The organism is Sulfitobacter sp. HI0027, from assembly GCF_001634775.1.
Taxonomy (GTDB): domain Bacteria; phylum Pseudomonadota; class Alphaproteobacteria; order Rhodobacterales; family Rhodobacteraceae; genus Sulfitobacter.
In genome coordinates this window covers 1-53,076 of the sequence record NZ_LWER01000172.1, presented here as the reverse complement: position 1 = coordinate 53,076, position 53,076 = coordinate 1, and the positions used below count along the sequence as shown (strand labels likewise).

Here is a 53,076-nt window from a genome sequence, read left to right as displayed (position 1 = left end):
GGATTTCATGCCGACGAAGCGGCACGGCTGTGGCCGTCTCGACCTCGTCGAAGGCCGCTTCGTCGGCATGAAATCCCGCGGAATCTACGAAACCCCCGGTGGCACCCTGCTGCTCGAAGCCCACCGCGGCATCGAATCCATCACCCTCGACCGCGGCGCCATGCACCTCAAAGACGAGCTGATGCCGAAATACGCCGAACTGATCTACAACGGCTTCTGGTACAGCCCCGAACGGACCATGCTGCAAGCCGCCATCGACGCGAGCCAAGCCCATGTCACCGGCACCGTGCGCCTGAAACTCTACAAAGGTCATGTCCGCACCGTGGGTCGCTGGTCCGATCACAGCCTCTATTCCGAGGCCCATGTCACCTTTGAAGACGACGCCGGCGCCTATGACCAAAAAGACGCCGCAGGCTTCATCCAACTGAACGCCCTGCGCCTCAAACTCCTCGCCGCCCGCGATAAGCGCACCAAAGGCTGAGCCAAGAGGGGACCTAATTCCCCTCTTCATCCTTTCTTAAATACCCGCGGGGGTCCGGGGGCAGCGCCCCCGGCGGTCTGCCCCGCGCACAGACGCAAAAGGCCCGGACGTTCCCGCCCGGGCCTTTCTACACCTATCAATGCCAAATCAATCGGCGGTGACGACTTTCATCACCAATTCGCCGTTTGGCTTGATCGGCCCGTCTTCCTTGGCGCCCAGCGTGTATTCGAACACACCGGTCTTCATGCCGCCATCTTCGGAATGCACCATCAGCATCAGCATATCACCCGAAGCCACGTCCTCTTGCAGGATCGCGACCACGTCGGTGTTCTCACCCGCACGCAGCGGCGCATAGCCCACAACAGGGCCGGGCTTCATGTCGGCATCGGTGCGGTGCACGACCAGCCAGCCATTCTCTCCTGCCATCACTTTATCGGCGCTAACGACGCCATTCGAAACATCTTGGCCCGACGCTTCGACCATTGCCATGGCATGGGCATCAGCCCATGCGCCACCGGCGATCATGGACAGGGCGACTACGGTGCTTGCAAATTTTTTCATCTGGTTTTCCCTCCGTTTGAAATAACGCCGTAGTCACGACAGCGACCCAAAATAAGTTTCGCAGATTTCAGAAATTTTTAAGACGTTCCGCAAATAGCTGCTCATAATAGGGTAAGGCGGCGGCCATAACCTCAGCATTCGCCCCGCTCAGCACGGGCAAATCCCCCTCGGGCCCGGCAAACCCGGTACTTTGATGGATCGCCCCATACCAATGCGGGGCCCAAACCCCATCCTCGGGGCGGGGTCCGGCAGACCAGTGCAGCATCGCTGGGTCGAAAGGCAGATCGATCGCGGCGCAGAGTTTGCGCAGCATCCCCGCCGGGTCCGCACGGATATCGCCACTGTCGATGACCAGCCCGCCCAAACGCTCAAACAGCGTAAGCTGTCGGTCAAATCCAATGTCCGCCAAACGGGGCGCTTCACGTTTCGCGGCGTAGCTCGCGATCACCCGTGCGGGATGGCGGATCAGATGGATGTTCACACAATCCTCCGCCCAGTCCAGCGGAAACCCGTCGATCATATGCTGCGCCATATGTTTCATATAAAGATGCCGCGCGCCGTCCTGCACAAACCCCAAGGGCACCCGCGCAGGGTCTTGCTCCTGAGCCGCCAGCACGGCGTCGCGCATCGGATGTTCCAACCCGGTCGCCTTCAGATAGGCCGCGTAGAAAGGCTCATCCATCGCGGTAAAGTCCTGCCGCGCCCCGAAACTATACATCATCGCGGTGCTTAGATTGCGTGGCCCTGACCACATCGCAATTCGCATGAAAGGTTTCCCCATTGCCGTTGAAGCCGGAACGCTAGAAAGAACGCGCTATCTCGCCAAGTGGTAAATTGCCTTCACCAGCGCGTGACTTCCCCTGCCCCGGCCTTGCGCTATCTCAGTCCCAGCGGCAACCCTACGCCAGAGGAGGACCATCATGTTCCGAAAAACAATGTTCAAACCCGCCATTCTGACCCTCGCCATCACCTTGGGCCTCGCGGCGCAGAACCGTCCTGCCGCAGCGGCGCAAACCGAGGTACTGACCGTCGCAGGCGGCTGTTTCTGGTGCGTCGAGGCGGATTTCGAATCCGTCAAAGGCGTGAAAGAAGCCGTCTCGGGCTTTGCCGGGGGGCGCACCCAGAACCCCACCTACAAACAGGTCACCGGCGGCAACACCGGCCATTATGAGGCCGTGCAAATCCAATTCGACCCAGACGTGGTCAGCCGCAAAACGCTGCTGGACCTCTTTTTCCGCTCAATCGACCCGACGGATGCGGGCGGCCAATTCTGTGACCGAGGGGAAAGCTACCGCACCGCGATCTTTGCGGGCAGCCCCGCGCAGAAAAGCGCCGCAGAGGCGGCCAAGGCCGAGGCGCAGACCGCCCTTGGCGCTAAGGTCGTGACCCCAATCCTTGGCGATGCGCCGTTTTATCCGGCTGAGGATTACCACCAAGACTACTACAAAAGCAGCGAACGGCTGGCCTTCAGCAGTGTCGGCGTGGCGGTCAAAAAGTCAGTCGCCTACAAACGCTACCGCAACGGCTGTGGCCGGGATGCCCGTGTGAAACAGCTTTGGGGCAGCGCGGCACCCTTCGTAAAGTAACCGCGACACCGATCGCTTAGGTACGAAAATCGTGATCCCGGATTTCTTTCAGGTCGGGGATCACATCCGCGGTGCCATGGCGCATGACCATCAGCGCCCCGGCGCGCATCGCGAGATCAATCGCCTGCGGCATGGTCATCCCCCGGTCCACCCCCGCGACCAGATAGCCGGTAAAGGTATCCCCCGCCCCGGTCGTATCCACCGCCTCGACCCGATAGGCAGGGTAGCTTTCGACCAGATGCGCCTTGTTAGAGACCCATTCGCAGCCCCCGGCGCCCAGTGTCACCACGATGTCATCGACAGGCAGTTGTCGCAGCTCGCCCCCCGTCGCGGCCCTAAGCTGCGCCGCTTCGACCTCGTTCAATACCAACAGATCGATCTGGTCTAGAATCGCCGTGACCGCCCCGGCATCGAAAGGCGCGGCGGCATAGGCCAGCCGCAGGCCCAATGTCTTTGCCGTCCGGGCCGCGAACCGCTGGCCGTTGGTCTCATTCTGCATCAACAGCCAATCGCCAGAGGAGGCCTCGCTCAGCGCCGCGCCGATCATCTCATCGGTGATTTCGTGGTTGGTGCCGGGGAAGATGACGATGTTGTTCTCACCCTCAAGATCAACGGCGATATTGGCGTGGCCGGTGACCCCCTCCATCAAGGTGATATGCGCCGTCTCGACCCCGTATTCCAGCAGCCTTTCCAGCGCCCAACCGCCATCGGCCCCCAGCGCGCCGACATGCATCACCCGCGTCCCGGCGCGGGCGGCGGCAACCGACATATTGGCCCCCTTACCGCCCAGCCCTTGTCGAAAATTGCGGGCCGAAATGGTCTCTCCCGGCCCCGGCAGATGGGGCAACAGATAGAAGTTATCCGCGTTGATAGAGCCGAGGTTCCAGATCATCAGCCCACCTTGCAGGCCGCGAGAATGGCCATGTTAAGAATGTCATTCGCCGTGGAGGTGGAGGAGCAGATCTGAATTGACTTGTCCAATCCCGTAAGGATCGGCCCGATCACCGTGGCCCCCGCCATCTCTTGCATCAGCTTGACCGAGATGCTGGCCGAGTGCCGCGCTGGCACCACGAGGATATTGGCAGGCCCCGTCAGCCGCGAGAACGGGTAGTTCGCCTGACTGGCCGCATTCAGAGCCACGTCGACGGTCATCTCGCCTTCGTATTCGAAATCGACGCCGCGCCGGTCGAGCACTTCGGGCGCGAGGTGCATCTTTTCGGCGCGTTCCGAGACGGGGTAGCCAAAGGTCGAGAAGCTGACAAAGGCCACCCGCGGCTCTAGCCCCAGATGCCGCGCTACGCGGGCACCGCTTTCAGCGATATTAGCCAGATCGTTCTCATCGGGCCATTCATGAACCAGCGTGTCCGCGATAAAGACGATGCGCCCCTTGTGCAGCAACGCCGTGATGCCTGCGGCTCCGGCTTCGGCATTGGCCTCAAAGACATGGTTCAACCGTTCCAGAACATGCGCCGATTTGCGCGTGGCCCCGGTGACCAGACCATCGCCATGTCCATGCGCCAGCATCAGCGCCGCGAAGACGTGACGATCGCGCGAAGCAAGGCGGTGGATGTCTTTGCGGTCAAACCCTTTGCGCTGCAGACGGCCATAAAGGAAATCTTTGTATGTTTCCAAATGCTGCGTATTGGCAGCGTTCACCACCTCCAACTCGCGCACCGCATCTTCCATGCCCGCTTCTTCGAGCTTGGCGCGCACGTCGTCCTCGCGGCCCACGACCAAGGCTTTCCCCAGCCCGGCGCGCTGGTACATGACCGCCGCGCGCAGTACTTTGGGATCATCGCCCTCGGCAAAGATCATCCGCGCCTGATTGGCCCGAGCGCGGGCGTTGATGCCGCGCAGAATGCTCGCCGTCGGGTCCATCCGCGATTTCAGACCCAGTTCATAGGCATCCATATCGATGATCGGCCGCCGCGCCGCCCCTGTGTCCATCCCCGCCTTGGCCACGGCAGGCGGAATGCGGTGGATCAGGCGCGGATCAAAGGGCGTGGGGATGATATAGTCGCGACCAAAGCTCAGCGTGCGGCCATAGGCCAGCGCCACCTCATCGGGCACATCCTCACGCGCCAGCTGCGCCAAAGCATGGGCGCAGGCGATCTTCATCTCATCGTTGATGGCGCGTGCGTGAATATCCAGCGCACCGCGGAAGAGATAGGGAAAGCCCAGCACGTTGTTAACTTGGTTCGGATAATCCGACCGCCCGGTGGCGACGATGGCGTCCATACGGACCTCATGGGCCTCTTCGGGGGTGATCTCTGGATCCGGGTTCGCCATGGCGAAGATCACCGGGTTATCGGCCATGGAGGCGACCATTGCAGGCGTCACCGCGCCCTTGACCGAAACGCCGAGGAACACATCCGCCCCCTTCATCGCCTCTTCAAGCGTGCGCAGCTCAGTATTGGCGGCATGGGCCGATTTCCACTGGTTCATACCCTCGGTACGACCCTGATAGATCACGCCCTTGGTGTCGCACATGATGCAATTGTCGTGTTTCGCGCCCATGGCCTTAAGCAGTTCCAGACAGGCGATCCCTGCAGCACCCGCACCGTTGAGCACGATGCGCACGTCTTCGATCTTTTTGCCCGACAGATGCAGCGCGTTGATCAGCCCCGCGGCACAGATCACCGCCGTGCCGTGCTGGTCGTCATGGAAGACGGGGATGTCCATCTCTTCCTTCAGACGTTGTTCGATGATGAAACACTCAGGCGCTTTGATGTCTTCGAGGTTGATGCCGCCAAAGGTTGGGCCCATCAGCTTGCAGGCGTTGATGAATGCCTCGGTATCCTCTGTATCAAGCTCGATATCGATCGAGTTCACATCGGCAAAGCGTTTGAACAGAACCGCCTTGCCCTCCATCACCGGCTTGGACGCCAGCGCGCCGAGGTTCCCCAAGCCCAGCACCGCCGTTCCGTTTGAGATCACCGCGACCAGATTACCCTTGTTGGTGTAGTCATAGGCCGTCTCGGGGTTTTCCGCGATCGCTTCGCAGGGCACCGCCACGCCGGGGGAATAGGCGAGGCTGAGGTCCCGCTGGGTGGTCATCGGCACCGTGGCTGAGATCTCGAATTTGCCGGGAGTCGGCTCAAGGTGAAAGGCAAGCGCCTCTTCAGAGGTGATACGGTTCTTTCTGGTCACGATATGGCCCTTCCCTTGCTTTGGAATCTTCTTAGCCACGATCGGACGCCTGCACAACGCAAGCGCCGCGTCAGAGCAAAATTGCCCGATAAAGGCCGCCCATCACGCCTGCACCCCCTTTCCCTGCTTCGGGGGGTTTTGTAGGGTCCGCGCTGCAATAGGGGGCCGCCGTGCAGACAGAAAAAGTAACGCCAATGATGGCGCAATATCTTGAGCTTAAAGCGGACCACGCAGATGCGCTGCTGTTCTACCGCATGGGCGATTTTTACGAGATGTTTTTCGACGATGCCGTGGCCGCTGCCGAAGCGCTGGACATCGCGCTGACCAAACGCGGCAAGCATCAGGGCAAAGACATCGCCATGTGCGGCGTGCCGGTTCATGCTGCCGAGGGCTATCTGCTGACCCTGATCCGCAAAGGGTTTCGGGTGGCTGTCTGCGAACAAATGGAAAGCCCTGCCGAGGCCAAAAAGCGCGGTCATAAATCAGTCGTGAAACGCGATGTGGTGCGGCTGGTCACACCCGGCACGCTGACCGAAGAGAGCCTGTTGGAAGCACGCCGCCACAACTACCTCGCCGCTTTTGCCGAGGTGCGGGATGCCTGCGCGATGGCATGGGTCGATATCTCTACCGGTGCGTTCCACGTGATGCCCTTGGCGCAGGTTCGTCTGGGGCCGGAACTGGCCCGCCTCTCGCCGTCTGAATTGATCGTCTCTGAGGCGAAAGAGAGTGAATTGCACGAAGTCGTCTCTGATTTCGGGATCGCGCTGACGGGCTTGGCCCGCTCGGCCTTTGACAGCACCAGCGCGGAAAAGCGGGTCTGCGACCTGTTTGATATCGCGACGCTTGAGGCATTCGGCAGCTTCACCCGCGCCGAAGTCTCGGCCATGGGCGCGGTAATAGAATACCTCACAATCACGCAACGCGGCAAGCTGCCCCTGCTCCGCCCCCCGCAGAAAGAGGCCGAAGCCCGTACCGTACAGATCGACGCGGCAACCCGGCGCAATCTGGAACTGACGCATTCTCTGAATGGCGGGCGGGGCGGGTCTTTGCTGTCGATCATGGACAATACCGTCACCGCCGGGGGCGCGCGCCTGCTGGAACGGCGGATCTCAAGCCCCTCGCGGGTCGTTGACGTGGTGTCCGCCCGCGCCAATGCGGTCAGCTTTGCCCATGAGAATGCCCGTCTTGCCGAAGACATGCGCCGTCGGCTGCGCAATGTTCCGGACCTCGACCGCGCATTGTCGCGACTTTCGCTTGACCGGGGCGGCCCGCGTGACCTTGCCGCGATCCGCAACGGGTTGATCGAAGCCGAGGCTTTACACCAGAGCCTAACACAACAGGAGCTGCCAGATCTGCTGCGCGAGGCCGCCGAAGGTTTGCAGGGTCATGGCGACCTCATCGACCTGCTGGATCAAGCCTTGGTCGCCGAACCGCCGCTGATGGTGCGGGATGGCGGCTTCATCGCGCCCGGCCACGATGCAGACCTCGACGCCGCACGCGAGTTGCGCGACGAAGGGCGCGGCGTGATCGCGGGCATGCAGCAGCAATTTGTTTCTGATACAGGGATTTCGTCGCTCAAAATCAAGCATAACAATGTCTTGGGCTATTTCGTCGAATGCACCGCGACCCATGCGGAAAAGATGCTCTCTCCACCCCTGTCAGAGACCTTTATCCACCGTCAGACAACGGCGAACCAAGTGCGGTTCACCACCGTAGAGTTGTCTGAGTTGGAGACGAAAATCCTCAACGCTGGCAACCATGCGCAGGAGATCGAAAAACGGCTCTACGAAAGCCTTCGCAGTGCCATTCTGGAACATGCCGCAGAGATTGGCCAAACCTCTGCCGGGCTGGCTGAGGTCGACCTTGCGACAGGTCTGGCTGACCTTGCGCGGAGCGAAAATTGGACCCGCCCGCGCGTTGATATGTCTCGGGCATTTGACATCAAAGGCGGGCGGCATCCGGTGGTTGAGCGCGCTTTGACCCAACAATCGGGCGAGCCTTTCATCGCCAATGACTGCGACCTTAGTGCCGAGGGCGAAGCCGCGAACATCTGGCTGCTGACCGGCCCGAACATGGCCGGTAAATCGACCTTCCTGCGGCAGAACGCCCTGATTGCGCTGATGGCGCAGATGGGCAGTTTCGTGCCCGCAAGCTCGGCCCATATCGGCGTTATCAGCCAGCTTTTCAGCCGCGTCGGCGCATCGGACGATCTGGCGCGGGGCCGCTCGACCTTCATGGTGGAGATGGTCGAAACCGCCGCGATCCTGAACCAGGCGGATGACCGCGCCTTGGTCATCCTTGATGAAATTGGCCGCGGCACGGCCACTTATGATGGTCTCTCCATCGCTTGGGCGACGCTGGAACATCTGCACGACGTTAACCGGACACGGGCGCTGTTTGCCACGCACTATCATGAAATGACGGCGCTGGCGGGCAAGTTGCCGGGTGTCGACAATGCCACGGTAGCGGTCAAGGAATGGGAGGGCGAGGTCGTCTTCCTCCATGAGGTGCGCAAAGGCGCGGCGGACCGGTCTTACGGGGTGCAAGTCGCGCAACTGGCGGGCCTGCCTGCGCCGGTGATCGCACGCGCCCGCGTGGTGCTGGAGGCGCTGGAAAAAGGCGAGCGCGAAGGCGGCGCGACGCAAAAGACCCTGATCGACGATCTGCCGCTGTTCGCCGTCAGCCCGACTCCACAGCCGAAGCCCGCGACAACATCGGCTGTCGAGGAAAGGCTGAAAGAGATCATCCCCGATGAACTCTCCCCCCGTGAAGCGCTTGAACTGATCTACAAACTGAAAGAGGCGGCCAAATCCTGACCGCCTCTTTCAAAGATATCTGACTGGGCTTAGCTCGCCGGGGTCGAAGACACCCCAACCTGTGCGGGGCGCAGCAGACGGTCGTGCAGCATGAAGCCTTCGGCGGCGACCTGAATGATCTCGCCCGCGACGGTGCCGGGCACCGGGGCTTCGAACATCGCTTCGTGATGCTTGGGGTCGAACTTGTCGCCCACTTCGGGTGCGATCACTTCGATGCCGTGCTTCTTAAAGACGTTCAGCAGCTCGCGCATCGTCAGTTCCACACCTTCCAGCAGCGGCCCAAAAGCCTCTTTCTGCTCTTCGGTGGTGGTTTCCAGCGCGCGTTTCATGTTGTCGTAGACCGGCAGCATGTCACGGGCGAGCTTGGAGCCGCCGTAGTTCTCAGCCTCTCGACGATCCTTGTCGGAGCGTTTGCGCGCGTTCTCGGCATCGGCCAGCGCGCGCATGAAACGGTCGCGGTATTGGTCACGCTCAGCGCGCAACTCTTCCACCGCAAGGGCTTCTTCGTCGATCTCGGCCATGTCTTCGGCGTATTCTTCAGCTTCGGCGCTGTCGATCTCGTCCAAAAAGTCGTTTTCTTTCGGCTCTGCCATGTTCCACCTCTAGTTCTGGTCGGAAATCAGCTTTCCCACCAGTTGTGCCGTGTAGTTCACAATCGGCACGATACGTCCATAATTTAAGCGTGTCGGGCCAATGACACCCACGGCGCCGATCACCTTACGATCAGCGTTCATATAAGGGGAAACGACCAGAGAGGAACCCGAAAGTGAGAAAAGTTTGTTTTCGGAGCCGATAAAAATGCGCACACCGTCCCCATCTTCGGCCAGTTCGAGGAATTCGGCGATGTCTCGCTTGCGCTCAAGGTCATCAAAGAGGCTGCGGATACGGTCGAGGTCTTCGGCTTCCCCCTCCCCGCTCAGCAGATTCGACCGGCCCCGGACAATCAAGCGTTCGGAATGCTCCCCTTCTGCGTCCCAGAGCACGGCACCGCTCTCGACCAGTTGCTGGGCCAACACGTCAATCTCCTGACGGCGTTTGGCGATCTCATGTTTGATGCTGCGTTGCAATTCGCTGAGGGTCTTGCCCTCAACGAAAGCATTCAGAAAATTCGCCGCCTCGCGCATCGAACTGGGCGTTTGCCCCGGCGGAGGCGTGAAAAGCCGGTTTTCCACATGGCCATCGGAAAAGACGAGCACAACCAAGGCCCTATCAGGCGACAGAGAGACGAATTCGATATGTTTGATTGGCGCTTCGTGCTTCGGCGTCAGCACAAGGGAGGCGCCATGCGTAACTCCCGACAAGGCAGAGCCAATCCGGTCCAAAAGCCCGCCCACATCGGACGAATTATTGCCCAGCGTCGCGTCAATCTTTTCGCGGTCCAACTCGGTCGGGTCGCCGATCTCGATCATGCCATCGACGAACATCCGCAGCCCCAATTGGGTTGGAATCCGCCCGGCCGAGACATGCGGGCTGTCGAGCAGCCCCATGTATTCGAGATCCTGCATCACATTGCGGATCGTCGCTGCCGAAACCTTTTCGCTGAAGTCGCGCGTCAGCGTGCGCGACCCGACGGGATCGCCACTTTCCAGATAGCCTTCGACCACCCGACGAAACACTTCGCGGGATCGGTCGTTCATGTCTTTCAGCAATTCAGGCGTGTTTTTCATTGGTGCTCGCTCTCTTCCCCAATAAAGGTACAAGCCGGGCAAACGTCAATCGGGGTTGCATCAAAGCCTTGTGGGGCGGTATCCCCGGGCAACATCAAAAAGGATATGTCATGCGTCCCTCTGGCCGGAAACTCGATGAAATGCGCGCCGTCTCGATCGAGACAGGTTTCACCAAACACGCCGAAGGGTCGGCCCTGATCAAGATGGGCGACACCCATGTGCTGTGCACCGCCACGATCGAAGACCGCGTGCCGCCGTTTATCAAAGGCTCCGGTCTAGGTTGGGTCACCGCAGAATACGGCATGCTGCCCCGTGCCACCAACACGCGGATGCGCCGAGAGGCGGCCTCCGGCAAGCAAGGGGGCCGCACGGTCGAGATCCAGCGCCTGATCGGTCGCGCCCTGCGCGCCGGTGTCGACCGCTCCGCTCTGGGAGAGCGTCAGATCACTGTCGATTGTGACGTGCTTCAGGCCGATGGCGGCACCCGCTGCGCGTCGATCACCGGCGGTTGGATTGCCCTGCGTTTGGCCGTGAACAAACTGATGAAAGCGGGCGATGTCGTCTCTGATCCGCTGGTTGACCCGGTCGCTGCGGTAAGTTGTGGCATCTATGCAGGTCAGCCGGTGCTTGACCTCGACTATCCCGAAGACTCTGAGGCTGGCGTTGACGGTAACTTCATCATGACCGGGTCCGGCAAGCTGATCGAAGTCCAGATGAGCGCCGAAGGCTCTACCTATACGCGCGACCAGATGAACCAGCTGATGGATCTGGCCGAAAAAGGCGTCGGCGAACTGGCCGCGATTCAGAAATCGGTCACCGCATGACACGCAAGTTCACCGAAAGCCGGATCCTGATCGCCACCCATAACGCGGGCAAACTGGACGAAATGCGCCAGCTTTTCGCGCCCCACGGGGTAGAGGTCGTCGGCGCGGCAGAGATGGACCTGCCCGAGCCCGAAGAGACCGAGGCCACATTCGTTGGCAACGCGCGGATCAAGGCACATGCGGCGGCCAAGGCCACCGGCATGCCCGCCTTGGCTGACGATTCCGGCATTGAGGTCGAAGCGCTGGACAACGCCCCCGGTGTCTATACCGCCGACTGGGCAGAGACCGAGAATGGCCGCGATTTTATCATGGCCATGACCAAAACGCGGGACCTGCTGGAGGGAAGAAACGCCCCCCACCCGCGCCGCGCTCGCTTTTGCGCAACGCTGGTGCTGGCTTGGCCCGATGGCCACGACGAAGTCTTTGCGGGTAAGGTAAATGGCACGCTGGTCTGGCCCATGCGTGGCGAACAAGGGCATGGCTATGACCCGATGTTCCAACCCGATGGGCATGACATCACATTCGCCGAGATGGACGCAGAACAGAAAAACAGCATCAGCCACCGCGCCGATGCTTTTGCGAAATTGATTGCGGGCTGTTTTGGCTGAAGATTGGCAACAGGGCGGCTTCGGCCTCTATATCCACTGGCCATTTTGCGAGGCGAAATGTCCCTATTGCGACTTCAACAGCCATGTCAGCCGCCGGATTGACCAAACCGCCTGGCGTGATGCCTATCTGGCAGAGCTGCAGAGAGCGGCGGATGAGACACCGGGCCGCGTCCTCAACGCAGTCTTTTTCGGGGGCGGCACACCCAGCCTGATGGACCCCGATGTCGTGGCCGATATCATTGCCGCGATCCGGCGGCACTGGCCCACCGCAAATGATCTGGAAATCACCCTCGAAGCCAACCCCGGTTCTGTCGAAGCAGGCCGTTTCGCCGCCTACCGACAAGCCGGCGTTTCACGTGTCTCTATGGGAATTCAGGCGCTCAACGATTCAGATCTCAAGCGTTTGGGCCGCCTGCACTCTACTGAAGAGGCGTTGACGGCTTTCGACATCGCCCGCAATACGTTCGAACGGATCAGTTTCGATCTTATCTATGGCCGTCAGCATCAGACCGCGGCCCAATGGGAAGCCGAGCTAAAGCAGGCTCTATCGCTTGCGATAGACCATATTTCGCTCTACCAACTGACCATCGAACAAGGCACTGCTTTCGGCGACCGCTATGCCCGTGGCAAGCTGCGCGGCCTGCCCGACGAAGACTTGGGCGCGGATATGTTCACTCTGACACAAGACATTTGCAACGATATGGGCATGCCCGCCTATGAGGTTTCAAATCACGCGCGCGATGGCGCCCAATCGCGTCACAACCTGATCTATTGGCGCTACGGCGATTATATCGGTATCGGCCCCGGCGCGCACGGACGGCTGACGCTTGACGGACAGAAGTTGGCAACCGTCGCCTATAGCAATCCGCAACGGTGGCTTGATGGTGTCGCGAAAGGCCAAGCGGAGAAACCCCGCGCCGCCATCAGCCGAAGCGAACAGGCGACCGAGTTTCTCCTTATGGGTCTGCGCCTGAAAGAAGGCGTCGATCTGGCTCGCTACGTCGAGATCGCCGGGCAAGAAATCGACGAAAAGGCCGTCGATCACCTGCAAGATATCGGCATGGCAAATCGCGACGCAGACAGATTAATCGTTTCCGATCAAGGCGTTATTGTTCTAAACGCCGTGATCGAAACGCTTTTGCCCTAGGACCCGCCCAGCAGGCGGCAGATCTCGTCCAACTGGTCAAGCGTAGTATAGTGCAACGTCACCTTACCCGCTTCTTGGCCCGGTTTATGGTCCAAACTAACCTTCATACCAAGGTTAGCTGACAGGTCGCCTTCAAGCGCCTGAGTATCGGCGTCTTTCTCTGAGCGCTGCGAGAGGCGCTCTTTATTTACCATATTACCACGCTCGCCAGCCTGATCTTTCTTGACCAACGCTTCGGTTGCGCGCACGGAAAGGCCACCCTTGATGACCTGCTGGGCCAATTTCATCGGATCCTTCGCAGGGATCAGCGCCCGCGCGTGCCCCGCGCTTAATTCATTCTGACGCACCATTTCCTGGACCGGATCCGGCAGGTTCAACAGACGCAAAAGGTTCGCAATATGGCTCCGGCTCTTGCCAAGAGCCTCTGCCATCTTCTCCTGCGTGTGTCCGAACTTATCCATCAGCTGACGATAACCCGCCGCTTCTTCGACCGAGTTCAGGTCGGCCCGCTGGATGTTTTCGATGATCGCAACTTCGAGCACTTCAACATCTGTGAACTCGCGCACGATGACCGGAAGGCTATGTATCTTCGCGATTTGGGAAGCACGCCACCGCCGCTCACCCGCGACAATCTCAAAGTTACCATTGTCCAGCGCACGCACGATTAGGGGCTGAATAACCCCTTTTTCCTTGATAGATGCGGCGAGATCGTCCAGATGCTCTTGCTCAAACCGTTTACGCGGCTGATCTGGGTTCGGCTTGATCCGCTCAATCGGAACGAACTGCTCCGCCGCCGCGGCCCCCTTGGCGGCCACGCTCTCTGTCTCAGCTACATCCGCCATCAGTGCCGAAAGCCCCCGGCCAAGGCCCCGTTTACGCTCTTGTTTATCTGCCATACTGCCACCTTATTAACCATTGTTTCTCGTTAGCTCTGCCGCCAAATCGCGGTAGGCTTGGGCCCCTTTCGAAGTAGGATCGTAACTCAAAACGGGCATCGCGAAACTTGGCGCTTCGCTTACCCGAACATTCCGCGGGATGACGGTCTGGAACACCAGATCTCCCAGGTTCGAACGCGCATCACTCTCAACCTGCTGCGACAGGTTATTCCGCCTATCATACATCGTAAGAAGCACGCCCTCGATCCTCAGCTCTTTATTCCCGCTCTGCCGCACTTCGCGGATCGTAAGCATAAGCTGTGAAAGACCCTCCAGCGCGAAAAACTCGCTCTGAAGCGGCACCAGAACAGAATGCGCCGCGATCATCGCGTTTACCGTCAATAGGTTGAGAGATGGAGGGCAGTCGATCAGGATATAGTCGAACTCAAACTGATCCATTGCTGGTTGCCGCAGCGCATCATGAAGAAGGAAGCTCCTCTTCTCATTCGAGAAAAGCTCAATATCTGCAGAGCTAAGGTCGACCGTCGCGGGAACGATAAGCAATCCATCCGTCTCAGTGCGCTGAATGACATCCTGCGGCAAGCTGTCGTCAAGCAACAGGTCATAGGTCGTGAACTCTCGATCCTCTACTTCGATCCCAAGCCCGGTAGAGGCGTTCCCCTGCGGGTCAAGATCGACAACGAGGATTCGCTTGCCTGCCTCTGCAAGCGCTGCTGCGAGGTTGATGGTGGTAGTGGTCTTACCAACGCCGCCCTTTTGGTTCGCAATGGCAACGATTTTCGGTCCAGCCGGACGAGAGAGGTCAGACACGGGCAATATCCTTAATCTTCAAAATAGCGGCAGCTGGATTTGTTTTGCTCTCTATGGCTTCGAGCGCGTAGGTCCAGACTTTCTTAGCATCACTGTCTTCGCTTTGCCAATTCTGCCCCTTGGGAAAGAGCGCGGTACCGTCAGGATTTAGATGAAGGTCAGTGAAGTCCAAAAGCTGGGTCAAATCTGCAAGGGCTCGTGCCGACAATATATCAGCTTTGAGGCCATCCAACTGCTCAATCCTCTCGGTTTTCACTAATGCGGTCAGGCCGAGTTCACGAATAGCGGTACGGAGAAACGCGCATTTGCGTTGATCACTCTCGACCATGGTCACTTGAAAGGCCTGCGCTTCTTGATTGAGAATCGCAACCACAATTCCCGGAAACCCTCCGCCGCTGCCAAGATCAACCCAATGGCCCTCGCCCTCTGCAAGTTCAAAAACCTGTACGGAATCGAGAATATGACGCTGCCAGAGATCATCCAAGCTGTTTTTGGAAACTAAATTGATCTTCGGATTCCATTTTCGAACCAAATCTGCGAAGGCTTCCAGCTTGGAAAATGTTTCACGTGAAACATTCAGGTCGTATTTTATCGTCATGCGGACCTCTTACCCGATCGCCTTTTCACCCGCGCGAGGATCAAAGTTAGGGCAGCCGGCGTCATCCCGTCGATACGGGCTGCCTTTGCCATCGTTTCAGGTCGGGCCGCCGCGATCTTCGATTTCAATTCATTAGAGAGCCCCGCAAGGTCGTCAAACATGAAATCAGCTGGTATCCGAAGGCCCTCGTCCTTCTTAAGGAGATCGATCTCGTTCTGCTGGCGAGAGATATAGGTCGCGTAAAGCGCATCGCGCTCGATCTGGCGTCGTACCTCTTGTGAGGCTTCCTCAAGGCTACTATCGAGCGACAATAGATCTTCGAACTTAACGTCTGGGAATGCGAGTACTTGAAAGCCATTCCGTTTAGAACCATCTTGGTTGACGGCAATACCGGCCTCCAAGAGTTCTTTGGGGGTAAATTCTTTAGAGAGTAATTGCTGTTTAATGGCCTTCAAAGAGGCCAGCTTACGCTGGAAAGTCTTACAGCGAGCTTCCGATACGCAGCCGATCTCCATTGCCACGGGCGTCAAGCGCTGGTCCGCATTATCCGCGCGTAAGGATAGACGGAACTCCGCCCGGGACGTAAACATGCGATATGGCTCGCTCACACCACGGGTCGTCAGGTCATCAATCATGACACCGATATAGCTCTCTGCCCGCCCGAAGGTTACAGCGTCCCTACCCAGTGACGTTAGCGCGGCGTTCAAGCCAGCGACGAGGCCCTGAGCAGCGGCCTCTTCATATCCTGTGGTACCATTGATCTGACCCGCCAAATAGAGGCCCGGCACGGTCCGCACAGCGAGGGTCGAAGACAAAGCACGCGGGTCTATATAATCGTATTCGATGGCATAGCCGGGCTGTATGATTACTGCATTTTCGAGCCCGACCATACTCCGTACGTAGGCCTCTTGTATGTCTTCCGGCAACGATGTTGAAATTCCGTTCGGGTATACAGTATGGTCGTCTACGCCCTCAGGCTCCAAGAAAACCTGATGCGAGTCTTTATCCGCAAATCGAACCACCTTGTCTTCAATAGATGGGCAATAACGCGGGCCCACGCCATCGATATGCCCTCCATACATGGCGGACCTATCGAGGTTCTCGCGAATGATCTGATGAGTTTTCTCGTTGGTGTGCGTTATTCCGCAGGCGACCTGCGGCGCGGATACCGTAGTCGAAAGAAAGGAAAATACGACAGGCTCCTCGTCGCCAGGCTGTTTCTCCAAAATATCCCAGTTAATGGTTCGGCCGTCCAGGCGCGGCGGTGTTCCTGTCTTCAACCGTCCCATAGGAAGGCCGAAGGAGTCGATCCGCTTAGCGAGACGAACGGAGGCTTTGTCGCCCATCCGACCGCCCTGACGCGAGACGTCGCCGATATGAATGACGCCACGCAAAAAGGTTCCAGTGGTTAGGACCACAGAGGTAGTTCGGAGAGTAGCACCGTCGGCCAATACCACCCCAGCGACAGTGTCACCATCCATTGCGAAATCCACGACTTCGCCTTCGACAATATCGAGGTTCTCTTGGCCTTCGATTTCTTTGAGCATTTCGGTACGGTAGATCTTGCGGTCTGCCTGGGCACGCGGGCCTTGAACCGCGGGGCCTTTGCGACGGTTCAGCAGGCGGAACTGAATACCCGCTTTATCCGCGACCCGACCCATAACGCCGTCCATGGCGTCAATCTCTCGGACAAGGTGCCCTTTACCCAGCCCACCAATCGCAGGATTGCATGACATCACACCGATGCCGTTCCGGTCCATGGTCACGAGAGCGGTATGAGCTCCTAGGCGCGCCGAAGCGTGGGCCGCTTCCGCGCCCGCATGGCCGCCGCCGATCACGATCACATCAAAATGTTTCACGTGAAACACTCCATCATTTACCTACGCAAAAGCTGGTGAAGATTTCATCCAGCAAGTTTTCGACATCTATTCGGCCTACTAAAGCTTCGAGCGCGCGTATAGCGAATCGCAATTCCGCCGCGGCCAGATCATAAAAGTCGGGTCCACGCTGCAGGATAACATCTACCTCAGCTAAACACGAGACGGCTTGCTCCAGAGCGACGCGATGTCGCTCATGCGTCGCGAGTCCGATGCTGGCGCTCTTCGTCGAGAGGGTCGTTTGGACCCGAGAAATAAGCTCAGAGACTCCCTGCCCGGTTTTTCCAGATATCCCACTTTCCCCGATACCTGTGAGATCCGCCTTTGGTCGGACCACAATATCATCAGGCTCCGGAGCGATCATCAAAGTCTCATCCGGGGCGGCAAGGAAGACTCGCAAGTCCGCGGCTTTCGCGCGTTCGACAGCCCGCTCGATTCCCATGGCCTCAATCTTATCATCGCTATCGCGCAGACCCGCCGTATCCAACAGCGTCACTGGAAGGCCGCCGAGGTCCATCCTCACCTCGATAACGTCCCGGGTCGTGCCTGCAATTTCGGAAGTAATCGCGGCGTCACGTCCTGCGAGAGCATTTAGCAGGGTCGATTTACCGGCGTTCGGTGCGCCGATGATGGCTACCTCGAAGCCATTCCGAACGCGCTCTGCGAGATAGGTGCCCCGCGATTCGGCCTCCAGCTCTTTCCCGACTTTGGTCAGCAGCGCATCGACCTCTGGGGTGACATCGACGGGCACCTCTTCGTCTGCGAAGTCGATCGTCGCTTCAAGCAGGGCTGCGGCACGGATCAGGTCTTTCCGCCAGTCTTCGACCCGTGCGCCAAGGTGCCCGGAGAGAACGCGAAGAGCTTGCTTTCTTTGAGCCTCAGTTTCGGCTTCGATGAGATCTGCCAGCCCTTCGACCTGTGCGAGGTCCAGCTTTTCATTCTCTAGGGCGCGACGGGTGAATTCACCTGCCTCAGCCATTCGTGTTTCCGGGAATGTCGAGAGCAGTGAGAGCATAGCGCGCACCACAGCGATCGATCCGTGCACTTGCAGCTCGACAACATCCTCGCCGGTGAAGGAATTCGGCCCGGAAAAGCTGAGCACCAAGGCTTGGTCAATGACCTCCCCCTCGGCGCCCCGAAGATTGCGCAGCACGCTTTCGCGCCCCTCAGGGCGTTGGCCGGTGATCTTCTCTGCGATCGCAAAGGCCTGCGGGCCGGAAATGCGGATCACCGCAACTCCGGCACGGCCCGGCGCTGACGCTTGGGCGAATATCGTGTCCATATCTCACTAACCTATTGTTATTTATAAATAACTCAGGTGTTCATGGAGTCGAAGAAGTCAGAATTCGACTTGGTCTGCTTGAGTTTGCCGAGCAGGAACTCGATGGCGTCGGTGGTCCCCATCGGGTTGAGAATGCGGCGCAGGACAAAGGTCTTTTGCAGGTCCACTTTATCGACCAGCAAATCCTCTTTCCGGGTGCCGGACTTGAGGATGTCGATCGCCGGGAAGACGCGCTTGTCGGCGATCTTGCGGTCCAGCACGATTTCGGAGTTGCCGGTACCTTTGAACTCTTCAAAGATCACTTCGTCCATGCGGCTGCCGGTGTCGATCAGCGCGGTCGCGATGATGGTGAGCGATCCGCCCTCTTCAATGTTCCGTGCGGCACCGAAGAAGCGTTTTGGGCGCTGCAGGGCGTTTGCGTCGACACCACCGGTCAGAACCTTACCCGAAGATGGCACCACGGTGTTGAACGCGCGGCCCAGACGGGTGATCGAATCGAGCAAGATCACCACGTCGCGCTTGTGTTCGACAAGACGCTTGGCTTTCTCGATCACCATCTCGGACACGGCCACGTGGCGCGTTGCAGGTTCATCGAAAGTGGAGGATACGACCTCCCCCTTCACCGAACGCTGCATGTCGGTGACTTCCTCGGGCCGTTCGTCGATCAGCAAGACGATCAGATAGCACTCTGGGTGGTTCTTTTCGATGCTATTGGCGATGTTCTGCAACAGCACAGTCTTACCGGTGCGCGGCGGGGCGACGATCAGCGAACGCTGACCCTTACCGATGGGCGACACGAGGTCGATGATCCGCGCGGAGCGGTCTTTGATAGTGGGGTCATCGACCTCCATCGTCAGGCGCTCGTCAGGGTAGAGCGGCGTCAGGTTTTCAAAAGCAACCTTATGGCGGGCCTTCTCGGGCGCCTCGAAGTTGATCTTGGTCACTTCGGTCAGCGCGAAATAGCGTTCGGTGTCGTCAGGCGCTTTGATCAGCCCTTCAATGGTGTCCCCTGTGCGCAGCGACCATTTGCGGATCATGTCGGGCGAGACATAGATGTCATCGGGGCCCGGCAGGTAGTTCGCTTCGGGTGAGCGCAAAAAACCGAATCCGTCTTGCAACACTTCCAGCACGCCGTCGCCCGAGATCTCCCAACCGTCATCCGCGCGTTCGCGGAGAATTTGGAACATCATCTCGCCTTTGCGCATGGTCGAGGCGTTTTCGATCTCCAGCTCTTCGGCCATGGCGAGCAGGTTTTTCGGCGTCTGCGCCTTGAGATCAGCGAGGTTCAGCGTTTCGGTTGTCATGGAGCATCCTGTTCAGCCGCAGCAGAATGCGGGCTGGTCGATCATTTGAATGTGGCAAGCAGAAACCGCCCCGGACGGGACAGTGGCGCAGATATAGGCAACGGGGCTGCTTGAGTCAATTGCTTCAGAATTTCACAACGACCGAGAAGACGATCACGATCATCAAAAGCGTCGGCACCTCGTTCAAAAGGCGGAACTGATGGCCTGTCACCGTGCTGTCGCCGCTTTCGACGGATTTGACCTGTTTTTTTAGCCAAACGTGGAAAATCGTCATGGCGACGACGCTAGCACCCTTGGTCCAAGGCCAGATCATCGTCCAATCCACGATTCCGGGCGTCAGAACGAGGGCGAGGCCGAAACCCCATGTCGCCATCATCGCGGGGCGCATGATGAACTGAGAGAGCTTAAATTCCATCATCGAGAAGGTCTCATGCATCCGACCTGCCGAGCCTGCCTGTTCGACATGATGCACGAAGAGCCGCGGCAGATAGAACAGCGCGGCCATCCAACTGATGACGGACACGATATGGAGCGCTTTGATCCACGGATAAGCGAGGCTGAGAAGATCGAACATGGGGACGGCTCCGGTGTGCGTGCTTCTTTCTTAATAAATAAGAAAAGAGAAAAGATGTAGTTGATTGTAGGGAACCGGATTCCTGTGGATTAATGATTTATACCGCCGCTTATCAACAGGTGAACAAACTTCACCGCCACCTGTGGATAAACCCGCCCCGATTCGCGAATGTTGAACTTTCTCAGGATCTTGCCAGCGTATTTTCCGGGGGACAAAATGTATCAAAGCGGGGATAACCGATGAAGTGCCGTGGTTATACGCACAAGCGGCTTATCCCTATCCATCGGGGTGGGAATCGGCGACAAAAACCGCGACTCGGGGCGAGATCTGCGGGCTTGTGCTGTCAACTTTTATCTCGCAGAACAAATCCTCAAGATTTGCGCCAGATCATCACAGGGTTATCCACATGCCGCAGAAAATCGTCCTCGCCTCCGGCTCGGAGATCCGCGCGAAACTCTTGGCGCAGGCTGCGATCCCGCATGAGGTGATCCCGGCGCGGGTCGACGAAGAGATGATCACCGCTGCCCTGTGTGCAGAGGCGGCGAAACCGCGCGACATTGCCGATACATTGGCCGAGATGAAGGCCCGCAAGGTGAGCGAAAAACACCCCGGCGCGCTGGTATTGGGCTGCGATCAGGTCTTGGAGCATCGCGGAGAGATGTTGCACAAGCCGCGTGATCGGGATGAGGCCATCGCGCAGCTTTACCAGTTGCGCGGGGATCGGCATTCGCTGCTCTCTGCCGCCGTGCTCTACGAAGATGGTGAACCGCTGTGGCGGCATGTCGGCCAAGTGCGGCTGCGGATGCGTGATGCAAGTGACACCTATATTAAGGACTACGTCGAACGGAACTGGGACAGCATCCGCTACGCGGTGGGCTGCTATAAGCTGGAAGAAGAAGGTGTGCGGCTGTTCAGCCAGATTGAGGGGGATTACTTTCACGTCCTCGGTATGCCATTTCTTGAACTGCTGAATTACCTGACGCTGCGCGGAGACCTCACGACATGAGCCTGTCCAAAATCCCCCTTGCCGGTGTGATCGGATCGCCCATCGCGCATTCCAAATCCCCGCAACTGCACCGCCATTGGCTAGAGACCTACGGCATCGCGGGTCATTATGTACCACTTGATGTGGCGCCCGATGATCTGAAGGAGGTTTTGCGTACACTGCCCAAGATGGGTTTCGTCGGGGTAAATCTGACGATCCCCCATAAGGAAGCGGTGATGAAAATTGCGGATCTGATCACCGACCGCGCCACATTGATTGGTGCCGCCAATACGCTGATCTTTCGTCCCGATGGCAAAATTCATGCGGATAATACGGATGGCTATGGATTCATCGAAAACCTCAAAGCCGGAGCGCCCGATTGGGAACCAAAATCCGGACCAGCGGCGATCTTGGGTGCAGGCGGCGCGGCGCGCGCTGTGGTCTCGTCGCTTTTGGACGCTGGGGTGCCTGAGATCTGCCTGTCGAACCGCACCCGCGTGCGGGCAGAGCAGTTGCAGCGCGATTTTGGCAGCAGGGTCAAAGTCGTCGATTGGATGCAGGCAGGCAATATGATTGATCATGCCGCCTTGGTGGTGAACACCACATCGCTTGGCATGATCGGCAAGGGTGCTTTGCGTGTGCCACTTGATGGGCTGCGCCCCGGCACCGTAGTGACGGACCTCGTTTATACGCCGCTGCGGACACATCTGCTGGAAACGGCCGAGGAAATGGGCTGTGTCACGGTCGACGGCCTTGGCATGTTATTGCATCAGGCGGTGCCCGCGTTTGAGCGTTGGTTCGGCCAGCGGCCAGAGGTTGACCGCGCCACGCGCACGGCGGTGCTGCGCTGATGTTTCACCTCGGGCTGACCGGGTCGATCGGCATGGGCAAATCGACTACGACAAAGATGTTTGCCGAGGAAGGCTGCGCCGTGTGGGATGCCGATGCAGCGGTGCACCGGCTTTATGCAAAGGGGGGCGCGGCGGTCGCGCCCATGCAGGCGGCGTTTCCGACGGCGATAGAGGCTGGCGCGGTTTCTCGCGCCGCATTGAAAGAGATCATCGCCGCTGATCCAACCGCCCTGCCCCGGATCGAGTCCGTCGTCCATCCGCTTGTCGCGCAAGATCGCGCAGCGTTCCTTGCTAGTGCCACCAGTGACATTGCCGTCCTCGACATTCCGTTGCTGTTTGAAACTGGCGGCGACGCTGCGATGGACGCGGTGGTCTGCGTCACCATCCCCGACTCCGTCCAACGCGACCGCGTGCTTGCCCGTGGCACCATGACCGAGGCGCAATTCGATGCCATCCGTGCCAAGCAGATGCCCGCCAAAGAGAAGTGCGCCCGTTCAGACTATGTGATAGTGACGGATACGCCCGACCATGCCCGCGCGCAGGTGCGGGATGTGATCCGCCACATTAGGGAAAAGCTACGTCATGCGTGAAATCGTGCTCGATACCGAAACCACCGGCTTTGATCCCGAAAGCGGCGACCGCATCGTCGAAATTGGCGCGGTTGAGCTGATGAACCACATGGCCACGGGCGAGACCTATCACCAATATATCAACCCTGAACGCTCCATGCCCGAAGAGGCGTTTCAGGTGCACGGGCTGGGCGATGATTTCCTGCGCGACAAGCCCAAGTTTGCGCAGATCGGCAAGTCATTCCTCGACTTTATTGGCACGTCCAAGCTGATCATTCACAACGCTGCCTTCGACATTAAATTCCTGAACGCCGAGCTGCGCTGGATGGGTCTGCCTCAAATCCCATGGGAACAAGCGCTTGATACGCTTGAAATTGCGAGGAAACGCTTCCCCGGCTCGCCCGCCTCGCTCGACGCGCTCTGCCGCCGCTTTGGGATCGACAATACCTCGCGGACGCTGCACGGCGCTTTGCTCGACAGTGAGATTCTGGCCGAAGTCTATCTGGAATTGATCGGGGGGCGGCAGCCCGACTTTGCGCTGTCATCGGCGCCCGAACGGAAATCCGGTGAGCCTGACACGCGCTGGACCCCGAAACCGCGGCCCAATCCTCTGCCCTCGCGTCTGACAGAGGCCGAAGCCGCCGCCCATGCCGAATTTGTCGGCAAGCTGGGCGACGACGCACTGTGGAAACAGCTTGGCTGACGCTTAGGCGTCGGCTTTTGGCGGGGTCTCGGCCTGACGGCGGGCAACTTCGTTGCGGTAGAGCGACAGGAAGTCGATGTTCTCAAGGTTCAGCGGCGGGAAGCCACCATCGCGGGTCACGTCGCTGACGATGCGGCGCAGGAAGGGGAAGATCATCCGCGGGCATTCGATCAGCAGATAGGGGTGCATCTGCTCTTCAGGCACGCTTTCGACTTGGAAAATACCGACATAGTCGATTTCCAGCACGAAGAGCGTCGCGTCGCCGTCTTTCGCTTTCGAGGTGATGTTCAGCTTGATCGCGGTCTCATACTGGTTCTCCCCACCACGCTTTTTCGCGTCGAGGTTGACCTGAACCTGCACATCGGGCTGCACATCTGCAGGGGCGCCCTTTTGCGCCATGATGTTCTCAAACGACATGTCGCGGATGAACTGGCCCAGCACGCGCATCTGCGGCTGTTTCGGTTGCGCTGTTTCGTTTTCTGCCATTTTCTGTGTCCTGTTGTGGTGAATTTATTAAATCTATCCGGACTTAGCAGGTCGGCACGGGCCGCTCAATCCTTAGTCCAGCCCGAGGGGCCCTTGGTCTGGCGCGGCTGTTCGGGGATCTCATGAAAATCGCCATCGATCACGTCACCGCGACCGCGCGGGTCGCGTCTGCCCTGTGGGCCGGGGCGCGGGCCCATGCCGCCCGGGGTGCCAAAGCTTTGGACCTTCACCCGGTCGCGGATCGCGCTGTAGGCCGCTTGCCGGAAGCGCGGGATCAGGAAAGCAAAGCCGACAGCATCGGTGAAAAAACCCGGTGTCAGCAGCAGCGCGCCGGAAAACAGGATCATCGCGCCATGCACCAAAGGCTCTGTCGGGTCGCGCAGGTCATTGAAGGAACTGCGCAATTGACCAAGTGCCAGCGCCCCTTGAGAGCGCACCAACCATGTGCCCAGAACGGCGGTCAGCACCACCACGGCCAGCGTCCAGCCAAGGCCGATGGCGCCACCGACTTGGATGAAAAGCGTGATCTCGATCAGAGGCACGGCGATAAATGCGATCAATAGCCACATGTGGCGGGGTCCTTTCGCTGGGGGCAGAGTGGACTTGCCCCGGTCGAACACCTACATAAGAGCTTAACTCGCATGTTTCCATGCCACCCCTGAATGAGGTTTCGATGAATTCTCCCCTGATACAGCTTCTGGTGCTTGCCGGTATCGCCGTATTCCTGATCCTGCGGCTGAAAAACGTGCTTGGCACACGCGAGGGTTTTGAAAAGCCCCCAGTAACCGATCAAACGCCAAGCGCCCGCAGTGGCCCCGCGTTTGAGGTGATCGAAGGCGGCCCCGATCTCGATATCACCGACCACGTTCCCGAAGACAGCTCCTCGGGCAAGGCACTGGCCGAGATGAAACGGGTTGAGCCCTCGTTCGGCGTCAGCGATTTTCTGCAAGGCGCACGCGGTGCCTATGAGATGATCGTCATGGGCTACGAGCGTGGCGATCTGGCAGAAATTCAGCCGTTTCTGGCCGATGATGTCTATGAAAGCTTTGTTGACGGTGTCGCGGCGCGCGAGGATCAAGGTCTGACGATCGACGCCAACTTTATCGGCGTGCGTGAAATGGAATTGGTCAACGCCACGATGGACGAGACCACGAAAGAAGCCGAACTCACCATTCGCTTCGTAGGAGAGCTGACCTCTGAAGTTCGCAACCGCGAAGGCGAGGTTGTCGAGGGCAGCAGCAACGAAATCAAACGCCAAAAAGATACATGGGTCTTCGCCCGTGTCATGGGCTCGGATGATCCGAATTGGCTGTTGGTTTCCACAGACGGGTAGCGCGTGCGCTCGGCGCACTTGCGCTGTTGGGCGGTGTGTTGATGAACACGCCGTCCGTAGCAGAGGTGCATTATACGGTGATGGATTTCGACCAGCTTGACGGCTGGGCCGAAGATGACCACGCCGCCGCCTTTGAGGTGTTCACCAGCACTTGCGGCGACATGAAAGATGTCGATTGGCGCGCGCTGTGCAAGCTAGCCAAAGATGGCCCCGACCCCCGGCAGTTTTTCGAATTGTTCTTCAGGCCCGTGTTGATGGAAGACGGGAAAGATGGGCTGTTCACAGGGTACTTCGAGCCTGAGTTGGACGGCGATCTCTACCCCTCTGCGCGGTTTCAGTACCCCATCTACGCCATGCCCCCCGAGGCCGAAGAGATCCGCCCCTGGCTCACCAGACGTGAGATCCTAGATGGCGACGTGATGCGGGACCGCGGATTGGAAATCGCTTGGGTCGATGACCCGGTTGAGCTTTTCTTTTTGCAAATTCAAGGCTCTGGCCGTATCCGCCTGCCCGATGGCAGCTACCTGCGCGTGGGCTACCGCGGGGCGAATGGCCATGATTACCGCTCTGTCGGGGTCGAACTGGTGCGGCGCGGGGTCTATGAGGCGCATCAGGTTAGCGCCGATGTCATCAAGAATTGGGTGCGCCGCAACCCTGAAGATGGCCGCGAATTGCTCTATCACAATCCATCTTATGTTTTCTTTCGAGAGGTCAGCCGGGTGCCTGCCGACAAGGGGCCGCTTGGGGCGATGAACCGTTCCATCACCACGCTGCGCAGCATCGCGGTGGACCCGTCGCATGTGCCGCTTGGCGCGCCGGTTTGGATCGAAAAAGACGGCAAGAAACCCATGCGGCGCTTGATGGTCGCGCAGGATACGGGCTCGGCCATCAAGGGCGCGCAGCGTGCGGATGTGTTCTTTGGCACCGGCGACAAAGCGGGCCGCGAGGCAGGCCGCTTGCGCGACGCGGGGCGGATGATGGTTTTGATGCCGATCCAACGCGCCTATGCTTTCCTACCGGAGAGCGCGATATGAGACGTCGGCGCTTAAACGAAGACGACCTCGCGCTTTGGCGTAGGGTCACGGAGCGGACAGAGAAGCTGGAGCTGAACAAGCTTTTCACGCAAGAGATCGACGCGCCCGCCCCTGCCCCGCCGCAGGTCCGCCGGGCCAAAATCGCGCTCCAAGGCAACAAGCCTCAGCCGACCATGAAGACGCGCAGCAACGACCTGCGCCCGACATTGTCAGAACAGATGAAAGCCGCCCCGGTTCAGATGGATCACAAAGCCTTCGGCAAGCTGAAACGCGGCAAACTGCGCCCCGAAGGCCGGATTGATCTTCATGGCATGACGCTTGACCGCGCGCATCCGGCGCTGAACGGCTTCATCATGGATGCCCATGCGCGGGGCAAGCGGTTGGTGCTGGTCATCACCGGCAAGGGCAAGCGCCGCGACGATGGTGGCCCGATCCCTGTGCGCGATGGTGTTTTGCGCCATCAGGTGCCGCAATGGCTGTCGATGCCGCCGCTCAACGGCCTTGTGCTTCAGATTGCGCAGGCCCATGTCAGCCACGGCGGCGGCGGAGCCTATTACGTCTATCTCCGGCGCAACCGTTAGCCGCGCAGCAGCGGCCTGTAGCGTCTGATCGCCCATGCGGCCAAACCAGCCGCCACCAGATAGTAAACTGCGATCGGCAACATCTGCTCCGGGAAATCGACGCCCAAGTCGATGAACAGACCCGTCACCCCCGGCCCGATGGCCGAGCCAAAGACCATCAGCGCCGCGGCTACTGCTTTGATCGACCCCACATGGCGGGTGCCGAAGTACTCGGCCCAGAACGCCGCCGGTGCGGTGGATTGCATGCCCTGCCCGAAGCCGAAAATCACCAAGCCGATCCCCGCCATCCACAGCGTATCGGCATAGGCCAGCACCGCGAATGAAAGGGCAAAGGGCAGCATCATCACCGGCACCACGCGGCTGACGCCAAACCGGTCAATCGCCCAGCCTGAAAGGAAGGTCGAGGCCACCGCCGAAAGCGTGTAGACCGGCATAAGCGCCACGAATTCGACCAAGGCCCAGCCTTTCACTTCGGTCAGGTGAACCTGCTGGAAAAACAGCGCGGTGCCCCATGCCGCAGGTCCGATGGCGAGAGGGATGATCATCCAAAACAGGCCCGAACGGAACATCTCTGCCCGCGTCCAATGCCGCCCCTTCATGCCCGCGCGCTGCGCCTGATCCGCCATGCTTTGCGGGGTGCGCTCTTGCCGCAGCAGGATCAGGATCACCGGGATCGTCAGCAGCACCAGCACCGCGGCCAGCACCCAAAGGCTGCGCCAATGAAAGCTGGCGAACAGGGCCACGAAGATCACCGGCAAGAACGCCTGACCAGCGGCGAACCCCATCGACGACAGCGAAAGCGCCTTGCCACGTGATGCCTCGAACCAGCGGACCATGGCGACCTGCCCAAGCTGAGACATCATGCCCTGCCCGGTTAGCCGCAAGGCATAGATAACGAAGATCAGCGCGATCCAATTAGGCACTGCCGCCATCGCCAAACAGGCCCCGGCAAGCGCCACCATCACGCCAAAGGCCAGCACCCGCACGCGAAAACGATCCGTCAGCACCCCGGCCCAGACCATGGTGATGGCCGACAACGTCGTGCCGACGGTATAGATGCCGCCCCATTGCCCATCACTCAGGCCAAAATCGCCCTTCACCGCCCCGGCAAAGAGCGAGATGAAATAGGTTTGCCCGTAGGACGAGGTGAATGTCAGCAGGAAACCGGCCAGCAGAAACAGCCAGTTGCGCCGCAAAAATGAGAGGTATTCCATGCCCCTTTCATCGCCGGGGCATGGAGGAAAGGAAAGCCCTAAAGAACGTAGCGGCTTAGATCGGTGGAGCGGGTCAGTTCGCCCAAGTTCTTTTCGACAAAGTCGGCATTAACCGTGATCTCTTGCCCCGACCGGTCGGGCGCATCAAAGGAGACCTCCTCGAACACCCGTTCCATCACCGTATAAAGCCGCCGCGCGCCAATGTTCTCGACCGAGGTGTTCACATCCGCCGCGATCTTGGCCAGCGCCGCGATGCCCTCTTCGGTGAAGGTGACGGTCAGATCTTCGGTCCCCATCAGGGCGGTGTATTGCCGCGTCAGCGCATTGTCGGTCTCGGTCAGGATGCGAACGAAATCACCCTCGGTCAGCGCCCGCAGTTCGACGCGGATCGGCAGACGGCCCTGAAGCTCGGGCAACAGGTCCGACGGCTTGGCGATGTGGAAGGCACCGGAGGCGATAAAGAGGATATGATCGGTCTTAACCGTGCCGTATTTCGTCGACACCACGGTGCCTTCGATCAGCGGCAGCAGATCGCGCTGCACCCCTTCACGTGAAACATCACCGCCCCGCGCATCGGAACGGGCGCAGACCTTGTCGATTTCATCCAAAAAGACGATGCCGTTCTGCTCGACAGCCTCGATGGCGGCGCGGTTCACGGCTTCATCGTCCAGCAATTTGTCGGCTTCTTCGCCGACCAGCACCTCATAGCTATCGGCCACGGCCATGCGTTTTTTGGTGGTGCGGCCCCCCATGGCTTTGCCAAACATATCGCCAAGGTTCATCATCCCCATGCCCTGTTGGCCGGGAATGTCCATCATTGGGAAGGGGCTGGAGGTATCGGAGACCTCAAGCTCGATCATCGTGTCGTCCAACTCACCACTGCGGAGCTTCTTGCGGAACATCTCGCGGGTGCCGTCGCGGGCGTCGGTGCCGGCGATGGCGTCGATCACGCGCTCTTCGGCGGCCTGCTCGGCCTTGGTTTTCACGTCTTCACGCATGAAATCGCGGGTCATGGCGATGGCGCTGTCCACAAGATCTCGGATGATCTGCTCCACGTCGCGGCCGACATAGCCCACTTCGGTGAATTTCGTCGCTTCGATCTTGATAAATGGTGCACGGGCCAACTTGGCCAAACGGCGGCTGATCTCGGTCTTGCCGACGCCGGTGGGGCCGATCATCAAGATGTTCTTGGGGTAGACTTCGTCGCGCAGGTCATCGCTTAGCTGTTTGCGGCGCCAGCGGTTGCGCAGGGCCACGGCAACGGCGCGTTTGGCGTCATTCTGGCCGATGATATAGCGGTCCAGTTCGGATACGATCTCGCGGGGGGTCAGGTCGGTCATGCGGTGATTTTCTCCACGGTGAGTTTGCCGTTGGTGTAGACGCAGATGTCGGCGGCGATCGCCATGGCATCACGGGCAATGGTTTCGGCGTCGCGGTCGCTGTCCATCATGCCGCGCGCAGCGGCGAGGGCATAGTTCCCGCCCGACCCGATGGCCGCGACCTCATGTTCGGGCTCCAGCACATCGCCGGCGCCGGTGATGACCAGCAGGTCTTTCCCGTCGGTCACGATCAGCATCGCTTCGAGTTTTTGCAGGTATTTGTCGGTGCGCCAGTCCTTGGCCAATTCGACACTCGCGCGGGCCAATTGCCCCGGTGTCGCTTCGAGCTTGGCCTCCAACCGTTCCAGCAGGGTAAAGGCATCTGCCGTGGAGCCCGCAAACCCCGCCACAACATCATAGCCGCCGGGGCTGAGCTTGCGCACTTTGCGCGCGGTGCCTTTGATCACGGTCTGGCCAAGGCTGACCTGTCCGTCACCGGCAATTACCACTTCGCCGCCTTTTTTGACGCCAATGATCGTGGTCCCGTGCCAACCGGGGAAATCGTCGTTCTGTGCCATGGGGCCTCCTGTCGCTTGGCGCTCTATATGGCCCCCGTGGCAGGGCAGGACAAGGGCAGCGCCGCTTGTGAGCGGTCGGGCGACGGGCTAGCCTCTGGCGATGCAGGATCAAGCCCAAGTTGATATCTACCTTGAACCCCCGCTACGGCAGAGCGCCGAAGCCGGGACGCATAACTTCATGGGAAAACTCGCGCGTGTCCTCGAAAATGCCCAACTTAGGGTCACATATCGAGATATCGGCGCGCCCGCCCGCGCGGCTGATGCGCTTTCATTAAGCCATATGGCCCCTGCCCCAACGTCCCGCGGTTTGGTCTTTCGGCGCTGCTACTACTACCCCTTTTGGCAGATCGAAGCGCGCCCTGAACGGTGGCTTTGGGATGTCGCCGTGGCCGAGTTTGATCCAAGCGGTGTCGATCCAAAGCAGGCGCAACGCTTCTACAGTTTCTGGCAAAAGCGCCTGTTCGGAGATGCGCCGCAACAGTCCAACCGCGATGGGCCGATCTACGTGCCGCTACAGGGCCGCTTGTTGCAGCGGCGGTCTTTTCAATCTTGCAGCCCACTTGAAATGCTGACCCTCACTCTTGATCATAGCACCGGCCCCGTCGTCGCGGCCTTGCACCCGAAAGAGTTCTATAGCCCCGAGGAGCAAACCGCGCTTGAAGCGCTCGCTGCGCGCCATCCAAAATTGACACTGACGATGGGTGAGATGGTGCGGCATTTGCAAAGCTGTGCATTCGTCGTGACGCAGAATTCAGCAGCCGCCTTCTCTGGTTACTTCTTTGGCAAACCGGCGTTGTTCTTTGGCCAGATCGATTTCCACCATATCGGCGTGCGGGCGGATCTTGCGGATCTCAGCCACAGCTTTGCCACCGTGGGGCAGACAGCCCCGGATTTCGCCGCTTATATCCGGTGGTTCTGGCAAGAGCATTGCATCAACGCAGGCCGCGCCGAGGCCGAAGAAAAGATCGTTGCCCGGTTCAAACGCTTTGGCTGGCCCCTTTGACTGGCTCTTGTGACCGCAAATGAAAAGGGCGCCCCGAAGGACGCCCGTTTTCGTAACTCAAATCTGGTAAGGTACTGACCTTAGATGGATTCTTCGATCCAGCTTTGCAGGGCCGCCTTGGGGCGTGCGCCAGCAAGGTTGGACACGACCTGCCCGTCTTTAAAGATGAACAGCGCCGGAATACCACGCACGCCGACCTGAGCGGGCGAGTTCGGGTTTTCGTCGACGTTGACTTTGACAATCTTCACGCGACCGTTCATCTCATCCGACAGCTCCTCCAGCGAAGGGCCGATCTGTTTGCACGGGCCGCACCATTCGGCCCAGAAATCGACCAGAACCGGAATGTCCGAATTTTTGACTTCGGAGTCGAAAGTGTCGTCGGTGACTGCGACGGTTGCCATGATGCTCTCCTGACAGGAATGGGTTGAGGCCTGAACCTATGAACGCGGGGCGGTGGCGTCAAGATATGGCAGGGCACGCAGCGCATTTGTCACGATATCGTTGGGTAACACCATAAGCGCGGGGCGGGCGGTCCACAGAATGGCGGTCTTGATCCGGCGATCGGGGTAGATTTGGCGCAGCATATGGGCATAGGCGCCCATCTGGCGCAACAGCCCGTCGGGGCAGGCGTCAGCGGTCTCGGGGACCACGCGGTTGGTCTTGAAATCGACGGCAAGGATATGATCCTCGGCGATCACCAATCGGTCGATCGTGCCGTGCAGACGCTGATGGCCCAAGCTGCCGGTCACGGGGACTTCGGCAAGGGTCGTCTTGGTGAACAGCGGGGCGAGGGCAGGGGTGCGCAGAACCACTTCGGCCTCACTTTCGGCGCGGGCAATCATTTCAGGTGGATGCCTTCGGGCCAAGCGGTCCAGAAATACCTGCCGTGCGTCCGGCCCCATGAGGGGCAGATGCTCCAACAATTCATGGACCAAAGTGCCGTAGCTCAGCGCGGTATCCATATCAAAGCCGGCCTCACCCGCCAGCGCCTTGGCACCGCCAAGATCGGAGGGCGAAAGGGTCTTGTCCTCCCCCCGGAGGGACGGGGCGGAACGGGTAAAAATAGGGTCTAACACGGGCGTTGTGACGATTTTCTCAGGCGTTTCTACGATGTCGAGCGTATCCCAGTCGCCCTGTTGATAGCGCAGCGTGCCATCATCGCCCAAGGGCTCGGCCCGGAGCCGGGCCAAAGCGGCAGCGGTGATCTGATACCAAGAGGATTCATCTTTCGACAATTCCCCCGCCGCCGCCACGATCAGCCATTTTTCGGCCCGCGTCATGGCCACATAGAAAAGCCGAAGCCGCTCTTGCAATGCGGCCTCTTTCATCTCGTCGAGCCGCGCGCGCATGGGCTGGGGCATGTCATCTGCCGGGGCTTTCCAGACGGGCGTGCCGTCGACGGTGATGATCTCATCCTTGATCGTCACATCGCGCCGCCCGGTATCGGGCAGGATCACGATCGGCGCTTCCAGCCCCTTTGCCCCATGCACCGTCATCACGCGGATCTGGTTCGAAGCACTGTCGATCTGGCGTTTAATCTCCAGATCATCGGTCTGCATCCATTGCAGGAATCCGGTCAGGCTTGGCACCGTGCCGCGCTCGTAAGAGAGCGCTTGGCTTAGCATCGCATTGATCCCATCCTCGGCCTCTGGCCCCAACCGCGCCAGCAGTTTGCGGCGGCCATCGTGGCGGGTGAGGATGCGTTCGATCAGGTCGTAAGGGCGCAGGTAATCAACCTGCCCGCGCAGGTCGCGCAGCACGGCAAGGGTGGCGGCGTGGGTCTCGGTCTGGCCGCGCAGGGCTTGCCAGAGGTGATCCTCTTTGCGGTAATGGGCGAGGGTGAAAAGGTCTTGTTCAGACCAGCCGAAAAGTGGTGATTTCAACGCGGTGGCAAGGGATAGATCGTCGTCCGGTGTGGCGAGGAACGACAGGATCGCAGCCAGATCGCGCACCGCCAGTTCGGCCCCGACCTTAAGCCGGTCCGCCCCGGCGATGGGCAGTTCCGCCGCCTTGCAGGCGCGGATGATCTCCGAAAACAGGGCCGAGCGGCGCTGCACGAGGATCAGGAAATCCCCCGGTTGGATGCGCCGCCGCGCCAAGCCGCCCTTGCTGTCGTCGGGCAGGTAATGCGCCTCGGTGGTTAGCTCTTTGATCCGCCGCGCGATGCGTTCGGCCAGTTGCACGGTGTGATGCCGCGCGCTGCGGCGGTCAACGGGGTCGGTCCAGTCGCCTTCTTCATCGGGGCCTGCTTTCTCAATAAAGGGCCAAAGATCGACACGGCCGGGCAGGCGGTCCTTAAAGGCCATATGCCCGTCATTTGTGAACCCTGTTTGGATCTCCGGATCGAAAACCCCATCGACCGCCTGCAAAATCGCCGAGGAAGACCGGAAGGAATAGGCGAGGCTACGGCGCTGAAAGAACTGCCCCGCTTCGCCGATTTTCTGCTCAAAGGTCGCGCCTTTGCGGTCCAACTCCTCGGGGTCGGCCCCTTGGAAAGAGTAGATCGACTGCTTTTTGTCGCCCACGACGAAAAGCGTCCGATCCACCTCATGACGTGCGCCAGCGCCTGAGTAAAATTCATCCGTCAGCCGTTCGATCACATCCCATTGGCGCGGCGAGGTGTCCTGCGCTTCGTCCACAAGGATATGGTCGATGCCACCGTCGATGCGAAACAGCACCCAAGCCGCCACCGCCTTGTCGGTCAACAAAGCGCGGGCTTTGAGGATCAGATCGTCAAAGTCGAGCCAGCCGCGTTTTTGTTTCTCATCGGCATAACGCTCAAGGAAACGGGCTGCGAACCGGTGCAGCACATAGGACTTGCGCGCCGCCTTTAAGGCCAGCCGCGCTTCGCGGGCGTCTTCGACGCGCTGCATCAACTGCTCAAGCTGCGGCATCTGTTCGGCGATGACCTTTTGCGTCGGCTTGGTCGGAAAACTGCCGATCTTCGCGGTAAATGGCGCCTTGGCGCCGCTGCCGGTCAAAAGGGTATTTTCAAGCTGGGGCAGGGCAGAAAGATCGTAGCGGTCAATCTCTTGCAGCGCCGCGCCGGCCTTGCCGTCATTTCCGCCTTTGGCCAGCAGATGCGGGATGATCTCGGCCATCATCGCCGCCTCGCTGCCAAGAAAGACCGACGCCGCGATTTTCTCTTCGGTCAGGTCTTCGGGCTGGGCGAAAAGCGTTAGGATCTCGGCCCATGACCGGGGGTCGGTGAAAGCATCGCGCTGGCCCACGATGCTGCGGGTAAGGCTGGCGAAATCTTCTCCGGTGTAATGCCGCGCAATGTCGGCCACCAGCGGGGCGTCTTCGCTCTCGGCCATCTCATCGACGATCTCGGCCCGCAGCAGATCGGCGGCGCGGTCTTCGATCTCGGTGAATTGCGGGCTGACCTGTGCCTCCAACGGGAAGCGGCGCAGAAGGGCCGCGCAGAAAGAGTGGATGGTTTGGATTTTCAGCCCGCCCGGTGTCTCAATCGCGCGGGCGAAAAGGGTGCGGGCATTGCGCAGTTGCTCGGGCGTCAACTCTCCTTGCACGCCGAGATCGGCCAAGGCATCGCGCAGCGCTTCGTCCTTCAGCATCGCCCATTCGCCCAAACGTTTGAACAGACGGTTTTGCATCTCTGACGCGGCGGCCTTGGTATAAGTCAGGCAAAGGATGTGCTGCGGCTCCACATCATCCAGCAACAGCCGCGCCACGCGGTCGGTCAGCACGCGGGTCTTGCCAGAGCCCGCGTTGGCGGTGAGCCAAGTGGAGGCATCGGGCCGCGCCGCTTCGATCTGGGCGCGGGTGGCATCGTCAAAATCGCGCATCATTCCAAATCCTCTGGACGGGCAGAGCTGGTGCCGTCCCATTCGCCGAAACGGGCCAGTTGGTCATAATTCCCGGCAAAAGCATCGCTTTGCACCATGCGGCGCGCGGTGAAGCCCTGCCCCTCATCAAGGTAGCGTGAGAGCAGCGCATGCAGCCCGGCGAGCACCTCTTGAGGGTTTTCTTCTTCCAGCGGGGCAGGGACTTCGACGGGTTTCGACCCGAGCCCGATAAAGGCAGCATGGGCCACATGGGCCACGCCCACCTCTGGGAAACCGCCACGCTCGACCATCGCAGCCTCGATCAGCAGTTGCTTGTCAAACAGCCGCTGTTCCTTTTTGCCCGGCGGCGTCCCGGTCTTGTAGTCATAGATCAGCACATCGCCATCATCGGTCTGGTCGATCCGGTCCGCAAAGCCACTGAGGGTAAAGCCGAGGTCGGCGAAGGTGTAGCTGCCGCGCGCGCCCTGTTCGAACGCGACGGGGCTGGAGAATGCGGCGCGTTGGCTTTCACGGGCGATGAACCAATCTGCGATCCGGTCGATCCGTGCCAGCCACATGGCGCGGGCGGCGGGCCATGGGGCTTCCTCCTCCAGCACCTCGGCGGCCACTTGCATCAGCGTGTCGCGGGTTAGTCGCGCAGGATCGCGGGCCACCAGCTTCACGAAATCCTCCATGATACGGTGCAAAACGATGCCCCGCACCGGCGCGTCGGGAGATTGCACCAGGGGGTTGATCGGACGCAATTTCAGGCTGTGCTTGGCATAGACGGCATAGGGATCACGGATCAGCGTCTTGATCTCGGTCACCGACAGTTTGCGCGGCCGCGCGGCACGGGGCGGGCGCGGCGAGGGGCGCGGCGCGGGGGCCGTACGCTTCACCGCCTCAAGGCCGCGCACCTGATCCAGCCAATAGCCGCCGCGCTGCTGCATCGCCTTCCACGCCTCCGGCCCGCCGGTGTCGCCCAAGCCGCCCAGCAGATTGCCCAACCGGTTCAGCCAGCGTGACGGCACCATCTCTGCCTCATCCGAGCGGATCGCTCGGGTGATCCAAACCTCGGGGCTGGCGATGGCCTGTTGATAGTCATGCGCCGACAGGCCGATGCGCCGTTCGGGCAACAGCAGCCCGGCCTTTTCGCGCATCTGACGGTTGAGCCAAGGATCGGGCGGCGGCGCTTCGGGCCATGTGCCTTCGTTCAATCCGCCGAGGATGACCAGATCGGCCCCCTGCACGCGCGCCTCCATCGTGCCCCAAATCATGATGTCGGGGTGCGGGGTATCGGCCTCACGCACCTCTTCTTGGGACAAAAGCGCGCCCAGCAGGTCGGCGTAATCTGCGGCATTCATCGCGCCGCCATGGGCGGCATGCTCCGTCAGGTTGGCCATCACCGCCGCAGCCGCGATGCCCGCACCCTGCTGCCAGAGCAGGTGATCGGGGTCGGCGGGTTGCCCGGCGGCGATCCTTTCGGCCAGTGCCGAATGCGCGGCGACGCAATCGGGCAGGGGCCGCTCTCCGGGGGCGTCATGGCCGGAGAAAACCTCGCCCAGCCAAGCAACCCAATCGCGGAAACCGCTGGGGTCTTCCATCCGCTTTGCCGCGCGTTCCGCGATTTCGGTCAAGCCCTCGGCGTCGGGGTAGGGAAGCCCGTAACGGCGGATCTCGGCCTCGAGCCGCTGGGTGTAAAGCTGGTGAAAGTTCCGCCCCGCACCGCTGTGTGTCAGCGGGTGTTTCAGCAGGGTCAGCAGCGCCTCGGCATCCAGTTTCCGGACGAACAGCGCCGCCACATGGCGCAAGAACCGCCCCGGCGGAGAGAGTTGCAGCGGCATCCCGGCGCTGTCGTCAGGCAGGATGTTCCACCGATCAAGAGCCGCCGTGACCTGCCGGGTAAGCATCCGGTCGGGCGTGATCAACGCGGCTTTCACCCCGTCTTCGGCAGCTTGGCGCAGACGCAGCGCAATGGCCAATGCCTCGACCCGCGGCGTGGGCGCTTCGATCAGGGTGATGTTGGCGGTGGCACCTTGCAGGTCTTCCAGTTTCGGCCCCTCACCCAGCCAAGCATGGGTGACCGGCGCGGGCCGGAGCGAGAGCGACAGCAGCTTGTTGCGGGCCGTCGAAACCGGGGGCATCTCGCACCACGGCGCGACCGCGCCGCGCGCAACGCCGAGCATGTTCATCAGCTTGCGAAACCGGTATTGCGGGTGATCCTCGGCCAAAAGCGCCTGATCCAATTCATTCCAAACGGCGGTCGGCATCTCAAAGTCGAAACCGGGCAGAATGATCGCGCCTTGCGGCAGGCGGGCCACGGCCTCCATCAGCAGCGCGGTGGTCCCGCGCGACCCGGTAGAGCCAGCAAGGATCACCGGGTGCTGCGGTGGATTGTCCTGCCAGCGGGCGATGATCCGGGCGACGAGTTGACGCCGCCGCGCTTCGGCATCCGGGCGGGTGGTGGTCTGGGCTAGATAGTCATGGGCGATGGCTAGGAACCGCTGCGCGCGCTCCCAATGGGCCGAGAGATGGCCAACGTCCAGCCCGGCCACCGTCTCGGGCGAGACCCCTTCGCCCTGCATCTCGTCGATCAGGCCCGCAAGACTGTCCGACAGCGCATAAAGCGACGCGCGCGGCGCGAGATCCGGCGCGGCATCCAGCAGGCGCGACACCAGTTGAATGAGTTCCAGCCGCCGTTGCAGCGGTGGCGTTGGGGCAGGCAGCGCAATGCCGGGGCCCAAGGCATCAAGGTCCGTAATCAGCCGAATGCGGGGCAGAAACCCCGCCGGCCCTGCGTCGAAATCATGGCGCAACCGGCGTGCCATTCGGTTGGTGTTGACCAGCAGTTCAACGCGGGCCATCGCCTCGGGGGGGCCATTCTCCAACCGGTCACAAAGCCCGCGCACCAACCCGCGTGGAAAGTCGACACCGGGGGCAAGGCCAAAGACGCGGGGGCTGTCTTGCGGTTCAAACATCGGCGCCCGCCAAAAGGCTTTCGGCAAGGGGAATGCCGCCGGGATGGCCCACATCGCACCAACGCCCAGTATAGGGCAGGCCAAACAACGTCTCGCGCTGAAGCATCATATCCCACAACAGGTTGAGCGAGAATTTCTCGGCTTCGATATCGGCCAGCAGATCGGTCTTGATAATCTGTATCCCGCCATAGACCTGCCCCGGCCCGCGTCGCAGGCGGCCATCCGCGGCGCGGGTAAAGTCGCCCGTGCCGCCATGGCCAAGTGTGTTCTCCAGCGGCACGGTCATCAATAACGCTTCCATCCGCGCCGGATCCCACGCCGCTTGCAGCATCGAGAGCGGGTTCGGCCCGGCCCAAACTGCGTCACTGTTCATGGTGAAAACCGGCCCCGCGCCCAGCAACGGCAGGGCATTGCGCAATCCGCCGCCGGTGTCGAGGATCTCAGGCGTCTCGATCACGGTTTTAACGCCCTGCGCCCGCAGATGGGCATCAAGCTGGTCGGGCAGATAGTGCAGGTTCGCCACGATCCGGCCGGGGGATATCCTGCGGGCGAGGTCCAGCGCAAGGTCGATCAAGGGGCGACCTGCGACCGGCACCATGGGCTTGGGCTGAGTCTGGGTGAGATGTTTCATCCGCGTGCCGAACCCGGCCGCGAACATCATGATGGCGTCGGGATAGTCGCGCATTGGCTTTTTAGATGCTCCAATAATTCGGGGGTCGGAGGGGGCAGCACGCCCGCGATAGAATCCGCCACCGCGGCAAGCGCGGGATGACGCAGGTTATGTTGCAGATGCTGCCACACACGGGGGATCAGATCGACGTAATGCGGTTTGCCATCGCGTAGGCAAAGGCGCGCAAAGATGCCCAGAATGCGCAGATTGCGCTGGGCACCAAGCAGCGCATAGGCGCGGCGAAAGGGGGCGGCTTCTTGTTCGGTCTGGGCAATGTAATAGTCGATGATCTGTCCCTCCACCGCGCGGGGAACATCACGGCGGGCGTCTTGCAGGATTGAGACCAGATCATAGGCCGGATGGCCCAGCAGCGCGTCCTGGAAATCCAGCAACCCGACGCGCGCGGCACCTTCGCGCTGCGGCAGCCAAAGCAGATTTTCGGCGTGATAGTCGCGCAGGATCACGACCTTGGGGGCGTCATCCAGCGCAGCGACGAGGGGGCGGAAAGCCTGCGCGAAAGCGGCGCTTGCCACTTGCCCACCCTCGGGTGCGTAAAAGTCGAATGCGGGGGCTGCCATATCGGTCAGCCAATCGGCATCGCAAAGCGGCAGTTCCGGCAAGGGGGCGCTGTGAAGTTTGACCAATACGTCTGCGGCGGCGCGGTACAGCGGAAGTTCCCGAGCGGGATCAGCCGCCATCAGCCGGGCGAAAAGATCATCGCCAAGGTCTTCGATCAGCAGCAGCCCGTGGTCGCTGTCCTTGTGGCAAATCTGTGGCGCGCTGAGGCCGCAGGCCGTCAGATGCGCCGCGACATCAAGGAAGGGGCGCACGTCTTCGCCGCGTTCGGGTGGGGCATCCATCAAGATGGCCCTATCTCCATTCGCTTTGCGCAGCCGGTCATACCGCCGGTTGGAGGCGTCGCCCGCCAGCAGTTTTCGGGTGGCCCCGGCCCAGCCGGACGTTTGCAAAAAACCTTCGATTAATGCGGCGCGTTCGGTCATGTGCGCCACTCTGTCAACTTGGCGGCCCAACCGCTGCCGGACCATTCGGCTGTCAGCGCGCGGCTGTCTTCGTGGGCCCCGGGGAAAAGGCTGATCCGCAATGCCCCGGCGGGGGCGAGCGGGCCCAGACGATCCGGCCATTCCACCAGACAGATCGCGTCATGAAAGGCCTCAACCAGTCCCAGTTCCTCGATCTCATGGGTGGAGGTCAGACGGTAGAGATCGGCATGCCAGATCGCGCCGCTTGCCCCCTCATAGGTTTGCACCAATGTGAAGGTGGGCGAGGGGATGTCCTCGGGGTAGTCGAGCAGTTCGGAAATCAGGGCGCGGGCGAAATGGGTCTTGCCCGCACCGACATCGCCGCTGAGCAAAATGACATCGCCGGGTGACAGGCGGCGGGCCAATTGCTGGGCGCGCCGGGCGGTGTCATCGGGGCCGCTGAGCCGGAGGGAAAGGGTATCGTCGGACATGCCCCATGCTTAGCGTGCCGACACGCAGCCGCAAGATTAAAGCGGCGGGGAATGCCCTAGTTGGAGGGTTGTCGCCGGTCGCATGCCGAAGGCATGGCGCTGCGGTCCGGGCGGGCCGTTCCAACCGGGGTCGGGCGAAAGCGCAAAAGCGTCGCGCCGGAAGCGATGGCCGAAATCTCACAAGTGAGGGCCGCGCCGTGGAGCGGAGCGACGGGCATGTTCCAGCCCGCGCGGTCCCCTCTGCCCATGACAAACTCGGCCACGTCGGGCCACAGCGGATTGGCGGCCGACATCTTTTGCCAGACGCGGATCGCGTCGTTGATTGTAATCTCGGCAAAGCTTTTGTCGGGGTCTTGTTTCCATTGGTCGCGATAGGCGGCGTTGCAAAAGGTCAGCACGCCGGAGGCGGAGAAGACGGCGAACCCATCTTCGAGCTTGTCCAGCAGGCTTTGGCTTTGCTCAAGCTCAGCGCGGAAATTGCGGGTCAGGGTGACTTCGGCGGTGATGTCTTCGATCAAGAATGCGGTGGCCCCGTCGGGGTGGGGCCGGCCACGGATGCTGTAGGTTTGACCGTTCTCAAGCGACCATGTCTCTTGATAGCGTCCATCGGTTGCGGCGGCGATCACCTCGGCAATCTCCTGACGCCAATTCTTGTAGTTTTTTGGTTCCGGCATGCGGCGGCTTTCGCGCAGCTGATCGAAAAAGGACACCATCGTCGGTCGGGCGCTGAGAAAGGGGGCGGGCAGGGAGGTCAGGTCAACCAGGGCAGGGTTGAACAGGGCCAACTGCCCGTTGCGGTCAAAAATCGCCAGCCCGATGGACAGATGCGCAAAGGTTTTGGCAAGGGTTTGAACGAAGTTGCGCTGCGCCTCTTCGGCGGCGACCACGGCATTGATGCAGGTGGCGTGGTAGACCTGCACATTGTCCTCTGTCGTGGTGGTCAGCGCGTACCAATCGGGTTTGTCCCCGTCGCCGCAGCGCAGGCATACGCGGTTGGGATGTTCGGGCGAGGGCGTGCTGAACAATGCGGCGCCGCCGCATTCAGGATCGGCCGGAGCCTTGCGTTTCAGGGCCCCGTAGGCCCGGTTGTGCCAGATGATGCGGCCTGCGGCATTGGTCTGCCATGCAGGGTTGGGGCTGGTTTCGCTGGCCCGGCGCAGCGCGGCGAGTTTTTGGAACGTCTCTTGCGTGATCTCTTCGGCCGCGCGGGTCTGGGGCAGGTGCAGCCAACAAAGCGCGTCTCGCCATGTGATGCGAAGTTCCGACGGGCTGTCGCCATCCTCTGCCACGAGGGTCAGTTTGCCGGTGGCCCCGTGCCGGGCCGTGCGGGGGAATTCAGGAAACCGCGACAGCAGCGCTTCGCGGATGTCCTCCCACTGGTGGTGGCCGGGGGCGAGGGCAAAGCGGGTTAGTGCGCTGTCGGAGCCGTGGATCAACTCGCCGTCTTCGAAAAGCAGGCTCATATCGTCGATGCCGGGCGGTGCCGCAGCGGGGCGGCCCGCTGCTGTGCTAAGCCACCAAAGGGCGGCCAGAGCGGTGGTGAAAGCGGCGGCAAGCACGATGATAACGTCTGGCAATGCCATGACGGATACCCCTTTCGGCAAATGCGACGCCCTATATTGAGAGCCAAAGGTTAACGGCGGGTTAACAAAAGCGCAGTTCCCCCTTTCAAGCCGTTAAGCGCTGGTTCTCGCCCATCACGGCATCATCGGGGCCAAGGTCCAGCAGGCGGCGCGGCCAGACAACTTCGACAACCGCGCCGCTGCCTGCGGGCGGCAACCCGCGCAGCCAACCGCTGTCTGACCCATTGGCAAACCGCAGCCGCGCGCCGGACCGTTCGAGGAAAGTCTTGGCGATGAAAAGCCCCAGCCCCATGCCCTCATATTCGGGGCGCGCCGTCTCGTTTGCCGTGCCGCTACGGCGGCGCAGGAAGGGGTCGCCGATCCGCCCCAGATGCTGCGGCGGAAAGCCCGGCCCGTTGTCGATGATCCGCACCGAGATATCCTCGGCGGACCATTCGGTTTCGATCCAAACCGTGCTCTCGGCAAAATCCACCGCGTTCTGCACCAGATTGCGCAGCCCGTGAATGATCTCGGGTTTGCGCGGGATGGTGGGGGGGCGCGCGTGATCTCGGGCCATCGGGTTGTCAGAGAACATCACCGTCTTGCCGCGCTCCAGATGTGGCTCGGCGGCCTCTTTCACCACGGCGGTGAGTTGCGCGCGTTGCATATGCAGATCGTCTTTCCCGATGCGGCCCATATCGCGCAGGATATCGCGGCACCGGTCAGCCTGATCGCGGATCAACGCAGCGTCTTCGACCAGATCGGGCCGGTCTTCGAGGTCTCCCAGCAGTTCGGTGCTGGCCAGTTTGATGGTGGCTAGGGGCGTTCCCAATTCATGGGCGGCAGCGGCGACAACACCGCTCAGGTCCGACAGTTTCTGCTCCCGTGCCAGCACCATCTGCGTGGCCGAGAGCGCATCGGCCATGGAGTGGACCTCAGTCGTGACGCGCCGCGAATAGGCGCTGGTGAAAACGATGGCGATCAGCAGCGCCGCCCAATGGCCAAAGACAAAAATGCCGGGCTGGCGCAGCACATCGCCCGACTGGGTGACAAGCGGCAGATGCCACAGCGCCAGCACCGAAGCCGCGACAATCGCGGTAGCGCCCAAAACCAGTGTCGAACGCAGGCTGAGTGCGGTGGCCGAGATCGTTACCGGGGCCAGCAGCAGCAGCGCAAAGGGATTGTGCAGCCCCCCGGTCAGCCCCAGCAGGGCGGTCAGTTGCAGCAGGTCAAACAGGACCATGGCAAGGTTCTCGCGCTCGGACAGGCGTTTGTTCTGTGGAAAGACAAAGGCCGCGACGAGGTTGCCGACCACCGAGGCACCGATGGTCAGATAACACAGGCCGAAGGCCAGTTGCAGCCCAAGTGCCCATTGCGCCACGGTAACGGCGGTCAACTGTCCGGCGATGGCGAACCAGCGCAGCAGGATCATCGTGCGCAGGCGGATCCAACTGGCGCGGGTGCGCCCGTCGAGGGGCCGAATATTTGCCTGCGTCATCTTAGCCCCATCACTTTATTGCGTCTTGCATCACCTGCGATCTAGCGTAGGTCTGCGGCGAAACACGATCAAGAGCGGCCATCGCGCAAAGGACTGACATGAAACAGATGATTGCATTTGGTGCGGTTGGGGTTGCAGCGGTATTTCTGGCCGGGACGGCCTTTATGGTGCTGCGCGACGAAGATGATCCCTATGCCTCTTGCCGGTCAAGCCAAGTGGCGGGGGGCGATATTGGCGGTCCGTTTGAATTGGTCAATGGCGCGGGCGAAACCGTGACCGATGCAGACGTAATTACCGAGCCTGCCTTGCTCTATTTCGGCTATACCTCTTGCCCCGATGTCTGCCCGCTGGACGTGGACCGCAACGCCGCCGCCACCGAAATTCTGGAGGAGCGCGGCCAAAGCATTACGCCGGTTTTTATCACCGTCGACCCGGCACGCGACACGCCTGAAGTGGTCGGCGACTTTGCCGAGGTGATGCACCCTCGCATGGTGGGGCTGACCGGCTCGCCTGAGCAAGTCAAAGCGGCCAGCCAAGCTTACCGCACCTACTACAAGGCCCATTCGGCAGATGAGAATGGCGAATACCTCGTCGATCACTCGACCTTCAGCTATTTGGTCATGCCCGGCGAAGGCGTCGTCGACTTTTTCCGCCGCGAAGTGCGGTCCGAGCAGATGGCCGACAGCATTGGTTGCTTCCTCGATCAAAGCTGAAATTGACCCGCCGCGATAGCCGCCCCATATTGGCCTTGGAGAGGGGACGTTGATGCAGGATATTTCCGACTTAGGCCCAGACCGTAGTTTGCTTTTAGTCGATGACGATGAGCCTTTTCTGCGCCGCTTGGCCAAGGCGATGGAGAAACGCGGCTTTGAGGTGGAAACCGCAGGCTCTGTCGCTGCGGGCAAGGCCATCGCCACCGCCCGTTCCCCGGCCTTTGCCGTGGTTGATCTGCGGCTTCAGGATGGCAACGGCCTCGATGTTGTGGAAGTGCTGCGTGACAAACGTGCCGATGCACGGGTTGTGGTGCTGACGGGCTATGGCGCGATTGCCACGGCGGTTGCCGCGGTGAAATCAGGCGCCACGGACTACCTCTCAAAACCGGCTGACGCGAATGACATCGTGAATGCGCTTTTGGCAACCGGCGGCGATCTGCCCGAGCCGCCGGAGAACCCGATGAGTGCGGACCGCGTGCGGTGGGAGCATATCCAGAGGGTCTATGAGCTTTGCGATCGCAACGTCTCGGAAACCGCGCGGCGGCTGAACATGCACCGGCGCACCTTGCAGCGCATCTTGGCAAAACGCTCGCCGCGTTAAAGCTCGAACCGTTTCCAGATTTTATCGACGCGGGTGCCATCGGCCAGCGTGCAACTGGGCAGGCGGCGGAAATCCTCGAACCCGCGGCTTTGGTAATAGGCAAGTCCGCCTAGGTTATCGGCGCGGATGATCGCGTGAATATGGGCATAGCCCAGGTCACGGGCAGCTTGCTTGGTCTGTTCAAACAGTGCTGAGCCGATGCCGAAACCCGTCTCTCCTACCCGCACAAAGGTTGCGACATCCACGCCGCCCTTGGGCAGGTCGGGGTGTGGTTCAATGTACTGAAAGCCTTTCAGCGCGCCGCGCTCATCCTCGGCCAAGTGCCATGCACTGTCCGAGGCGGTCATCCAACCTTGCAACTCGCGCGGGGTGACGGGGGTGACCATGGCGGTGGTGCCCCCCTTGGCGATGATCGCGTTCAGCAAGTCGGCCATGGCGCGGGTATCAAGCGCCCCGGCACGGCGGATGTGGATCACGCCATTTCGCGCAGCAGCGCCGCGTGCCGTTCCGTGAACTCGGCCCGTACCTCAACCGGCGGGCGCAGCAGGATGTTGAGCCCCTCCATCAGCGCCGCATCGGGGCGGCCAAAGAAACGGCTCGCCTCGGTTTCGGAAAAGCCCGCGATCTGGCTGGCCTCCATCCAAGCACTGACGCGGTCCGCCTTTTTGATCTGTTGCTTGACGCGCACCGGCAAGCTGGCAGGCAGGCCAAATCGGACATGTACGGCGGTGGTCAGCCGGTCATCCAAAGCGCGATAATCCGGCCCAACAGCAGCCTTCACGGGCGAGATCATGTCCCCGATCACATATTCCGGTGCGTCATGCAGCAGCGCGGCCAAGCGCCATTTCGCAGGCGCACGGGGGGCGATCCGGGCAAATATCGTTTCGACCAATAGCGAATGTTCGGCCACCGAATAGGCATAGTCGCCCCGCGTCTGACCGTTCCACCGCGCGACAAAGGCCAAGCCATGGGCGATGTCTTCGATCTCGACATCGACCGGGGTGGGGTCGAGCAGATCAAGCCGTCGACCCGACAGCATCCTTTGCCATGCACGTGGTTTCTGCGCCATCCGCCGGAGTCCTTACCTCGTGATCCTTGGGAACAAATCCCTGTCAAACCTGTTCATCCCACGAAGGAGATAATCATGAAACCCGTTTTTTCTGGTACGATACTTGCAGTTACCTTGGCCACCCTCGCTGGTGCCTCGCAGGCAGAAGAAGTCTGCATGCCCGCCAAGGAAATGAAGTCGGCTCTGATCGATTGGTACGGCGAAGAGCCTGTGCCGGGTCAGCGCGAGGACAACAATCAACTTTGGGCATCGGATCAATCGGGCACATGGACCTTGGTCAAGACATTAGCCGACGGCAATGCCTGTGTGCTGGCCCAAGGCGATGACTGGATGGCGGGGCTGTCGGGCGATAAGCAACTGGCCGCTCTTCAGCGTTGACCCTGCGGGGGTCATTCCCCATTCACATTGAGAATTCGCGGCGAAGGTGCTAACCGCCCTGCAACACTTCAAACAGGAGCGCCGCATGGCCCACGACTATATTGTTAAGGATATCAATCTGGCGGCCTACGGGCGCAAAGAGCTGGACATCGCCGAAACCGAGATGCCGGGCCTGATGGCGCTGCGTGACGAATACGGTGAGAGCAAGCCGTTGAAAGGCTCGCGGATCGTCGGCTCCTTGCACATGACCATCCAGACCGCCGTTCTGATCGAGACGCTTGTCGCACTTGGCGCGGATGTGCGTTGGGCATCCTGCAACATCTTTTCCACCCAAGATCACGCCGCGGCGGCGATTGCCGAAGCGGGCGTTCCGGTCTTCGCCATCAAAGGTCAGTCGCTGGTTGAGCATTGGGATTACCTCGACAAATCCTTCATGTTCCCCGATGGCCCGAACCTGATCCTTGACGATGGCGGCGACGCGACGCTCTATATCCTGCTGGGCGCACGGGTTGAGAATGGCGAAGATGAGCTGATCTCCGTTCCCAAGTCCGAGGAAGAAGAAGCGATCTTCGCTCAGATCAAGAAGCGTATGGCCGAAAGCCCCGGCTGGTTCACCAAGATGCGTGACCAGATCAAAGGTGTATCCGAAGAGACCACCACCGGCGTGCACCGTCTCTATGATCTGGTGAAACAGGGCCAGCTGCCCTTCCCCGCGATCAATGTGAACGACTCTGTCACCAAGTCGAAGTTCGACAACAAATATGGCTGTAAAGAGAGCCTCGTCGACGGTATCCGCCGCGCCACCGACACGATGATGGCCGGTAAGGTCGCTGTTGTGATGGGCTATGGCGATGTGGGCAAAGGCTCTGCCGCGTCGCTGAGCGGTGCTGGCGCGCGCGTCAAGGTCACCGAAGTCGATCCCATCTGCGCGTTGCAAGCAGCGATGGACGGTTTTGAAGTCGTGCTGCTGGAAGATGTTGTCGGCACCGCCGATATCTTCATCACCACCACTGGCAACAAAGACGTGATCCGCATCGAGCATATGCGCGAGATGAAGGACATGGCGATTGTTGGCAACATCGGCCACTTCGACAATGAAATCCAAGTTGCCGCGCTGAAGAACCACAAGTGGACCAACATCAAAGAACAGGTGGACATGATCGAGATGCCGAACGGCAATCGTCTGATCCTGCTCTCCGAAGGCCGTCTGCTGAACCTTGGCAATGCCACCGGCCACCCGTCCTTCGTGATGTCTGCCTCCTTTACCAACCAAGTGTTGGCGCAGATCGAACTGTGGGAGAACACCGACAAATACGGCAACGACGTTTATATCCTGCCCAAACATCTGGATGAGAAAGTCGCCCGTCTGCATCTCGACCGGATCGGCGTGAAGCTTTCGAAACTGAACCCCGAACAGGCCGCCTATATCGGTGTGACGCCTGAAGGCCCGTTCAAGCCCGAGCATTACCGCTACTAAATCGCAAAGAGTTCCCTCTTTGGTAAGGTTTCAACGCCGCCCCGCAGACCGTCGGGGCGGCGTTTTTGTATTAAAGTCCTGAAACTCCTCAGGAAATGCGGCCCATCGGCGGATTTAAGCAAATATCTGCCGGTAGCAAATGGCGGGCGGAACATAGTCACCCGGGCGGTGTTTCTTCCCCAGACCACTGAAAAGGAGTATCGAAAATGAAACGTACATTCCTGAAATCCACCGTCGCCGCCCTTGCACTGACTGCGGGCACCGCATTCGCTCAGACTGCCGACACCGAAGCCGGTGCAGCAGCAGAGGCCGAGGCCACAATCTCGGGTGAGAGCGTAAGCGACACCGCCAACGATTTGACCGCCACTGTTGAGAAACAGGCCGAGCAAACCGCTGAGATGTCGCGTGAGAATTCCGACGACTACGATGGAACCAACGACCCCAACAAAACCGACGAAATTCTGACCGCCCCGACAGAGAGCGCGGAATTCGACGGTGACACCGAAGTCGACAACGAAGCGGAACTGACCGCCGAAACCGATGGCGTGACTCCGTCGACGGATGCCGAAGCCGATCTGGCCGGGAACGCGGATTCAGAGTCGAACTCGACCCTGAGCACCGACACCAGCGGCACTGTCACAACAGAGACAGACACCGATCTGGCAGCCGATGAAGACGCCGATATCGACAGCGAAATGACTGCCGAGATCGAAGGCGAAGCTGAGACCGATCTGGAAGAGAATGTCGCTTCGGACACCGAAGCGAACATGGAAACAGACGTCACACGCACCGACACCGGCATGAGCAATGCCTTCTCCGGTATGGTTGTGGGTGATCTGGTCGGCCTGACCGTCGTGGAAGCGGATGGCGACACCATCGGTGACATCGACTATGTGATCAAAACTGACGCTGGTTATGCCGCTGTCGTTGGTGTGGGTGGCTTCCTTGGCCTTGGCGAACACACCGTCGCCGTGCCGCTTGAGGAAATCTCTATGGCCGCCGAAAACGACCTGAAGCTGAGCTCTTGGACCAAAGCCGAGCTGGAAGCCCAGCCGGAAGTTGATGAAGATACAATCGAAGGTCTAGAAGACGACGTTCGTCTTGACGACGCATCCTAAGCGACCCGCGATATCGAACTCAGAGGCGCCCCATCGGGCGCCTCTTTGCGTATGGGGGCGTGGCTGACGGTCGTGGCTAACGGGGGCAGTCAGCCGGGGTCGCGAAATAAATCTTTTGCAAAACAGGGTTATGGCCTTAGGCTCCGGTTTCAGGAACCCCTGAAGCCGAAGTTACTGTTGGAGAGATTTATGGGCAAGCGTGACGAATGGATCGCGAAATACGCCGAGGACCTGAAGAATAAATGCGGCATGGACCCGGATATGGACCTTTTAACCAAGGTGACCATCGGTTGCGGTCCGTCGATCTACAACGCCGACGCGCAAACGGTGTCTGCCGGTGATACGGCTGAATTAAACACCGTAAAGGATAACTTCCTTATCAAGAAACTCGGCCTGTCGGATGATGAGCACCTCATGGGTGGCATTCAAAAAGTGATCGAGACCTATGGCCGGTCAGAGCGGAACAAGTACCGCGCCGTGGTCTATTACATGCTGGTCAAACATTTCGGCAAAGAGTCGGTCTACGGCTAATCGCCGGAAAGACTTACCAAAACTTTACCTCGGACGCGCGCTTGGTTAAGCGCGCGTTTCGTTTTTGATGGGGCTTTGACACAGTAGAAAGTTGAGAAATTCAATGACTTCTGCTATCAGTCTTATATCGGCTTGATGCGCTGATAAGAGTTTAAAGAACATGTGTGGTGGTTTTGGGAGCACATGGGGTGAGAAGGGTTCTGGCGGGGTGCCGGAACCCTTTTTCGTTTCCCAACCGTTAATTTTGGCCGGTCTTAGGGCCCGACCCTAGGGCGCAGTCTTACCCAAACCGCAGATAAGGTCCCATTCCGCTTCGGTCACAGGTTGCACCGATAGGCGGGAGTTTTTCACCAGCACCATATCCTCCAGCCGTGGGTCGGCTTTGATCGTATCAAGTGTCACAGGCAGGCTGAACGACCGCGCCGCTTTGATATCCACACATTCCCAACGCGGGTCATCGGTGCTGCTGTCGGGATGCGCTTCGGCGCAGACTTCGACGATACCGACAACCTCGCGGTCTTTCTGAGAGTGGTAGAAGAACCCCAGATCGCCAACCTTCATCTCGCGCATGAAGTTGCGCGCTTGATAGTTGCGCACGCCGTCCCATTCCTCGCCCGCATCGCCTTTGGCCTTCTGATCGGCCCAGCTCCATGTTGCGGGTTCGGATTTGAACAACCAATAGGCCATTAGCCGATCACCCGGTTCCAATGGGTCAGGGTCACGCTTTGGAACAGACCAGCCTTGGCATAGGGGTCATTCGCGGCCCAATCCTCGGCTGCGGCCATATCTGGCACATCCAGAATGATGAGCGAGCCGATCATGCCGCCTTCGGCATTCAGCAGCGGGCCAGCTTGGGCCACGGCATCGCTGGATTTGAGATAGGCCAAATGGTCGGGCCGGTTTTCCTGACGGATCGGCAGGCCATCGGCTTTGTCATGGGCGGTCAGGGCAACAAACATATCATTCTTCCTTTAGGGGGCGGGTCAGTAGTGATTTCATGGCGCCAGCCACATCTAACTGGTTGTCGAGCAGCCCGGCAACCGCACGTGTAATCGGCATATCGAGCGCAGCCTCGCAGGCAAGTGCATCCACAGCGCGCGCGGTGGCGGCTCCTTCGACCGTGGTCGACGGGTCGAACGGCGTGCCTTGGCCCAGCGATTGGCCCAGCCGGTAGTTGCGCGATTGCTCCGACGTACAGGTCAGCGTCAGATCGCCAAAGCCCGAAAGCCCGGCCAGCGTTGTCGGCTCCGCCTTCAGATGCGCGGCGAGGCGCTGCATTTCGGCATATCCGCGCGTCATCAGCGCGGCCCGTGCGCTTTCCCCCAGCCCCGCCCCGATCGCGGCCCCGCTCGCGATGGCGACGACGTTCTTCAGCGCCCCACCCAGTTCCGCGCCAATTGTATCCGTGGTGCGGTAAAGCCGCAGGTTCGCCGTGGTCAACTCCGCCTGCAGGTATTTGCCCGCCTTCGCATCCGCACAGGCCAAGGTCAGCGCGGTGGGCAGGCCTCGTGCGATATCGGCGGCAAAGCTTGGCCCCGTCAGGATCGCGGCCGTGGCATCGGGGATGGTTTGGGTGATCACGCTCACCGGTCCGACACCGCTGCTGAGTTCGATCCCCTTGCAGCAGGCCACCAGATGTTTCCCGTGAAGCGCGCCTTTGTGGTCTTCCAAGACACTGCGCAGCCGTTGCATCGGCACGGCCAGCAACAGGATCTTGGCCGCGCTCGCTTGGTCAAGGCTATCGGTTACCGTGAGCGTATCAGGGAAAGGGCACCCCGGCAGGCGTTTGGTATTCTCACGGCGCTTGGCCATATCCCCCGCATCGCGCGCCCAAAGCGTCACCGGCCCTTTGCCCGCCAGCGAGATTGCCAGCGCCGTGCCGAATGCCCCTGCGCCAAGGACGGAAACGCTCATGCCTTGGCCCCCTTCTTGCCACTGCCCAGCATCGAAGGCCGTGCGGTATCCAGCGGCCAGCGGGGACGTGCCGAGAGTGTCAGATCATCGGCCTCGCGCAGCGCGGCTTGCTCTCCAGCAGCGAAGGCGATCATCGCGGCGTTATCGGTGCAAAGCGCCAGCGGCGGAGCGACGAAACGCGCCTGCTGTTCCGCTGCAACAGTCTCTAAAGCGGCACGGATGGACTTGTTTGCCGCCACCCCGCCTGCCACACAAAGGCCCCGCGCACCCTCTGCTGGATACTCCGCAAAGGCGCGGCGGGTCTTATGGGCAAGCACATCGACCACGGCTGCTTGAAACCCTGCCGCCAGATCCGCCTGATCTTGTCGGGTCAGCCCGCCACGCTCTGCCACGGATTTATCGCGAGCGCGCAGCACGGCGGTTTTCAGGCCCGAAAAAGACATGTCGCAGCCGTCACGATCCAACAGCGGGCGCGGCAGGGCGAAGCGGTTGGGCTCGCCCTCTTGCGCGCATTTTTCAATCGAAGGCCCCCCGGGCTGCGGCAGACCCAACAGCCGCGCAACCTTGTCAAAGGCTTCGCCCGGCGCGTCATCAATGGTGCCGCCAAGACGGTCAAAACTCTCCGGGCCGCGCACAAGCAGGAACTGGCAATGTCCGCCCGACACCAGCAACATCAGATAGGGATAGGGCACATCATCGGTCAGCCGCGGCGTCAGGGCGTGGCCCGCCAGATGGTTCACCCCATAAAGCGGTTTGCCCGTCGCCGCCGAAAGCCCCTTGGCACACATTACGCCTGAGACAACTCCGCCGATCAGCCCCGGCCCCGCAGTGACGGCGATGGCATCGATCTGCGGCAGGCCGATCCCAGCCTCGGCCAAGGCCTCTTCGACACAGTGATCCAGTTTTTCCGCATGAGCGCGGGCGGCAATCTCGGGCACGACGCCGCCAAAGTCGGCGTGCAATTCGGTCTGGCCTGCCACGACAGAGGCCAGCACCGTGCCGCGCCCATCCTCGCCCATACGCACCACGGCGGCGGCGGTATCGTCGCAACTGCTTTCCAAACCAAGGATCAAGCGGGTCTGAGGCTGGGTAGAGGGCATGGGGGCTTTCCGTTGCAAGGCACCTGTACCGCAGGTAACACCGCTATCACGCGCAAACAATGCCGGAGCCTTGCGATGCCACAGCCAAGATTGCTTCTGACACGTCCACATCCCGGTGCCGCGCAGTTTCTGGATCGGCTCTCGCCCGCGCTGCGGGACGGGGCGGTGATTTCCCCCTTGATCGAGATTGCCCCGACCGGTGTAGAGGTCGATCTCGCGCCCTTCGCCGGGGTGATCTTTACCTCGGCCAATGGTGTGGCCCATGCGCCAAAGGGGGACGGGCGGCCCGCCTTTTGTGTCGGCCCGCAGACCACGGCGGCGGCAGCGAAAGCGGGCTGGCAGGCGCAGATGGCCGGACTGGATGCCCAAGCGCTGATCGCGACCCTCTTAGGCCAGCCGCAGATTGGCCCGCTCTTGCACCTTGCCGGACGCCATCGGCGGGCAGATGTTGCCGCAATTTTAGGCGCTTCGGGTCTGACCGTCGATGTTGCAACGGTCTATGAACAGAACCTTTTGCCGCTCTCCGCCGCGGCGCAAACCCTTTTAAATGGGCCAAGTCCTGTCATCGTGCCGCTCTTTTCCCCCCGCAGTGCACAGCATTTCGCCCGCGAGGCCAGTTGCACAGAGCGGGTCATCGCCCTGTCGATCAGCCCCGCCGCCGCGCAGGCGCTTGAAGCTCTGCCGCTCTATGCGCATGATGTCGCTGCGGAACCCACTGGCGAAGCCATGGCGGAGGCCGTTGAAAAACTTTTCCGCTGCACCACCTTGCCTTGAGGGGCATAGGTATGCCGGGTAAGCTCGCCACTGCGAGCGGATGATAGGTTCAGAATCGAAAGGCGTACGGCGTGGCAAAACCCAAAAAGACGGTCAGCAAAAGCGAAGCGGACAAGACCACGGCCGAACAGACGCCCCCTCAGGCGGATAAGGCAGTAACGGCGGAGAAAGCTGACGCGCCGAAACCATCCGAAACCGATGCCAAGGGTACGGACCCGGTGAAACCCGAGGCGCCGAAGACCGAAGATGTTAAACCGGATGCAGCGAAAGCCGAGCCCGGGAAAACCGACTTGGGCAAAACCGAGCCGGGCAAAACAACCAGCACTCTGCCCGTGCGGGACACTGCGCCCGCAGCGGAGAAAGCCACGGCGAAGCCGACCGCTGCAAGCGACGCGGTCAAGCGTGATGACAAGGCACCGGCTAAGGCGGAGAGCGCCTCTACCGCCAAAGATACGACACCAAAGACGCCCTTGCCCAAGGATGATCCTAAACCAACGTCCAGCGGCGTTGCGCCTAAGGATAAAACGGTTTCCCACGACAAACCAGCGACCGATCCTGCGCCTTCACGCGCGTCGGCAGCCGCGTCTAAGTCGGGTGACA

52 protein-coding genes and 2 pseudogenes are annotated in these 53,076 nt (G+C 60.5%); 22 read left to right on the top strand and 32 right to left on the bottom strand.

The window, feature by feature from the left end:
• A pseudogene (locus tag A3722_RS11015) lies at positions 1–481 on the top strand (argininosuccinate synthase domain-containing protein); the annotation flags it as partial.
• Positions 482–628: 147 nt separating this feature from the next.
• Here the strand turns inward: A3722_RS11015 and A3722_RS11010 are convergent.
• Both A3722_RS11010 and A3722_RS11005 read right to left on the bottom strand, forming a co-directional pair.
• Complete coding sequence (locus A3722_RS11010; protein ID WP_067622268.1) at positions 629–1,042, bottom strand: DUF7282 domain-containing protein; 414 nt, start codon at positions 1,040–1,042, stop codon at positions 629–631.
• A gap of 67 nt (positions 1,043–1,109) precedes the next feature.
• Positions 1,110–1,808, bottom strand: a complete 699-nt coding sequence (locus tag A3722_RS11005; protein ID WP_067622265.1) for a branched-chain amino acid aminotransferase — start codon at positions 1,806–1,808, stop codon at positions 1,110–1,112.
• A 154-nt stretch (positions 1,809–1,962) separates the two neighbouring features.
• Here A3722_RS11005 and msrA point away from each other — a divergent pair, with 154 nt between their 5' ends.
• Positions 1,963–2,628 carry a peptide-methionine (S)-S-oxide reductase MsrA gene (gene msrA, locus A3722_RS11000; protein WP_067622262.1) on the top strand — a complete coding sequence of 222 codons (666 nt, stop codon included), beginning with the start codon at positions 1,963–1,965 and terminating at the stop codon, positions 2,626–2,628.
• Positions 2,629–2,644: 16 nt separating this feature from the next.
• On the opposite strand, the gene A3722_RS10995 is transcribed toward msrA, so the two are convergent.
• Together A3722_RS10995 and A3722_RS10990 are read right to left on the bottom strand one after the other, a co-directional pair.
• A complete protein-coding gene (locus A3722_RS10995) occupies positions 2,645–3,520 on the bottom strand; it encodes a ribokinase (RefSeq protein ID WP_082849453.1) in 876 nt (291 codons plus the stop codon).
• Positions 3,520–5,778 (bottom strand): NADP-dependent malic enzyme, encoded by a 2,259-nt coding sequence (locus A3722_RS10990; RefSeq protein ID WP_067630824.1) that lies wholly within the window; start codon positions 5,776–5,778, stop codon positions 3,520–3,522. The genes A3722_RS10995 and A3722_RS10990 overlap by 1 nt, the downstream gene beginning before the upstream one ends.
• A 194-nt stretch (positions 5,779–5,972) precedes the next feature.
• Between A3722_RS10990 and mutS the strand changes: the two genes are divergently transcribed.
• Positions 5,973–8,594 carry a DNA mismatch repair protein MutS gene (mutS, locus tag A3722_RS10985; protein WP_067630821.1) on the top strand — a complete coding sequence of 874 codons (2,622 nt, stop codon included), beginning with the start codon at positions 5,973–5,975 and terminating at the stop codon, positions 8,592–8,594.
• A gap of 29 nt (positions 8,595–8,623) precedes the next feature.
• Here the strand turns inward: mutS and A3722_RS10980 are convergent, their stop codons facing one another.
• Together A3722_RS10980 and hrcA are read right to left on the bottom strand one after the other, a co-directional pair.
• Positions 8,624–9,187 carry a nucleotide exchange factor GrpE gene (locus tag A3722_RS10980; RefSeq protein ID WP_067630818.1) on the bottom strand — a complete coding sequence of 188 codons (564 nt, stop codon included), beginning with the start codon at positions 9,185–9,187 and terminating at the stop codon, positions 8,624–8,626.
• A 9-nt stretch (positions 9,188–9,196) separates the two neighbouring features.
• A complete protein-coding gene (hrcA, locus tag A3722_RS10975) occupies positions 9,197–10,261 on the bottom strand; it encodes a heat-inducible transcriptional repressor HrcA (protein ID WP_067630814.1) in 1,065 nt (354 codons plus the stop codon).
• A 110-nt stretch (positions 10,262–10,371) separates the two neighbouring features.
• On the opposite strand from hrcA, the gene rph reads away from it, so the two are divergent.
• Genes rph through hemW form a run of 3 tightly spaced genes read left to right on the top strand, consistent with a single transcriptional unit; the run spans position 10,372 to position 12,840 of the window.
• Complete coding sequence (gene rph, locus A3722_RS10970; RefSeq protein WP_067630810.1) at positions 10,372–11,085, top strand: ribonuclease PH; 714 nt, start codon at positions 10,372–10,374, stop codon at positions 11,083–11,085.
• Entirely contained in the window at positions 11,082–11,693 is a 612-nt protein-coding gene (rdgB, locus tag A3722_RS10965) for an RdgB/HAM1 family non-canonical purine NTP pyrophosphatase (protein ID WP_067630805.1), read from the top strand. The genes rph and rdgB overlap by 4 nt, the downstream gene beginning before the upstream one ends.
• On the top strand, positions 11,686–12,840 hold the full coding sequence (gene hemW, locus A3722_RS10960; RefSeq protein ID WP_067630801.1) for a radical SAM family heme chaperone HemW: 1,155 nt from the start codon (positions 11,686–11,688) through the stop codon (positions 12,838–12,840). Before rdgB ends, hemW begins: the two co-directional genes overlap by 8 nt.
• On the opposite strand, the gene A3722_RS10955 is transcribed toward hemW, so the two are convergent.
• The 7 genes from A3722_RS10955 to A3722_RS10925 all read right to left on the bottom strand — a co-directional run bounded on the left by A3722_RS10955 (position 12,837) and on the right by A3722_RS10925 (position 20,181).
• Positions 12,837–13,736, bottom strand: coding sequence for a ParB/RepB/Spo0J family partition protein (locus A3722_RS10955; protein ID WP_067630797.1), 900 nt, complete (start codon positions 13,734–13,736; stop codon positions 12,837–12,839). The genes hemW and A3722_RS10955 overlap by 4 nt on opposite strands.
• Positions 13,737–13,748: 12 nt before the next feature.
• Positions 13,749–14,546 carry a ParA family protein gene (locus A3722_RS10950; RefSeq protein WP_067630794.1) on the bottom strand — a complete coding sequence of 266 codons (798 nt, stop codon included), beginning with the start codon at positions 14,544–14,546 and terminating at the stop codon, positions 13,749–13,751.
• Positions 14,539–15,144 (bottom strand): 16S rRNA (guanine(527)-N(7))-methyltransferase RsmG, encoded by a 606-nt coding sequence (gene rsmG, locus A3722_RS10945; RefSeq protein ID WP_067630791.1) that lies wholly within the window; start codon positions 15,142–15,144, stop codon positions 14,539–14,541. Before rsmG ends, A3722_RS10950 begins: the two co-directional genes overlap by 8 nt.
• Entirely contained in the window at positions 15,141–17,003 is a 1,863-nt protein-coding gene (gene mnmG / locus A3722_RS10940; RefSeq protein ID WP_067630829.1) for a tRNA uridine-5-carboxymethylaminomethyl(34) synthesis enzyme MnmG, read from the bottom strand. Before mnmG ends, rsmG begins: the two co-directional genes overlap by 4 nt.
• 13 nt (positions 17,004–17,016) lie before the next feature.
• Positions 17,017–18,303, bottom strand: coding sequence for a tRNA uridine-5-carboxymethylaminomethyl(34) synthesis GTPase MnmE (gene mnmE, locus A3722_RS10935; RefSeq protein WP_067630787.1), 1,287 nt, complete (start codon positions 18,301–18,303; stop codon positions 17,017–17,019).
• 32 nt (positions 18,304–18,335) lie between these two features.
• Entirely contained in the window at positions 18,336–19,607 is a 1,272-nt protein-coding gene (gene rho, locus A3722_RS10930) for a transcription termination factor Rho (protein WP_067267859.1), read from the bottom strand.
• A gap of 124 nt (positions 19,608–19,731) precedes the next feature.
• The gene (locus A3722_RS10925) at positions 19,732–20,181 is read right to left on the bottom strand and encodes a CopD family protein (RefSeq protein ID WP_067623681.1); all 450 of its coding nucleotides are present in this window, start codon (positions 20,179–20,181) and stop codon (positions 19,732–19,734) included.
• A 406-nt stretch (positions 20,182–20,587) separates the two neighbouring features.
• Here A3722_RS10925 and A3722_RS10920 point away from each other — a divergent pair, with 406 nt between their 5' ends.
• The 4 genes from A3722_RS10920 to dnaQ are packed head-to-tail and all read left to right on the top strand — an operon-like array spanning position 20,588 to position 23,289.
• Positions 20,588–21,187: a Maf family protein gene (locus tag A3722_RS10920; RefSeq protein WP_067623683.1), complete on the top strand. Its 600-nt coding sequence runs from the start codon at positions 20,588–20,590 to the stop codon at positions 21,185–21,187.
• Entirely contained in the window at positions 21,184–22,017 is an 834-nt protein-coding gene (locus A3722_RS10915; RefSeq protein ID WP_067623686.1) for a shikimate dehydrogenase, read from the top strand. The genes A3722_RS10920 and A3722_RS10915 overlap by 4 nt, the downstream gene beginning before the upstream one ends.
• The gene (coaE, locus tag A3722_RS10910; RefSeq protein ID WP_067623689.1) at positions 22,017–22,607 is read left to right on the top strand and encodes a dephospho-CoA kinase; all 591 of its coding nucleotides are present in this window, start codon (positions 22,017–22,019) and stop codon (positions 22,605–22,607) included. The genes A3722_RS10915 and coaE overlap by 1 nt, the downstream gene beginning before the upstream one ends.
• Positions 22,600–23,289, top strand: coding sequence for a DNA polymerase III subunit epsilon (gene dnaQ, locus A3722_RS10905; protein ID WP_067623692.1), 690 nt, complete (start codon positions 22,600–22,602; stop codon positions 23,287–23,289). Before coaE ends, dnaQ begins: the two co-directional genes overlap by 8 nt.
• 3 nt (positions 23,290–23,292) lie before the next feature.
• Here the strand turns inward: dnaQ and secB are convergent, their stop codons facing one another.
• Both secB and A3722_RS10895 read right to left on the bottom strand, forming a co-directional pair.
• Complete coding sequence (secB, locus tag A3722_RS10900) at positions 23,293–23,775, bottom strand: protein-export chaperone SecB (protein WP_067623694.1); 483 nt, start codon at positions 23,773–23,775, stop codon at positions 23,293–23,295.
• A 65-nt stretch (positions 23,776–23,840) separates the two neighbouring features.
• Positions 23,841–24,344: an FxsA family protein gene (locus tag A3722_RS10895; protein ID WP_067623697.1), complete on the bottom strand. Its 504-nt coding sequence runs from the start codon at positions 24,342–24,344 to the stop codon at positions 23,841–23,843.
• 104 nt (positions 24,345–24,448) lie between these two features.
• On the opposite strand from A3722_RS10895, the gene A3722_RS10890 reads away from it, so the two are divergent.
• From A3722_RS10890 to A3722_RS10880, 3 genes are read left to right on the top strand one after another with little or no spacing between them, the layout of a single operon-like run.
• Complete coding sequence (locus tag A3722_RS10890) at positions 24,449–25,108, top strand: Tim44/TimA family putative adaptor protein (protein WP_067623701.1); 660 nt, start codon at positions 24,449–24,451, stop codon at positions 25,106–25,108.
• 41 nt (positions 25,109–25,149) lie between these two features.
• Positions 25,150–26,142, top strand: a complete 993-nt coding sequence (gene mltA / locus A3722_RS10885) for a murein transglycosylase A (protein WP_067623727.1) — start codon at positions 25,150–25,152, stop codon at positions 26,140–26,142.
• Positions 26,139–26,723 carry a Smr/MutS family protein gene (locus A3722_RS10880; protein WP_067623704.1) on the top strand — a complete coding sequence of 195 codons (585 nt, stop codon included), beginning with the start codon at positions 26,139–26,141 and terminating at the stop codon, positions 26,721–26,723. Before mltA ends, A3722_RS10880 begins: the two co-directional genes overlap by 4 nt.
• On the opposite strand, the gene A3722_RS10875 is transcribed toward A3722_RS10880, so the two are convergent.
• From A3722_RS10875 to hslV, 3 genes are read right to left on the bottom strand one after another with little or no spacing between them, the layout of a single operon-like run.
• The gene (locus A3722_RS10875; RefSeq protein WP_067623707.1) at positions 26,720–27,937 is read right to left on the bottom strand and encodes an MFS transporter; all 1,218 of its coding nucleotides are present in this window, start codon (positions 27,935–27,937) and stop codon (positions 26,720–26,722) included. The two genes, A3722_RS10880 and A3722_RS10875, sit on opposite strands and share 4 nt — an antisense overlap.
• A 38-nt stretch (positions 27,938–27,975) precedes the next feature.
• Positions 27,976–29,277, bottom strand: coding sequence for an ATP-dependent protease ATPase subunit HslU (hslU, locus tag A3722_RS10870; RefSeq protein WP_067623710.1), 1,302 nt, complete (start codon positions 29,275–29,277; stop codon positions 27,976–27,978).
• The gene (hslV, locus tag A3722_RS10865) at positions 29,274–29,834 is read right to left on the bottom strand and encodes an ATP-dependent protease subunit HslV (protein WP_067623712.1); all 561 of its coding nucleotides are present in this window, start codon (positions 29,832–29,834) and stop codon (positions 29,274–29,276) included. Before hslV ends, hslU begins: the two co-directional genes overlap by 4 nt.
• A 100-nt stretch (positions 29,835–29,934) precedes the next feature.
• On the opposite strand from hslV, the gene A3722_RS10860 reads away from it, so the two are divergent.
• On the top strand, positions 29,935–30,837 hold the full coding sequence (locus tag A3722_RS10860) for a hypothetical protein (protein ID WP_067623715.1): 903 nt from the start codon (positions 29,935–29,937) through the stop codon (positions 30,835–30,837).
• Positions 30,838–30,917: 80 nt separating this feature from the next.
• Here A3722_RS10860 and trxA read toward each other — a convergent pair whose 3' ends face one another.
• The 8 genes from trxA to regB all read right to left on the bottom strand — a co-directional run bounded on the left by trxA (position 30,918) and on the right by regB (position 42,801).
• Positions 30,918–31,238, bottom strand: a complete 321-nt coding sequence (gene trxA, locus A3722_RS10855; protein WP_067623718.1) for a thioredoxin — start codon at positions 31,236–31,238, stop codon at positions 30,918–30,920.
• Positions 31,239–31,274: 36 nt separating this feature from the next.
• Positions 31,275–34,646, bottom strand: a complete 3,372-nt coding sequence (gene addA, locus A3722_RS10850) for a double-strand break repair helicase AddA (protein WP_067623721.1) — start codon at positions 34,644–34,646, stop codon at positions 31,275–31,277.
• Positions 34,643–37,600 carry a double-strand break repair protein AddB gene (addB, locus tag A3722_RS10845; protein WP_067916133.1) on the bottom strand — a complete coding sequence of 986 codons (2,958 nt, stop codon included), beginning with the start codon at positions 37,598–37,600 and terminating at the stop codon, positions 34,643–34,645. Before addB ends, addA begins: the two co-directional genes overlap by 4 nt.
• Positions 37,593–38,285 carry a nucleotidyltransferase family protein gene (locus A3722_RS10840; RefSeq protein ID WP_067626672.1) on the bottom strand — a complete coding sequence of 231 codons (693 nt, stop codon included), beginning with the start codon at positions 38,283–38,285 and terminating at the stop codon, positions 37,593–37,595. Before A3722_RS10840 ends, addB begins: the two co-directional genes overlap by 8 nt.
• The gene (locus A3722_RS10835; protein WP_201722012.1) at positions 38,258–39,271 is read right to left on the bottom strand and encodes an aminoglycoside phosphotransferase family protein; all 1,014 of its coding nucleotides are present in this window, start codon (positions 39,269–39,271) and stop codon (positions 38,258–38,260) included. Before A3722_RS10835 ends, A3722_RS10840 begins: the two co-directional genes overlap by 28 nt.
• Positions 39,268–39,741 (bottom strand): tRNA (adenosine(37)-N6)-threonylcarbamoyltransferase complex ATPase subunit type 1 TsaE, encoded by a 474-nt coding sequence (gene tsaE, locus A3722_RS10830; RefSeq protein ID WP_067626676.1) that lies wholly within the window; start codon positions 39,739–39,741, stop codon positions 39,268–39,270. The genes A3722_RS10835 and tsaE overlap by 4 nt, the downstream gene beginning before the upstream one ends.
• Positions 39,742–39,797: 56 nt before the next feature.
• The gene (locus A3722_RS10825) at positions 39,798–41,324 is read right to left on the bottom strand and encodes a PAS-domain containing protein (RefSeq protein ID WP_082849452.1); all 1,527 of its coding nucleotides are present in this window, start codon (positions 41,322–41,324) and stop codon (positions 39,798–39,800) included.
• An 85-nt stretch (positions 41,325–41,409) separates the two neighbouring features.
• Complete coding sequence (regB, locus tag A3722_RS10820; RefSeq protein ID WP_067626251.1) at positions 41,410–42,801, bottom strand: sensor histidine kinase RegB; 1,392 nt, start codon at positions 42,799–42,801, stop codon at positions 41,410–41,412.
• Positions 42,802–42,899: 98 nt separating this feature from the next.
• Between regB and A3722_RS10815 the strand changes: the two genes are divergently transcribed.
• Together A3722_RS10815 and A3722_RS10810 are read left to right on the top strand one after the other, a co-directional pair.
• On the top strand, positions 42,900–43,514 hold the full coding sequence (locus A3722_RS10815; protein WP_067626253.1) for an SCO family protein: 615 nt from the start codon (positions 42,900–42,902) through the stop codon (positions 43,512–43,514).
• Positions 43,515–43,566: 52 nt separating this feature from the next.
• Positions 43,567–44,115 carry an ActR/PrrA/RegA family redox response regulator transcription factor gene (locus A3722_RS10810; RefSeq protein ID WP_067626255.1) on the top strand — a complete coding sequence of 183 codons (549 nt, stop codon included), beginning with the start codon at positions 43,567–43,569 and terminating at the stop codon, positions 44,113–44,115.
• Here the strand turns inward: A3722_RS10810 and A3722_RS10805 are convergent.
• Positions 44,112–44,591 (bottom strand): GNAT family N-acetyltransferase, encoded by a 480-nt coding sequence (locus A3722_RS10805; protein WP_067626256.1) that lies wholly within the window; start codon positions 44,589–44,591, stop codon positions 44,112–44,114. The genes A3722_RS10810 and A3722_RS10805 overlap by 4 nt on opposite strands.
• Complete coding sequence (locus tag A3722_RS10800) at positions 44,588–45,184, bottom strand: HD domain-containing protein (RefSeq protein WP_067626258.1); 597 nt, start codon at positions 45,182–45,184, stop codon at positions 44,588–44,590. The genes A3722_RS10805 and A3722_RS10800 overlap by 4 nt, the downstream gene beginning before the upstream one ends.
• 75 nt (positions 45,185–45,259) lie before the next feature.
• On the opposite strand from A3722_RS10800, the gene A3722_RS10795 reads away from it, so the two are divergent.
• The 4 genes from A3722_RS10795 (at position 45,260) to A3722_RS10780 (ending at position 48,688) form a co-directional block, all read left to right on the top strand.
• Positions 45,260–45,562 (top strand): S-adenosyl-L-homocysteine hydrolase, encoded by a 303-nt coding sequence (locus A3722_RS10795; protein WP_067626260.1) that lies wholly within the window; start codon positions 45,260–45,262, stop codon positions 45,560–45,562.
• 85 nt (positions 45,563–45,647) lie between these two features.
• Positions 45,648–47,039 carry an adenosylhomocysteinase gene (gene ahcY / locus A3722_RS10790; protein ID WP_067916127.1) on the top strand — a complete coding sequence of 464 codons (1,392 nt, stop codon included), beginning with the start codon at positions 45,648–45,650 and terminating at the stop codon, positions 47,037–47,039.
• A 206-nt stretch (positions 47,040–47,245) separates the two neighbouring features.
• Positions 47,246–48,157, top strand: a complete 912-nt coding sequence (locus A3722_RS10785) for a PRC-barrel domain-containing protein (RefSeq protein WP_067623445.1) — start codon at positions 47,246–47,248, stop codon at positions 48,155–48,157.
• Positions 48,158–48,346: 189 nt separating this feature from the next.
• A complete protein-coding gene (locus tag A3722_RS10780) occupies positions 48,347–48,688 on the top strand; it encodes a DUF2853 family protein (RefSeq protein WP_067623439.1) in 342 nt (113 codons plus the stop codon).
• A 267-nt stretch (positions 48,689–48,955) separates the two neighbouring features.
• Here the strand turns inward: A3722_RS10780 and A3722_RS10775 are convergent, their stop codons facing one another.
• From A3722_RS10775 to tsaD, 4 genes are read right to left on the bottom strand one after another with little or no spacing between them, the layout of a single operon-like run.
• Entirely contained in the window at positions 48,956–49,375 is a 420-nt protein-coding gene (locus A3722_RS10775; protein ID WP_067623437.1) for an EVE domain-containing protein, read from the bottom strand.
• Positions 49,375–49,647 (bottom strand): YciI family protein, encoded by a 273-nt coding sequence (locus A3722_RS10770; protein WP_067623436.1) that lies wholly within the window; start codon positions 49,645–49,647, stop codon positions 49,375–49,377. Before A3722_RS10770 ends, A3722_RS10775 begins: the two co-directional genes overlap by 1 nt.
• Position 49,648: 1 nt before the next feature.
• Positions 49,649–50,602 (bottom strand): NAD(P)H-dependent glycerol-3-phosphate dehydrogenase, encoded by a 954-nt coding sequence (locus A3722_RS10765; RefSeq protein WP_067916125.1) that lies wholly within the window; start codon positions 50,600–50,602, stop codon positions 49,649–49,651.
• Positions 50,599–51,702, bottom strand: coding sequence for a tRNA (adenosine(37)-N6)-threonylcarbamoyltransferase complex transferase subunit TsaD (gene tsaD, locus A3722_RS10760; protein WP_067626959.1), 1,104 nt, complete (start codon positions 51,700–51,702; stop codon positions 50,599–50,601). The genes A3722_RS10765 and tsaD overlap by 4 nt, the downstream gene beginning before the upstream one ends.
• Positions 51,703–51,777: 75 nt before the next feature.
• Between tsaD and A3722_RS10755 the strand changes: the two genes are divergently transcribed.
• Both A3722_RS10755 and A3722_RS10750 read left to right on the top strand, forming a co-directional pair.
• Positions 51,778–52,476 (top strand): uroporphyrinogen-III synthase, encoded by a 699-nt coding sequence (locus A3722_RS10755; protein WP_067626957.1) that lies wholly within the window; start codon positions 51,778–51,780, stop codon positions 52,474–52,476.
• Positions 52,477–52,547: 71 nt separating this feature from the next.
• A pseudogene (locus A3722_RS10750) lies at positions 52,548–53,076 on the top strand (hypothetical protein); the annotation flags it as partial.

Bases quoted from the DNA above. Each gene is read 5' to 3' on its own strand.
- A3722_RS10770 (WP_067623436.1), bottom strand. From the start codon at position 49,647: ATGTTTGTTGCCCTGACCGCCCATGACAAAGCCGATGGCCTGCCGATC.
- hslU (WP_067623710.1), bottom strand. From the start codon at position 29,277: ATGACCGACCTGACCCCCCGCGAGATCGTATCCGAACTGGACCGCTAT.
- A3722_RS10890 (WP_067623701.1), top strand. From the start codon at position 24,449: ATGAATTCTCCCCTGATACAGCTTCTGGTGCTTGCCGGTATCGCCGTA.
- A3722_RS10880 (WP_067623704.1), top strand. From the start codon at position 26,139: ATGAGACGTCGGCGCTTAAACGAAGACGACCTCGCGCTTTGGCGTAGG.
- mltA (WP_067623727.1), top strand. From the start codon at position 25,150: ATGAACACGCCGTCCGTAGCAGAGGTGCATTATACGGTGATGGATTTC.
- dnaQ (WP_067623692.1), top strand. From the start codon at position 22,600: ATGCGTGAAATCGTGCTCGATACCGAAACCACCGGCTTTGATCCCGAA.
- A3722_RS11005 (WP_067622265.1), bottom strand. From the start codon at position 1,808: ATGCGAATTGCGATGTGGTCAGGGCCACGCAATCTAAGCACCGCGATG.
- A3722_RS10895 (WP_067623697.1), bottom strand. From the start codon at position 24,344: ATGTGGCTATTGATCGCATTTATCGCCGTGCCTCTGATCGAGATCACG.
- A3722_RS10920 (WP_067623683.1), top strand. From the start codon at position 20,588: ATGCCGCAGAAAATCGTCCTCGCCTCCGGCTCGGAGATCCGCGCGAAA.
- secB (WP_067623694.1), bottom strand. From the start codon at position 23,775: ATGGCAGAAAACGAAACAGCGCAACCGAAACAGCCGCAGATGCGCGTG.
- A3722_RS11010 (WP_067622268.1), bottom strand. From the start codon at position 1,042: ATGAAAAAATTTGCAAGCACCGTAGTCGCCCTGTCCATGATCGCCGGT.
- rdgB (WP_067630805.1), top strand. From the start codon at position 11,082: ATGACACGCAAGTTCACCGAAAGCCGGATCCTGATCGCCACCCATAAC.
- A3722_RS10860 (WP_067623715.1), top strand. From the start codon at position 29,935: ATGCAGGATCAAGCCCAAGTTGATATCTACCTTGAACCCCCGCTACGG.
- A3722_RS10840 (WP_067626672.1), bottom strand. From the start codon at position 38,285: ATGCGCGACTATCCCGACGCCATCATGATGTTCGCGGCCGGGTTCGGC.
- A3722_RS10980 (WP_067630818.1), bottom strand. From the start codon at position 9,187: ATGGCAGAGCCGAAAGAAAACGACTTTTTGGACGAGATCGACAGCGCC.
- regB (WP_067626251.1), bottom strand. From the start codon at position 42,801: ATGACGCAGGCAAATATTCGGCCCCTCGACGGGCGCACCCGCGCCAGT.
- A3722_RS10925 (WP_067623681.1), bottom strand. From the start codon at position 20,181: ATGTTCGATCTTCTCAGCCTCGCTTATCCGTGGATCAAAGCGCTCCAT.
- mutS (WP_067630821.1), top strand. From the start codon at position 5,973: ATGATGGCGCAATATCTTGAGCTTAAAGCGGACCACGCAGATGCGCTG.
- A3722_RS10765 (WP_067916125.1), bottom strand. From the start codon at position 50,602: ATGAGCGTTTCCGTCCTTGGCGCAGGGGCATTCGGCACGGCGCTGGCA.
- tsaD (WP_067626959.1), bottom strand. From the start codon at position 51,702: ATGCCCTCTACCCAGCCTCAGACCCGCTTGATCCTTGGTTTGGAAAGC.
- A3722_RS10835 (WP_201722012.1), bottom strand. From the start codon at position 39,271: ATGACCGAACGCGCCGCATTAATCGAAGGTTTTTTGCAAACGTCCGGC.
- A3722_RS10875 (WP_067623707.1), bottom strand. From the start codon at position 27,937: ATGGAATACCTCTCATTTTTGCGGCGCAACTGGCTGTTTCTGCTGGCC.
- A3722_RS10755 (WP_067626957.1), top strand. From the start codon at position 51,778: ATGCCACAGCCAAGATTGCTTCTGACACGTCCACATCCCGGTGCCGCG.
- A3722_RS10795 (WP_067626260.1), top strand. From the start codon at position 45,260: ATGAAACCCGTTTTTTCTGGTACGATACTTGCAGTTACCTTGGCCACC.
- A3722_RS10810 (WP_067626255.1), top strand. From the start codon at position 43,567: ATGCAGGATATTTCCGACTTAGGCCCAGACCGTAGTTTGCTTTTAGTC.
- rsmG (WP_067630791.1), bottom strand. From the start codon at position 15,144: ATGACGATAAAATACGACCTGAATGTTTCACGTGAAACATTTTCCAAG.
- tsaE (WP_067626676.1), bottom strand. From the start codon at position 39,741: ATGTCCGACGATACCCTTTCCCTCCGGCTCAGCGGCCCCGATGACACC.
- ahcY (WP_067916127.1), top strand. From the start codon at position 45,648: ATGGCCCACGACTATATTGTTAAGGATATCAATCTGGCGGCCTACGGG.
- A3722_RS10775 (WP_067623437.1), bottom strand. From the start codon at position 49,375: ATGGCCTATTGGTTGTTCAAATCCGAACCCGCAACATGGAGCTGGGCC.
- coaE (WP_067623689.1), top strand. From the start codon at position 22,017: ATGTTTCACCTCGGGCTGACCGGGTCGATCGGCATGGGCAAATCGACT.
- mnmE (WP_067630787.1), bottom strand. From the start codon at position 18,303: ATGGACACGATATTCGCCCAAGCGTCAGCGCCGGGCCGTGCCGGAGTT.
- addA (WP_067623721.1), bottom strand. From the start codon at position 34,646: ATGATGCGCGATTTTGACGATGCCACCCGCGCCCAGATCGAAGCGGCG.
- A3722_RS10825 (WP_082849452.1), bottom strand. From the start codon at position 41,324: ATGGCATTGCCAGACGTTATCATCGTGCTTGCCGCCGCTTTCACCACC.
- hslV (WP_067623712.1), bottom strand. From the start codon at position 29,834: ATGGCACAGAACGACGATTTCCCCGGTTGGCACGGGACCACGATCATT.
- trxA (WP_067623718.1), bottom strand. From the start codon at position 31,238: ATGGCAACCGTCGCAGTCACCGACGACACTTTCGACTCCGAAGTCAAA.
- rph (WP_067630810.1), top strand. From the start codon at position 10,372: ATGCGTCCCTCTGGCCGGAAACTCGATGAAATGCGCGCCGTCTCGATC.
- A3722_RS10915 (WP_067623686.1), top strand. From the start codon at position 21,184: ATGAGCCTGTCCAAAATCCCCCTTGCCGGTGTGATCGGATCGCCCATC.
- A3722_RS10800 (WP_067626258.1), bottom strand. From the start codon at position 45,184: ATGGCGCAGAAACCACGTGCATGGCAAAGGATGCTGTCGGGTCGACGG.
- rho (WP_067267859.1), bottom strand. From the start codon at position 19,607: ATGACAACCGAAACGCTGAACCTCGCTGATCTCAAGGCGCAGACGCCG.
- A3722_RS10780 (WP_067623439.1), top strand. From the start codon at position 48,347: ATGGGCAAGCGTGACGAATGGATCGCGAAATACGCCGAGGACCTGAAG.
- A3722_RS10995 (WP_082849453.1), bottom strand. From the start codon at position 3,520: ATGATCTGGAACCTCGGCTCTATCAACGCGGATAACTTCTATCTGTTG.
- A3722_RS10815 (WP_067626253.1), top strand. From the start codon at position 42,900: ATGAAACAGATGATTGCATTTGGTGCGGTTGGGGTTGCAGCGGTATTT.
- hrcA (WP_067630814.1), bottom strand. From the start codon at position 10,261: ATGAAAAACACGCCTGAATTGCTGAAAGACATGAACGACCGATCCCGC.
- msrA (WP_067622262.1), top strand. From the start codon at position 1,963: ATGTTCCGAAAAACAATGTTCAAACCCGCCATTCTGACCCTCGCCATC.
- A3722_RS10785 (WP_067623445.1), top strand. From the start codon at position 47,246: ATGAAACGTACATTCCTGAAATCCACCGTCGCCGCCCTTGCACTGACT.
- addB (WP_067916133.1), bottom strand. From the start codon at position 37,600: ATGTTTGAACCGCAAGACAGCCCCCGCGTCTTTGGCCTTGCCCCCGGT.
- A3722_RS10955 (WP_067630797.1), bottom strand. From the start codon at position 13,736: ATGGCAGATAAACAAGAGCGTAAACGGGGCCTTGGCCGGGGGCTTTCG.